The sequence below is a fragment of the Arthrobacter sp. zg-Y877 genome (genome assembly GCF_030373105.1).
Classification (GTDB): Bacteria; Actinomycetota; Actinomycetes; order Actinomycetales; family Micrococcaceae; genus Arthrobacter_B.
This window is the reverse complement of the sequence record NZ_JAUCPU010000003.1, coordinates 228,139-285,809: the sequence shown is the minus strand read 5'-3', so window position 1 is coordinate 285,809 and position 57,671 is coordinate 228,139. Positions and strand designations below refer to the sequence as shown.

General features: G+C 67.3%; 43 protein-coding genes, 1 tRNA gene and 2 pseudogenes (2 of these 46 only partly in view). 27 read left to right on the top strand and 19 right to left on the bottom strand.

The genetic code is table 11. The features are described from left to right. Both QNO03_RS08765 and QNO03_RS08760 read left to right on the top strand, forming a co-directional pair. Nucleotides 1-90: the 3' end of a prepilin peptidase gene (locus QNO03_RS08765; protein ID WP_289603002.1), read on the top strand. The gene continues 444 nt to the left of window position 1, outside the view; 90 of the gene's 534 nt are visible here — the last part of the coding sequence; the start codon falls outside the window, past its left edge; its stop codon occupies nt 88-90. Nucleotides 91-94: 4 nt separating this feature from the next. Further along, complete coding sequence (locus tag QNO03_RS08760; RefSeq protein ID WP_289603001.1) at nt 95-565, top strand: NUDIX hydrolase; 471 nt, start codon at nt 95-97, stop codon at nt 563-565. Nucleotides 566-645: 80 nt separating this feature from the next. On the opposite strand, the gene QNO03_RS08755 is transcribed toward QNO03_RS08760, so the two are convergent. The 5 genes from QNO03_RS08755 to QNO03_RS08735 form a co-directional block, all read right to left on the bottom strand. Then, nucleotides 646-2,364 (bottom strand): MDR family MFS transporter, encoded by a 1,719-nt coding sequence (locus tag QNO03_RS08755; protein ID WP_289603000.1) that lies wholly within the window; start codon nt 2,362-2,364, stop codon nt 646-648. Next, nucleotides 2,361-3,086, bottom strand: a complete 726-nt coding sequence (locus tag QNO03_RS08750; RefSeq protein ID WP_289602999.1) for a TetR/AcrR family transcriptional regulator — start codon at nt 3,084-3,086, stop codon at nt 2,361-2,363. Before QNO03_RS08750 ends, QNO03_RS08755 begins: the two co-directional genes overlap by 4 nt. 167 nt (nt 3,087-3,253) lie before the next feature. Then, a complete protein-coding gene (locus tag QNO03_RS08745) occupies nt 3,254-4,675 on the bottom strand; it encodes a class II fumarate hydratase (protein WP_289602998.1) in 1,422 nt (473 codons plus the stop codon). 41 nt (nt 4,676-4,716) lie between these two features. Then, a complete protein-coding gene (locus QNO03_RS08740; RefSeq protein ID WP_289602997.1) occupies nt 4,717-5,379 on the bottom strand; it encodes a carbonic anhydrase in 663 nt (220 codons plus the stop codon). Between the two features lie 45 nt (nt 5,380-5,424). Continuing rightward, nucleotides 5,425-6,018, bottom strand: a complete 594-nt coding sequence (locus QNO03_RS08735; protein ID WP_289602996.1) for a DUF4245 domain-containing protein — start codon at nt 6,016-6,018, stop codon at nt 5,425-5,427. A 157-nt stretch (nt 6,019-6,175) separates the two neighbouring features. Between QNO03_RS08735 and glpX the strand changes: the two genes are divergently transcribed. Both glpX and QNO03_RS08725 read left to right on the top strand, forming a co-directional pair. After that, entirely contained in the window at nt 6,176-7,216 is a 1,041-nt protein-coding gene (gene glpX, locus QNO03_RS08730) for a class II fructose-bisphosphatase (protein WP_229949654.1), read from the top strand. A 120-nt stretch (nt 7,217-7,336) separates the two neighbouring features. Beyond that, the gene (locus tag QNO03_RS08725) at nt 7,337-8,365 is read left to right on the top strand and encodes a lipid II:glycine glycyltransferase FemX (protein ID WP_289602995.1); all 1,029 of its coding nucleotides are present in this window, start codon (nt 7,337-7,339) and stop codon (nt 8,363-8,365) included. A 3-nt stretch (nt 8,366-8,368) separates the two neighbouring features. Here the strand turns inward: QNO03_RS08725 and manA are convergent, their stop codons facing one another. From manA to QNO03_RS08705, 4 genes are read right to left on the bottom strand one after another with little or no spacing between them, the layout of a single operon-like run. Further along, a complete protein-coding gene (gene manA / locus QNO03_RS08720) occupies nt 8,369-9,691 on the bottom strand; it encodes a mannose-6-phosphate isomerase, class I (protein ID WP_289602994.1) in 1,323 nt (440 codons plus the stop codon). Between the two features lie 56 nt (nt 9,692-9,747). Further along, nucleotides 9,748-11,385, bottom strand: coding sequence for an LCP family protein (locus QNO03_RS08715; RefSeq protein ID WP_289602993.1), 1,638 nt, complete (start codon nt 11,383-11,385; stop codon nt 9,748-9,750). 7 nt (nt 11,386-11,392) lie between these two features. After that, nucleotides 11,393-11,923: a 5-(carboxyamino)imidazole ribonucleotide mutase gene (gene purE, locus QNO03_RS08710; protein ID WP_289602992.1), complete on the bottom strand. Its 531-nt coding sequence runs from the start codon at nt 11,921-11,923 to the stop codon at nt 11,393-11,395. A 3-nt stretch (nt 11,924-11,926) separates the two neighbouring features. Beyond that, on the bottom strand, nt 11,927-13,093 hold the full coding sequence (locus QNO03_RS08705; RefSeq protein ID WP_289602991.1) for a 5-(carboxyamino)imidazole ribonucleotide synthase: 1,167 nt from the start codon (nt 13,091-13,093) through the stop codon (nt 11,927-11,929). Nucleotides 13,094-13,274: 181 nt separating this feature from the next. Here QNO03_RS08705 and QNO03_RS08700 point away from each other — a divergent pair, with 181 nt between their 5' ends. Beyond that, the gene (locus tag QNO03_RS08700) at nt 13,275-13,832 is read left to right on the top strand and encodes a GtrA family protein (RefSeq protein WP_289602990.1); all 558 of its coding nucleotides are present in this window, start codon (nt 13,275-13,277) and stop codon (nt 13,830-13,832) included. Here QNO03_RS08700 and QNO03_RS08695 read toward each other — a convergent pair. Next, nucleotides 13,810-14,544, bottom strand: a complete 735-nt coding sequence (locus tag QNO03_RS08695) for a TIGR03089 family protein (RefSeq protein WP_289602989.1) — start codon at nt 14,542-14,544, stop codon at nt 13,810-13,812. The two genes, QNO03_RS08700 and QNO03_RS08695, sit on opposite strands and share 23 nt — an antisense overlap. Before the next feature lie 337 nt (nt 14,545-14,881). On the opposite strand from QNO03_RS08695, the gene QNO03_RS08690 reads away from it, so the two are divergent. From QNO03_RS08690 to QNO03_RS08680, 3 genes are read left to right on the top strand one after another with little or no spacing between them, the layout of a single operon-like run. After that, the gene (locus tag QNO03_RS08690) at nt 14,882-15,421 is read left to right on the top strand and encodes a WhiB family transcriptional regulator (RefSeq protein ID WP_289602988.1); all 540 of its coding nucleotides are present in this window, start codon (nt 14,882-14,884) and stop codon (nt 15,419-15,421) included. Beyond that, a complete protein-coding gene (locus tag QNO03_RS08685; protein ID WP_354003895.1) occupies nt 15,367-18,855 on the top strand; it encodes a glycosyltransferase in 3,489 nt (1,162 codons plus the stop codon). Before QNO03_RS08690 ends, QNO03_RS08685 begins: the two co-directional genes overlap by 55 nt. Next, nucleotides 18,855-20,513 (top strand): DUF5719 family protein, encoded by a 1,659-nt coding sequence (locus QNO03_RS08680; protein WP_289602987.1) that lies wholly within the window; start codon nt 18,855-18,857, stop codon nt 20,511-20,513. The genes QNO03_RS08685 and QNO03_RS08680 overlap by 1 nt, the downstream gene beginning before the upstream one ends. Nucleotides 20,514-20,520: 7 nt before the next feature. On the opposite strand, the gene QNO03_RS08675 is transcribed toward QNO03_RS08680, so the two are convergent. Beyond that, a complete protein-coding gene (locus tag QNO03_RS08675; RefSeq protein ID WP_229949672.1) occupies nt 20,521-21,033 on the bottom strand; it encodes a metallopeptidase family protein in 513 nt (170 codons plus the stop codon). A gap of 161 nt (nt 21,034-21,194) precedes the next feature. Between QNO03_RS08675 and QNO03_RS08670 the strand changes: the two genes are divergently transcribed. The 4 genes from QNO03_RS08670 (at nt 21,195) to QNO03_RS08655 (ending at nt 25,255) form a co-directional block, all read left to right on the top strand. Continuing rightward, the gene (locus QNO03_RS08670) at nt 21,195-21,581 is read left to right on the top strand and encodes a DUF3499 domain-containing protein (protein ID WP_229949675.1); all 387 of its coding nucleotides are present in this window, start codon (nt 21,195-21,197) and stop codon (nt 21,579-21,581) included. Between the two features lie 89 nt (nt 21,582-21,670). After that, a complete protein-coding gene (locus QNO03_RS08665) occupies nt 21,671-21,856 on the top strand; it encodes a Trm112 family protein (protein ID WP_229949677.1) in 186 nt (61 codons plus the stop codon). Nucleotides 21,857-21,891: 35 nt separating this feature from the next. Next, a complete protein-coding gene (gene ahcY / locus QNO03_RS08660) occupies nt 21,892-23,376 on the top strand; it encodes an adenosylhomocysteinase (RefSeq protein WP_289602986.1) in 1,485 nt (494 codons plus the stop codon). Between the two features lie 133 nt (nt 23,377-23,509). Next, the gene (locus tag QNO03_RS08655; protein WP_289602985.1) at nt 23,510-25,255 is read left to right on the top strand and encodes a TIGR01906 family membrane protein; all 1,746 of its coding nucleotides are present in this window, start codon (nt 23,510-23,512) and stop codon (nt 25,253-25,255) included. Between the two features lie 84 nt (nt 25,256-25,339). Here the strand turns inward: QNO03_RS08655 and QNO03_RS08650 are convergent, their stop codons facing one another. Together QNO03_RS08650 and QNO03_RS08645 are read right to left on the bottom strand one after the other, a co-directional pair. Continuing rightward, the gene (locus QNO03_RS08650; RefSeq protein ID WP_289602984.1) at nt 25,340-27,148 is read right to left on the bottom strand and encodes an AMP-dependent synthetase/ligase; all 1,809 of its coding nucleotides are present in this window, start codon (nt 27,146-27,148) and stop codon (nt 25,340-25,342) included. A 43-nt stretch (nt 27,149-27,191) separates the two neighbouring features. Next, entirely contained in the window at nt 27,192-28,862 is a 1,671-nt protein-coding gene (locus QNO03_RS08645) for a dolichyl-phosphate-mannose--protein mannosyltransferase (protein ID WP_502874568.1), read from the bottom strand. A gap of 55 nt (nt 28,863-28,917) precedes the next feature. Between QNO03_RS08645 and rsmI the strand changes: the two genes are divergently transcribed. Together rsmI and QNO03_RS08635 are read left to right on the top strand one after the other, a co-directional pair. Beyond that, nucleotides 28,918-29,808, top strand: a complete 891-nt coding sequence (rsmI, locus tag QNO03_RS08640; protein ID WP_289602983.1) for a 16S rRNA (cytidine(1402)-2'-O)-methyltransferase — start codon at nt 28,918-28,920, stop codon at nt 29,806-29,808. A gap of 114 nt (nt 29,809-29,922) precedes the next feature. Beyond that, nucleotides 29,923-31,404, top strand: coding sequence for an NAD-dependent succinate-semialdehyde dehydrogenase (locus QNO03_RS08635; protein ID WP_289602982.1), 1,482 nt, complete (start codon nt 29,923-29,925; stop codon nt 31,402-31,404). 25 nt (nt 31,405-31,429) lie between these two features. Here QNO03_RS08635 and QNO03_RS08630 read toward each other — a convergent pair whose 3' ends face one another. From QNO03_RS08630 to QNO03_RS08620, 3 genes are read right to left on the bottom strand one after another with little or no spacing between them, the layout of a single operon-like run. Then, on the bottom strand, nt 31,430-33,781 hold the full coding sequence (locus QNO03_RS08630; RefSeq protein WP_289602981.1) for a transglutaminase TgpA family protein: 2,352 nt from the start codon (nt 33,779-33,781) through the stop codon (nt 31,430-31,432). Further along, nucleotides 33,778-35,118, bottom strand: coding sequence for a DUF58 domain-containing protein (locus QNO03_RS08625; RefSeq protein ID WP_289602980.1), 1,341 nt, complete (start codon nt 35,116-35,118; stop codon nt 33,778-33,780). Before QNO03_RS08625 ends, QNO03_RS08630 begins: the two co-directional genes overlap by 4 nt. A gap of 44 nt (nt 35,119-35,162) precedes the next feature. Continuing rightward, complete coding sequence (locus QNO03_RS08620; protein WP_289602979.1) at nt 35,163-36,233, bottom strand: AAA family ATPase; 1,071 nt, start codon at nt 36,231-36,233, stop codon at nt 35,163-35,165. A 144-nt stretch (nt 36,234-36,377) separates the two neighbouring features. Here QNO03_RS08620 and QNO03_RS08615 point away from each other — a divergent pair, with 144 nt between their 5' ends. Both QNO03_RS08615 and QNO03_RS08610 read left to right on the top strand, forming a co-directional pair. After that, nucleotides 36,378-37,307, top strand: a complete 930-nt coding sequence (locus tag QNO03_RS08615; protein ID WP_289602978.1) for a TatD family hydrolase — start codon at nt 36,378-36,380, stop codon at nt 37,305-37,307. Between the two features lie 364 nt (nt 37,308-37,671). Beyond that, nucleotides 37,672-38,763, top strand: coding sequence for a resuscitation-promoting factor (locus tag QNO03_RS08610; RefSeq protein WP_289602977.1), 1,092 nt, complete (start codon nt 37,672-37,674; stop codon nt 38,761-38,763). A gap of 1 nt (nt 38,764) precedes the next feature. Here the strand turns inward: QNO03_RS08610 and QNO03_RS08605 are convergent, their stop codons facing one another. After that, entirely contained in the window at nt 38,765-39,925 is a 1,161-nt protein-coding gene (locus QNO03_RS08605; protein ID WP_289602976.1) for an XRE family transcriptional regulator, read from the bottom strand. Between the two features lie 299 nt (nt 39,926-40,224). On the opposite strand from QNO03_RS08605, the gene rsmA reads away from it, so the two are divergent. Genes rsmA through QNO03_RS08590 form a run of 3 tightly spaced genes read left to right on the top strand, consistent with a single transcriptional unit; the run spans nt 40,225 to nt 43,984 of the window. After that, nucleotides 40,225-41,109, top strand: a complete 885-nt coding sequence (rsmA, locus tag QNO03_RS08600) for a 16S rRNA (adenine(1518)-N(6)/adenine(1519)-N(6))-dimethyltransferase RsmA (protein WP_289602975.1) — start codon at nt 40,225-40,227, stop codon at nt 41,107-41,109. A 19-nt stretch (nt 41,110-41,128) separates the two neighbouring features. Then, nucleotides 41,129-42,085, top strand: coding sequence for a 4-(cytidine 5'-diphospho)-2-C-methyl-D-erythritol kinase (locus QNO03_RS08595; protein WP_289602974.1), 957 nt, complete (start codon nt 41,129-41,131; stop codon nt 42,083-42,085). A gap of 6 nt (nt 42,086-42,091) precedes the next feature. Then, nucleotides 42,092-43,984, top strand: a complete 1,893-nt coding sequence (locus tag QNO03_RS08590) for an ABC-F family ATP-binding cassette domain-containing protein (RefSeq protein ID WP_289602973.1) — start codon at nt 42,092-42,094, stop codon at nt 43,982-43,984. Between the two features lie 71 nt (nt 43,985-44,055). On the opposite strand, the pseudogene QNO03_RS14705 reads toward QNO03_RS08590, so the two are convergent. Both QNO03_RS14705 and QNO03_RS14700 read right to left on the bottom strand, forming a co-directional pair. Next, a pseudogene (locus QNO03_RS14705) lies at nt 44,056-44,427 on the bottom strand (NUDIX hydrolase); the annotation flags it as partial. Nucleotides 44,428-44,508: 81 nt separating this feature from the next. After that, nucleotides 44,509-45,093 (bottom strand): annotated as a pseudogene (locus tag QNO03_RS14700) (TetR/AcrR family transcriptional regulator); the annotation flags it as partial. Between the two features lie 164 nt (nt 45,094-45,257). Between QNO03_RS14700 and QNO03_RS08575 the strand changes: the two are divergent. The 8 genes from QNO03_RS08575 to QNO03_RS08540 form a co-directional block, all read left to right on the top strand. Next, nucleotides 45,258-45,329, top strand: a tRNA-Gln gene (locus tag QNO03_RS08575). A gap of 75 nt (nt 45,330-45,404) precedes the next feature. Further along, nucleotides 45,405-46,937 (top strand): bifunctional UDP-N-acetylglucosamine diphosphorylase/glucosamine-1-phosphate N-acetyltransferase GlmU, encoded by a 1,533-nt coding sequence (glmU, locus tag QNO03_RS08570; RefSeq protein WP_289602972.1) that lies wholly within the window; start codon nt 45,405-45,407, stop codon nt 46,935-46,937. After that, nucleotides 46,937-47,920, top strand: coding sequence for a ribose-phosphate diphosphokinase (locus QNO03_RS08565; protein ID WP_229949700.1), 984 nt, complete (start codon nt 46,937-46,939; stop codon nt 47,918-47,920). Before glmU ends, QNO03_RS08565 begins: the two co-directional genes overlap by 1 nt. A gap of 247 nt (nt 47,921-48,167) precedes the next feature. Further along, nucleotides 48,168-48,776 (top strand): 50S ribosomal protein L25/general stress protein Ctc, encoded by a 609-nt coding sequence (locus tag QNO03_RS08560; RefSeq protein ID WP_229949702.1) that lies wholly within the window; start codon nt 48,168-48,170, stop codon nt 48,774-48,776. Between the two features lie 66 nt (nt 48,777-48,842). Beyond that, complete coding sequence (gene pth / locus QNO03_RS08555; RefSeq protein ID WP_289602971.1) at nt 48,843-49,430, top strand: aminoacyl-tRNA hydrolase; 588 nt, start codon at nt 48,843-48,845, stop codon at nt 49,428-49,430. Nucleotides 49,431-49,767: 337 nt separating this feature from the next. Beyond that, nucleotides 49,768-52,374, top strand: coding sequence for a LuxR family transcriptional regulator (locus tag QNO03_RS08550; RefSeq protein WP_289602970.1), 2,607 nt, complete (start codon nt 49,768-49,770; stop codon nt 52,372-52,374). A gap of 22 nt (nt 52,375-52,396) precedes the next feature. Beyond that, nucleotides 52,397-55,096: a helix-turn-helix domain-containing protein gene (locus QNO03_RS08545; RefSeq protein ID WP_289602969.1), complete on the top strand. Its 2,700-nt coding sequence runs from the start codon at nt 52,397-52,399 to the stop codon at nt 55,094-55,096. 362 nt (nt 55,097-55,458) lie between these two features. Further along, a protein-coding gene (locus QNO03_RS08540; RefSeq protein WP_289602968.1) for a LuxR C-terminal-related transcriptional regulator crosses the window boundary here: on the top strand, nt 55,459-57,671 show its 5' portion. It continues 19 nt past the right edge of the window; 2,213 of the gene's 2,232 nt are visible here — the first part of the coding sequence; it begins with the start codon at nt 55,459-55,461; its stop codon lies beyond the right edge, outside the window.

Below are 57,671 nucleotides of genomic sequence, written 5' to 3'. Positions count from 1 at the left end.
GGCCGCGGCACGGCGTCCTCGACGGTGGCCTTTGGCCCGTTCCTGCTCCTGGGATCCGCCGTGGCCATGCTGGTCCCTGCCCTACAGTAGGAGGATGCCTACCCCAGATTTTGTCCTGTCCCTGCGCGAACGGATAGGGCACGATCCGCTCTGGCTGCCCGGCGTCACGGCCGTGGTGTTTAACGCAGCGGAGCAGGTCCTGCTGGGCCGGCGGGCGGATAACGGACGGTGGGCGCTGATCACCGGCATGCTCGAACCGGGGGAGGAAGCCGGGCCGGGTGCCCTGCGTGAGGTGGAAGAAGAAACCGGCGTCCACGCGGAGCTTGAACACCTCATCCATGTGGGCGCGCACGGTCCGGTGACCTTTCCGAACGGCGACGTGTGCTCCTTCCTGAACCTCGCCTTCAGCTGCCGGTATCTCTCCGGGTCCGCGCGGGTGAACGACGACGAATCCACCGAGGTGGGCTGGTACGCCCTGGATGACCTGCCGCCGCTGAGCGACCGGCACCGCATGCTGATTGACCTGGCCCGCACGGCGAACGGTGTTCCCGTCTTCGAGCGCTGAGCCATTGACAACCCAAACAGGAAAGGGCCGCCCCGCAGCAGCGGGACGGCCCTTTCGCCGGTTAATGCAAAACGAATCCGCTACTTCTCCCGGTAGGGGTTCTCCGGAGCCTGCAGCGGAGCCTCTGAGGCTTCCGCACGGCCGCCTTCCGCAGGAGTGCCTGACGGGGAGGTAGCCTCCCGGCCGGTCCCCTTCAGTGCGGCGAGACGTTCTGCTTCCAGCCGGTCCGCCTCGGGGCCGCCCACTGCTTCGCCCCGGGCCACCATGCCGGCCACATCGGACAGCGGGATTTCCTTCAGGAAGAACGCAAGGACCAATGCGATGACGAGGAACGGGATCAGGTACCAGAAGACCGGGGCAAGCGAATCGGCGTAGGCCGTGACGATGCCCTCCCGCAGCGGCTCGGGAAGGGTGTCGAGCACCGACGGCTGCAGGGTGGCAGTCGCCTCGCCTGCCGCACCGGCGTCGAGCCCGGCCCCTGCGAAGGTCGCCTCCAGGTTGTCCGAGAGCCGGGACGTGAACATCGCACCGAAGATGGCGACACCCAGGGAGGCGCCAACCTCGCGGAAGTAGTTGTTGCTGGAGGTGGCCGTGCCGATCTGGTCCACGGGCACCGAGTTCTGCACCACGAGCACCACCACCTGCATGATGTAGCCCAGGCCGGCGCCGAACACGAACAGCTGTGCGCAGATGACCCAGACCGGAGTGTCGGCGGAGAGGGTGGTCATCCACAGCATGGCGAGGATCACCAGCGCGGCACCCATAATCGGGTACTTCTTGTAGGTCCCGTGCTTGGTGATGGCGAGGCCGGAGTAGATCGAGGTGCCCATCATGCCGACCATCATCGGCAGCATCAGCAGGCCGGAGACGGCTGCGGAGGTACCGGTGGACATCTGCAGGAAGGTGGGGACGAATGCCAGTGCGGCGAACATCCCCATGCCCAGGGTGAAGCCGATGGCCGTGCTGTTGACGAAGATCGGATTCCGGAACAGGCTCAGTGGAATGATCGGATCCTCGACCCGGCGCTCGATCATCACGAAGATGAGGGCCGCCGCAAGCATTCCCGCACCGAACGCGAGCGTCATCGGGTCGGTCCAGCCGTAGTCGTCGCGTCCGCCGAAGTCGGTGAAGAAGATCAGGCAGGTGGTGGCGATGGACAGGAACACCACGCCGCCGATATCGATGCGCTTCTGTGCCTTCTTGGTCGGCAGGGTCAGGGTGAAGAAGGCAATGAGGAAGGCGATGATGCCGATGGGGATGTTGATGTAGAACGCCCACTGCCAGGTCATGTGGTCTACGAAGAAGCCGCCCAGCAGGGGGCCGGCAACGGCGGACAGTCCGAAGATGCCGCCCAGCGGGCCGAGGTATTTGCCGCGCTGGTTAGCCGGCACAATGTCGGCGATGATGGCCTGCGAGAGGATCATCAGGCCGCCGCCGCCCAGGCCCTGGATGGCGCGGAAGACCACGAATGCCCAGAAGTCGGTGGCGAAGGCGCAGCCCACGGATGCCGCCGTGAAGAGGGCAATCGCGAACAGGAACAGGTTGCGGCGCCCCAGCACATCGCCGAATTTGCCGTAGATGGGCATCACGATGGTGGTTGCGAGCAGGTAGGCGGTGGTGATCCAGGTCTGGTGCTCGACGCCGCCGAGTTCCCCGACGATGGTGGGCATCGCCGTCGAGACAATGGTCTGGTCGAGGCTCGAAAGCAGCATTCCGGCGATCAGGGCGGAAAAGATGATCCAGATGCGTTTCTGGGTCAGCAGAAGCGGCCCGGAAACAGGTTCAGCGGTGGTGGTCATTCGGTGTCCTTGGCGGTATCGACAGAGCCGGTAGTGGCAGGGGAAGTGGATGCTGGGCGGGGATCCGCCGGTTCGATGGGGAGCAGTGACGCAGGCGAAAACACTTCGATCGCGGCATTGACCTCAATGACGAGCGTGCGGCGGTAGGAATCGGTATTTGCAGGATCGAAGAAGCGGAGTCCAGCGCGCTGGACCATGGCTCCGAAGACTGTGACTACGGCCCGGACCCGCGCATCATCGACAGGGAGGGATTCGCGGGTGGCCACGATCCGGGCAAAGGTTTCCTCTGCCTCCTGCGAGCCGTGCATGGCCTTGTGGATGAGCCGGGGCTCGGCGCCGACGGCTTTCTTCAACTGGGCCATCTCCGTTCGCGACATGGCCATGCGTTCAGTCATGCCGACGGCCAGATCCACGAAGTCCGCAACCAGGGTGGGGGAGAGCCCGTTCCCAGCGGCCCCGGGACCACCGGCTATGAAGCGCTGGACCAGGTCCTCGGGAAGATCGTCAGCCGGTGAACCCAGGATGGCGTCTTCCTTCGCGGGAAAGTAATTGAAGAACGTGCGGCGGGAAATGCCGACCCGCTCGCACAGTTGTTCAACGGTGAAACCGTTGACGCCGTGGGCCGCGGTCAGGGTCCGGGCATGGGCCGTGATGGCCGCCCGTGTGGCGGTGCGCTTGCGTTCCCGCAGGCCGCATTCGTCCCCTGGTGCACTGTTTATCACGGAGCAAAGTTTTGCACTCTGGTACATCAGAGTGCAAATTGTGCCCGGGGATGTGTCGGGCGCGCCGGACGCACGGGGCAGAGCAAAGGAGCGCCCGGATGTCCGGACGCTCCTTTGGCTGAAATGAACCGCCCCGGCTGTGGCTGATACCCGCCGGGGCCGGGGTACTAGGCCTGCGGCGGCTTCGTCATCGACAGGACGTCCAGTGCCTTGTCCAGCTGCTCCACGGTCAGCTCACCGCGTTCCAGATAGCCGAGATCCTCGACGGCCTGGCGGATGGTTTTGCCTTCCTTGACCGAGTACTTGGCGATCTTCGCCGCGTTTTCGTAGCCGATGAACTTGTTCAGCGGAGTCACGATGGACGGGGAGGCTTCGGCCAGGTAGCGGGCGCGCTCCACATTGGCTTCGATGCCGTCGATCATCTTGTCCGCCATCACGACGGAGGAATTGGCCAGGAGGCGGATGGACTCCAGCAGGTTCGCGGCGATCACCGGGATACCCACGTTGAGTTCGAAGTAGCCGAAGGTTCCGGCCCAGGCCACGGCGGCGTCGTTACCCACCACCTGGGCGGCAACCTGGAGGACGGCCTCGGAGATGACGGGGTTGACCTTGCCCGGCATGATCGAGGAGCCCGGCTGCAGATCGGGGATGGCAATCTCGCCCAGGCCCGTGTTGGGGCCGGAGCCCATCCAACGCAGGTCATTGGCGATCTTGGAGAAGGAGACGGCGATGGTGCGGAGCATGCCGGAAACCTCGACCAGCGCATCGCGGTTGGCCTGGGCCTCGAAGTGGTCGCGGGCCTCGGTCAGCGGCAGCCCGGTGTCGGCCGCCAGCAGCTCGATCACGCGCTGCGGGAAGCCAGCAGGGGTGTTGATGCCGGTGCCGACGGCGGTGCCGCCCAGCGGAACCTCTGCCACGCGGGGGAGCGAGGCGTTGACCCGCTCGATGCCGTAGCGGACCTGGGCAGCGTAGCCGCCGAATTCCTGGCCGAGCGTGACCGGGGTGGCATCCATCAGGTGGGTACGGCCGGACTTGACGACGTCCTTGAACTCCTCGGCCTTGCGCTCCAGGGACTCGGCAAGGTGTTCCAGGGCGGGGATCAGCTTGTTGATCAGTGCGGACGTGGCTGCAACGTGAACCGACGTCGGAAAGACGTCATTGGAGGACTGCGAAGCGTTGACGTGGTCGTTGGGGTGGACAGTTGTCTCGCTGCCGGCGTCCTTCAGTGCCCGGGTGGCCAGCTCGGCCAGGACCTCGTTGGTGTTCATATTCGAGGAGGTGCCGGAACCGGTCTGGAAAATATCGATCGGGAACTGGTCGTTGTACGTGCCGCCGGCCACGGCATCGGCCGCTTTTTCAATGGCCCGGGCGCGCTCTTCGTCGAGCACCCCCAGTTCGGCGTTGGCGGTCGCTGCGGCCTTCTTGATCCGGGCGAGCGCTTCGATGTGCGAGGGTTCCAGCGTGGTGCCGGAAATGGGGAAGTTCTCGACCGCGCGCTGTGTCTGGGCGCGGTAGAGTGCGGAGGCCGGAACGCGGACCTCACCCATGGTGTCGTGTTCGATGCGGTATTCGGGGGTGTCAGAAGTCATGCTCCCCAGCCTAATCTCCGAACGCGCCGCAGTGATAACCGCTACTTGGGCAGTGTCGTACGCAGGACGGCGGGGTGTTCCAGGGCGCCGAAACCGGAGACGAGTTCGGCGCTGCCTTCCGCCAGCCGGTAGGACAGCCCAATCACGGCAACCCGTCCCTCGTCGACGGCGGCCGCGATGAGCCTGGAGCTGTCCACCAGACGTTCGGCGGTCTGCTTCGTATGCTCCACCACCATGTCATTGACCTCGTGCAGGTCCTTGCGCTGTGCCGCGAGCACGGAAGGGGTGATCCGTTCGACCAGGGAGCGGACATACCCGCTGGGCATCTCGCCGGTGTCGACGGTTTCCTTCGCGGCAGTGACGGCGCCGCAGTTGTCATGTCCCAGCACCGCAATCAGGGGTACACCCAGTGTGCCCACGCTGTATTCCAGCGAACCAAGGACGGCATCGTCGATCACCTGGCCCGCGGTGCGGACGACGAATGCGTCGCCGAGGCCGAGGTCAAAAATGATCTCAGCGGCAAGACGGGAATCCGAGCAGCCGAAGATGACGGCGAACGGGTTCTGTCCTTCCACCAGGGAGCTGCGCCGCGGCGCGTCCTGATTCGGGTGGCTCGCTGTGCCGGCAACGAAGCGTTCGTTGCCTTTACGCAGCCGCTGCCAGGCCTGGGCGGGAGTGATGGTCGTTTCAGTCTCTGTTTCCACGCTACCGAGGTTACTCCTGTGGTGCGGCCGGATGCGGGCGGAAGGTCAGTTGCCGCGCAGGTCCTGGACCGCGTGTTCGGCCAGGACATCGAATTCAGCCAGATCGGCGGAGCCGGACAGCAGGAGGGTCTGCCCCTCGATCTCGGTGACCAGCGTTGCCTCGCCGTTGGAGGAATCACGCAGCTCCCACGTCACTCCGCCGGACTGGCGTTCCCCGGAGACGGTCGAGTCACCGGTGTGCTGGAAGATCCAGGTGGGATTCGCGGCGTTGGTCTGCGTCAGTGAGATGAATTCCGTCTCCGGGGTGAGATATCCCACCTCCCAGTTCGGGACGCCGTCGTTGGTCCCCGCGTTCCAGCGGGCGTAGTTCGCGGTCCAGCCGTCCGGCAGCTCCAGGGCCAGCGGGACGTATCCGGCATCACCGGCGGCCTGGTTGGCGGCCGCAGCGACATCGACGTCGCGCGCCTGCATCTTGGGGGCCGGGTTGAGCAGCACCGGCACCAGGCACAGTGCCAGTGTGAGGCCAGTGGCGATCAGCATGCCCATCACCGTGGCATTGGCCCGCTTTGCCTGCTTGGCGGTCAATACCGGCGTTACGGTGTCATCGGTCTGCTGGGGGTCGGGGTGCGTTTCGCTCACCCCTCCATAATCTCTTATGCGGGCGCGATGTCCTACTCGGTACAGCCACTGTCAGTGAAATCCCCGCGCAGGGTGGTGACGGGAGGCACTCAGACTATGATCGGACAAAAGGACATCCGCTCCCTGGCGGGTGTCCGTTTACATCGAAATTTCGAAGATGAGGTTTGACGTGTCCAAAGGTGCCCAGTACTCCACACTTTCCCCCGCATTGGCAGTCGGGGATTCCGAGCCGGACCGGAACCTGGCCCTTGAGCTCGTCCGGGTCACCGAGGCAGCAGCCATCGCCGGCGGCCACTGGGTGGGCTTCGGCGACAAGAACGCCGCCGACGGCGCCGCCGTGGACGCGATGCGTTCACTCATTTCCACTGTCCACTTCAACGGCGTCGTCGTCATCGGCGAAGGCGAAAAAGACGAAGCGCCGATGCTCTACAACGGCGAACACGTGGGTGACGGCACCGGAGCACTGTGCGACGTCGCCGTGGACCCGATCGACGGAACCCGCCTGACCGCGCTGGGCATCAACAACGCCCTCGCCGTTCTTGCGGTGGCGGAGCGCGGCACCATGTTTGACCCCTCGGCCGTGTTCTACATGGAGAAGCTGGTCACCGGTCCCGAAGCCGCCGACATGGTGGACCTCCGCCTGCCGGTGAAGCAGAACCTGCACCTGATCGCCAAGGCCAAGGGCAAGAAGATCAACCAGCTCAACGTGATGGTCCTGGAACGCGACCGCCACAAGCCCCTCGTCCAGGAAATCCGCGATGCCGGCGCACGCACCCGGATGCTGATGGACGGCGACGTCGCCGGCGGCATCGCGGCGGCACGTGAAGGCACCGACGTCGATGCGCTGATGGGCATCGGTGGAACCCCGGAGGGCATCATTACCGCCTGTGCCGTCAAGACACTCGGCGGCGTCATCCAGGGCCGCTTGTGGCCGACGTCGGACGACGAGAAGCAGAAGGCGATCGACGCCGGCCACGACCTGGACCGCGTGATGTCCACCAATGACCTGGTCTGGAGCGACAACTGCTACTTCGCCGCCACGGGCATCACCGACGGCGACCTGCTGCGCGGCGTGCGTTACAAGAAGGACCGTGTGCTGACACAGTCGATCGTGATGCGCTCCAAGTCCGGCACCATCCGCGTGGTGGACGGCGAACACCAGGCGCACAAGTGGGAGTCCTACGCCCGCTCGATGTAAGGGGCAGCGGCTCTCCAGGAAAACCCGGTAAGGGAAACAGGCGGCCGGATATCCGGCCGCCTGTTTCCCTGTCACGCGCTTTTTTCGGGTGCGGCGGGGGAGCCAAGTAGGCTGGAAGGCATGACTCTGCGCGTTACCCCCTGCTCCGATGCCGCTTCCTGGAACGAAACCGTTAACCGCTTCCGCGGACATCCGCAGCAGTTGTGGGGCTGGGGCCAGACCAAAGCCCAGCACGGGTGGAGCGTTGACCGTGTGCTGGTGAGTGACGACTCAGGCACCGTCCTCGGCTCCGCACAGGTCCTGCTGCGGGCCCTGCCCTTCCCGTTCCGTGCCCTGGCCTACATTCCCCGCGGACCCCAGGGGGAACCCGGGCGTGAACTGGACGTCCTGGACGCCGTCGGCAGCTATGTAAAGAGCACGCATTCCGCGGTGGCCCTGTCCATCGAACCGGACTGGGACGCCGACGGGAAGCTCGTGGCGGGACTGCCCGGACTCGGCTTCCGCCGCAGCGAGAACACCATCCTCATCGGCCGGACGCTGATCCTGGACCTGCAGCGCAGCCTCGAGGACCTTTCCGGCGACATGAGCAAAAAACACCGCCAGTACATCCGGAAGTCCGGACGCGAAGACCTGACCTACCGGCGCGTGACGCGCGCGGAAATCGCCAAGTGCCTGGCGGTGTACAAGCTCACTGCCCAGCGGGCGGACTTCGGCATCCACGAAGACGCCTATTACCTGGACATCTTCGACAACCTGGGTGAGGATTCGCCGGTCTACGCAGCCTTCAAGGGCGACGACGTGGTCGCGTTCCTCTGGCTTTCCACGAGCGGCTACACCGCTTTCGAGCTCTACGGGGGAATGACGGAGGAAGGCGAACGGCTGCGGGCCAACTACGCCCTGAAGTGGCACGCCATCTCCGACATGAAGGAGCGTGGAATCACCCGGTATGACTTCAACGGCCTGCTCAATGACGGGGTCTCGAAGTTCAAGATGGGCTGGGCGAAACACGAAGACCAACTGGCCGGCACCTGGGACAAGCCCCTGTCGCCGCTGTACCCGGTCTTTTCCACCGCACTGCCCGTGGCCAAGACGGGGATGCGGAAGGCCCGCGGGGTGCTTGGCGCCGTGAAGGGCCGGCTCGGCCGGTAGGGCCTAGGCCCCCAAATCCAGTCGGGGAGCATCCGGCTCCCGGTCCGGCGCCGTTCCGACGGTCACCGCAAAGGCGAGGGCGCCGTCGTCGTGCTGGGCGGAGTCGGCGGCGAGACGCGCCGTGACCGGGGCCTCGGCTGCCGGAACGAAGGCGCTCTGCCCGGCCTCCAGCGTGAGGCTGCCGGTGGGGGAGGCCAGGACGATGGTGCCCCGCACAGCGATAACAACGGCTGGACCGTTCTGCAGCACCGGCAGTTCGGTAGGGAGGGAATCCCCGGCACTGCCCGCGGGTCCCTGTGCCAGTTCGAGGCGCTGGAGCGCGAACTCCTCGAACGGCGGCCGGAACACCTGCTGTCCGGGACCGGTGGTGTCGGCGGACAGGTAGGGGACGCCCAGGGGGCGGAAATCGATGGTCTTCAGCAGTTCGGGCACGTCGACGTGCTTGGGTGTCAGACCGCCGCGCAGGACATTGTCGGACGCTGCCATGACTTCCACGCCCAGGCCGCTGAGATACGCGTGGACGTTCCCGGCCGGCAGGTATACGGCGTCGCCGGGCTGCAGCGAGACGCGGTTGAGCAGCAGGGAGAGCAGGACGCCGGGATCGCCCGGGTAGTAACCGTTCAACTCGGTCAGGGTGGCCATTTCCCGCCCGTATGTGCCCTCGGCGGACTCCGCCGCAGCTGCGCTCAACTCGACGGCCGCGCGCACGGCTTCCCCGTCGTTGATCAGTGCGCGGAACACGGACTGCAGCCTTTCGGGTGCGGGATGTCCGGAGGACAGCTCCGCCACGATCCATTCCAGCAGCTCGGGCACGTCCCGGCCGGAAGCGGAAACGGCAGCAGCGAGGGCGCGGAAAAGCCCCGCAGCCTCGTCCGGGCTGCGGAATCCGCAGAGCGCTTCGAACGGCGTCAACGCGAAGATCATCTCCGGCTTATGGTGCTCGTCCTTGTAATTGCGCTCCCGGGCGCCGCGGTCAATGCCGGCCGCCTCCTCGGCGGCATAACCGGCGCGGGCCTGCTCGGGCGTCGGATGGACCTGCAGCGACAGGGGAGCGCCGGCCGCCAGGATCTTCGCCAGGAACGGCAGCTCCGGGCCGAAGCGGGCCACGGCATCGGCACCGAGCATCCGCTCGGGGTCGGCGGCAATCAACTCATCAAGCGTGTCACTGCCCGCTACGGGGGGTACCAGCGCCGAAGGCGCCCCGGAGTGCGCGCCGATCCACAGCTCGGCCTCGGGTTCGCCGGAGGGTTCCCGGCCGAATAGCTCGGCCATCGCCGTGGTCGATCCCCAGGCGTAGGGGCGGAGGGTGTTCAGGAGCAGGTACACGGGCTTCTTTCGGGTGCTGGACGGACGATGTGTGGGAAGCAGGGGGAGGTCCGGATCTATCCCGGGCTGCACTCACCGTTGTTGTTCAGGATCGAGCCGAGGGTGGCGTCATCGCCGATTTCGGCAAGGTACTGCAGGTATTCCACCGTGATTTCCGCTTCCTCCTCCTGCGGCACCTCGGTCAGCGGAGTTCCGTCGGCAGCTTCGCCGTCGGTACCGGCATCCGGCGCGGCTTCCGCAGGGGCCGCCTCTTCCGCAGGGGCCGCTTCTTCCGGGGCGGCTTCTTCGGCCGGGGCCGGAACGGGATCCGGTTCGGCAGGCGCCGCTTCAGTGCCGGCCAGGAAATCCTGCACCCGGGCGTGGATCAGGTTGAAGTCCGGATACGTCACGAAGTTTTCCGCTGCCGAGCCGAAGTCCGGCGGGCCGATGGTCATCCGCTGCATCGTGAGGCCCTTTGCCTTGAGGGCCAGGTCCACGAAGCTGCCCAGCTGGTCCTGGGGCAGATCCGTTTCCACAATCTCTTCCCCGGCTGAGGCGATGGCCTGGAAGCGGGTGAGGAGGGTGGACGGGTCCATTTGGGCAATCATGGCCTGCTGGACGCACTGCTGCCGGGAGATCCGGTGGTAATCGGTGACGAATTCACGCGACCGCGCGTACCAAAGCGCGTGGTAGCCGTCGAGCGTCTGGGCGCCCGGTGGAATCCAGCCGTCCGGAGGATAGTGCCGGTTGGTGCCGGGAATCTCACCGGCAGTGATGGGCACCCAACCGCCGGAATTGATCTTGATTCCGCCCATGGCATCAATCAGGTGCGAGAAGCCTTCCATATCCACAATCACGTAGCCCTGCACCTCGAGGCCCAGGGTGCCGCTCACGGCGTCCATCATGGCCTCGGCGCCGGGATCGTCCGAGCCGGGGTAGAGATCCGCGTAGTTCTCCGTGACGGTCTGGTAGAGGCTGTTGATGATGCACTCGTCACCGCAGTCGTAGCCGGTGGGGTAGACATCGTTGAGCGGGGAATCGGCGGGGAACTGCGCGTTCTGGAAGTTGCGGGGAATGCTGAAGGTCACCGGCTGGCCGGTCTTGGCATCCACGCTGATCATGGAAATACTGTCCGGCCGCAGGCCTGTGCGGTCCTCGCCGGCATCGCCGCCCATCAGGAGGAAGTTGTAGCGGCCATCCACGGGATCAAGCGACGGTCCCGACGCGAAGATCGAGCCGAAGGTCTGGCGGCTGACGTTCAGCAGGTAGGCCCCGTAGGCGAGGCTGCCGCTGGTTCCGATCATCAGCAGCGCCAGGCAGACGGCGACGAGGGGACGTACGCCGCGCTCCAGCAGCGGCGGGCGGATGATGCGCAGGGTGTTCAGGAACAGCAGGGCCCACGCGACGGCCAGGACTGCCAGGACAACCATGATCAGGAACGAGGCCCATCCATGGGTCAGGACATCGATGACCAGGGCCCGGTTCGTCAGGGCCAGCACTACTGCCGCGACGGCGACGGCCCAGACCGTGAAGGTGACTTTTAGCGCCCTCCGCCCGAGCCGCCGGTCGCCGGCAACCACCTGCGCAGCTCCCGGAATCAGCAGGGTCAGCAGGAGGAGGATGAAGGCACGTTTTGTCCGCACTCCCGGTGCAGCGGCCTGGGGGTAGCGCACGGGATCGGTGTAGCCGCTCCCTGCAGCGTATTGCTCGTTCATTGCTGTCCTAGTCCGTTCCGGCCAGGGCGGTGCGCAGGGCAGCACCCTTCGCCATGGCGGACTGGCGCAGTCCGCCGGCAAAATCGATGAGCTGCTGCTGCAGCCGTGCCGCCAACGGATCCGTACCCGCGGCGAGCATCCGCACGGCCAGCAGCCCGGCGTTCCGGGCGCCGCCGATGGAGACCGTAGCAACCGGGACCCCGGCGGGCATCTGGACGATGGAGAGCAGGGAATCCATGCCGTCCAGGTACTTCAGCGGCACGGGAACACCAATGACGGGAAGCGGAGTCACGGAGGCAAGCATGCCGGGCAGGTGGGCAGCACCGCCGGCTCCGGCGATGATGACGCGCAGACCGCGCCGGTGGGCGTTCTGTCCGTACTCCAGCATGTCCGCGGGCATCCGGTGGGCGGAGACGACGTCAGCCTCGTAGGGGATGTCGAATTCGGCCAGCGCGGCAGCGGCGGCGTCCATGACCGGCCAATCGGAGTCCGAACCCATAACGAGGCCTACCAGCGGCGTGGTGGCACGGTGGGGCATGCTTCAGTTCTCCTTCAGGGGGTCGCGGCCGTCACGGATGATGGCCGCCGCCCGGCCGGCACTGCGGCGGAGGGCGGGGACGCCGTCGGCGGAACCGACGGCATTAACGTGGCCGATCTTACGTCCCGGACGCACTGATTTGCCGTAGGTATGGACCTTGGCGGCGGGTTCGGCCGCCAGCGCCAGGGGATAGGAGCCAAACAGGTCGCTGTTTTCCCCGCCGAGGACGTTTTTCATCACGGCCGCCCCGCCGGTCAGGTCAGTTGAGCCGAGCGGGAGGTCCAGGACCGCCCGCAGGTGCTGTTCGAACTGGCCGGTGACCGAGCCGTCCATGGTCCAGTGCCCGGAATTGTGCGGGCGCATCGCGAGTTCATTGACCAGGAATCCGGGACCGCGGCCGGGAGTCTCGAAAAGTTCGGCAGCCATCACACCGGTCACGCCCAGCTCGGAGGCCAGGCGCAGTGCAGCAGCGGCAGCCGCCTCGGCGACAGCCGGGTCAAGGTCCGGTGCAGGCGCAATGACCTCGTCGCAGACCCCACGAACCTGGATGGACTCAACGACGGGCCAGGCCACGGTTTCGCCGCTGGGAGTGCGGGCCACCAGCGCGGACAATTCACGGCGGAAGGGTACTTTTTCCTCGGCCAGGAGCGGCCCGGTGCCGAACCAATCGGTGCAGTCCCCCGCGGCACCGGCGCCGTCGAGAACCCGTACGCCTTTGCCGTCGTAACCCCCGCGCGGTGTTTTCAGGACCACCGGCCAGCCGGCCGAATTGCCGAAGGAAATCAGCTCCTCGACGGTGGACACCTCCGCCCAGCGGGGATTGGGCAGGCCCAGACGCTCCACGGCAGCACGCATAACCAGCTTGTCCTGGGCATGGATCAACGCATCGGGGCCGGGCCGGACGTTGATGCCCTTCTCGACCAGGGCCAGCAGATGTTCACCGGGAACGTGCTCATGGTCAAACGTGACCACGTCTACTCCGGCGGCGAAATCGGTCAGGACCTGCAGATCCCGGTAATCGCCGATTGTGGCATTCGCCACCGCCGGCACGGCCGACGCGTCGGGGCCCTCGGCGAGCACACGCAGCTCGAATCCGAGGGCTGTGGCCGCCGGGGCCATCATCCGGGCGAGCTGGCCGCCGCCTATCACGCCGATAATTGGGAAATCCACGCCTTAAGGGTACCTATAAGGGCAGTGGTTCCGGCGGCGCGACCCCGCCTTGGCCGCGGGTCCGGGCAAACTCCCATAAAGGACCGGTATTATCGGGGTTGACCGTCGCGCGTCCGCGCGTCGGGTTTTTGGCAGACATCGATCCTCAGGGAGTGCTGCCGTTGATCGGCCTCGGAGGGTCATGAATACATCGCTGACAGTTCGGCTTCGGGGTCTTGTGTCCCTTTTTTGGCGCGAAGTTGCCAAGTTTGGGACGGTGGGCGCGCTGGCCTTCGTCATAGACAACGGACTTACCTTGTTCCTGATGCACGGGCCGATGTCCGGCAGTGAGGTCAAAGCCCGTTTCGTTGGCGCGGTCGTTGCCACCATGTTCTCTTGGGTCGCCAACCGTTACTGGACATTCCGCCGCCGCCGCAGCGTGGATAACGTGGGCCGCGAACTGGGGCTGTTCCTCCTCATCAACGGTGTGGGCATCGTGATTTCCACCGGTTTCACCTGGGTGGCCCGCTACCCGATGGGTATTGAAGATAAGAACATGCTCTTCCTGGCGGGCGTTCTGGGCATCGTCGTGGCGACGGTGCTGCGGTTCTTTGCCTACCGGTTCTGGGTGTTCAACGCCGAACTGGACCAGGAGCCCGGCTTCGAGCAGGACCACGCCCTCCTTGAGGAGCCCGTGGTCCAGCCCGGCGGCGCCGGCCGCGCCGTCAATAACGCGGTTAGGCCTCCAAGCGCTTCGTAACCCGTTCCGACGCCAGCACCCGTTCATCCGGTTCCACGCCGGCTGCCGTCAGCACGACGGCGCCTCCCGACGCCCAGGTGCGCACTGCCCCTGCCAGGACGAGCGGCAGGTCCGGCGCTGAGGCCAAAAGTACTTCCGCGGCCGCACCGGTGCTCTCCAGCAGGGCGCCGAGCGATCCGTAGGACACCGTGCCGGTAAGGTCCCGGGCCGCGGTCGGGCCGGCGACCTCGAGTGCCGGCTGTCCGGCGTCGGGCAGGGCGGCCTCCATATAGGTGTCCGCGTACGAGCGCACCTCGGCTGCATAGTCGACGACGCCGGCCGGCAGTTCCGCAGGAAAAGCCAGGTCAAGCGCCCCAAGCGCCACCGCAACCACTGTCCCCGCGGCACCGCTGTCCGGTGAAGCCGTGACGGTGACGTCCGTGGAACGCGCTTCCTCCGGGGAGCCGAGGAGCACCGTGCATCCGGTCTGCCAGGCGGCCAACACCCACACCAGCGTCTTCCAATGGACCGGGAGATCCAGCCGGACGCGCAGGCCCGGCTCGGCGTCGAGTTCATCGACCAGGAAATTGGAGGTCTTGGCCACCCAGTTGTCCAGCACCTTGCCGGAGAGTTCGATCCGCTCGCCGCCGTCGCCGTACCAGATCAGGGCGGGGGAGGTGGCCTGGTGGGTGCGCAGCCCCGACAACAAGGTGCTGGCTGCAGACATAGACATGGGAATGGGCCTCTTTCATTTGGTTCCTGCCGGTGAACGCTGCATGCGCCGGCGTCGTCATACGAGCGGATGGATGCGTAGAGTTTTTCGATTCCGGCTGCCCGGGAACGCGTGTAGTGTGCGACGCGCCGGGTAGTGAAGCGGAATCCCGGGCGTGGCGTTCCCCGCATCCGACGATTGAACTCTATATGATGCCGGAACAGCTTGACGGAGTCGTATTACACGCGTGTAATTAGGTATCGGATTTGTTCCAGCCAAATGGACGGACCCGCGGGGCCCCGGTCCTGCCGGTGCAGCCACACAGCCGCCGCTGGAGCAGTAACACCGGGAGGACTCCATGGGGCAAGCAGAAGAAAAGCAGGACCGTACCGTCATAGCCGAGCAGGCTTCGGCCAGCTACGGCTCGAGGGGTGTTCCCGTCGACTGGTACGTGGATCCCGCGGATCCGGCTGCCGCCGAGCGGTACCGCCGGGAAACGGCCGGCACCCTCGAAGACCAGGCCACTGCTTTCCTTGCAGCGCATGAAGCGCTGGCCGATGTCCCGGAAGACCTCGTCCTTGACCCGCCCGTCTCGCTGTTCCCGAGTCCCGCCGAGTCCGAAAACCGGCCCGTCTGGATTGGCCTGCCGGGCCTGGGCCAGGATTACGCCGACGAAGGCGAACTGGGGTGGCAGGCGGACGCCCTCTGCGCCCAGACCGACCCCGAAGCATTCTTCCCGGAAAAGGGCGGCTCCACGCGGGACGCCAAAAAGGTCTGCGCCGCGTGCAACGTCCGGTCGCAGTGCCTGGAATATGCGCTGGCCAATGACGAGCGGTTCGGTATCTGGGGCGGCCTTTCCGAGCGCGAACGCCGCCGGCTTCGGAAGCAGGCAGTCTAATTCATTCGCACGTCCACGTCTGTGCCGTTGTTGTAGCCCATAACGGTGCCGCTTACCTGCCCGAGACCCTCTCAGCCCTGACATCACAGACCCGCCCTGCGGACTTTTACATCGGCGTCGACGCCGGTTCCACTGATGCCAGCGCCTCCCTGCTGCAGCTGGGGCTTCCGGTGGGGAGCCCCGTCATTGCCGGACCGGCGCGGGGCGGCTTCGGTGCCGCCGTGAAGGCGGGCCTGGCAGAACTCCCCGGGTCCGCCCGCACCCCGCACGGTGGCGGGGGCGGCGCTGATGCCGTGCAGGAATGGATCTGGCTGCTGCACGATGACTCGGCTCCGGACCCCGGAGCCCTTGAAGAACTGCTCCTGGCGGTGGAGCGTGCGCCGTCCGTGACGATCGCCGGCGCCAAGCAGGTGGAATGGGTCAATGACCGCCGCCTGGTGGACGTAGGCGTCAGCATCAACCGGTGGGCGGAACGGCTCACGCTGATCGACGCCGACGAACTGGACCAGGGCCAGTACGACTTCCGCAGCGACATCTTCGCGGTGAACTCCGCGGGTATGCTGGTCCGCCGCGATGTGTGGGATGCGCTCGGCGGATTCGACCCGGCGCTGCCCGGAAGCGGCGACGACATTGACCTCTGCTGGCGGAACCGGCTGGCCGGAAACCGTGTGGTGGTGGTGCCGTCCGCGCGGATGCGCCACGCGGGCAACCGTCCCGGACCTACCGCCTCGGCCCCCGCGGCCCGCAAGGCGGAAATCTACCTCCGGCTCAAGCACGCACCCCTGTGGCAGGTTCCCTTCCTGGCCGTAGGTGCGGTCCTGGGCGGCATCGGCCGCTTTTTCCTGGGAATGGTCGCCAAGGATCCCGGCTATGCAATCTCCTCGCTGATCACCAGCACCGCCGCCGTCCTGCGTCCGGTGGACCTGTACCGGTCCCGGCGGCAAGCCGCGGCAACGCGGAAGCGCCCGCGCAGCGCCGTCAATGCCCTCCGCAGCGGAAACCGGGAAGTACGCGAGCACCGACGGTCCCTGACCGAGTACCGGGCCGCGGCCCCGGACGGCCGGGAAACGGGCAGCGAGGAATACGTCCCCAGCGGGGATACGAATAACGACTTTGCCGCTCTGGCGGGCCCGGGCCGGGCCTGGGTGGGACTCGGCGCCCTGATGGCCGCACTGCTGCTGAGCGGAATCTCGCTGGCCGGCCTGCACCGTCTCTTCGGTTCCCCGGCAGTTGCCGGCGGAGCACTCGTGCCGCTGGGCCAGGGCGTAGGAGACATGTGGGCCGCAGCCACCGGCTGGTGGGCGCAGGTCGGCTCCGGAGCCCCCGCCCACGGCGACCCGTTCAACTATGTCCTCTCCCTTTTGGCCGTGGCCGGGTTCGGTAACGGCAATGCCGCCGTGCTCATCCTGCTGCTGCTTGCGCTTCCGTTGGCCGGGCTGAGCGCCTGGTTTGCTGCCGGGGCGTTTACCGGGCACCGCGGGCTGCGGTTCTGGGCGGCTGTCTTCTGGGCGGCGGTTCCGGCGTTCCAGGTAGCCCTTGGCAGCGGCCGGCTCGGTGCGTTGATTGTCCACATCCTGCTTCCCCTGGCGGTGCTGGCCATGGCCCGTGCCGTCGGTGCAGGGACTCCCCGGGCCGCCGACATACCGGCAGGAGCGCCGTCCTGGACGGCCGCGGCTGCCGCCGGGCTGCTGCTGGCGGCTGTCAGTGCTTCAGCGCCGCTGCTCTTCGTGCTGGCTGCCGTGGCAGTGCTGCTCCTGACCCTGGGTCTCCGGCGCCGCGCGCGGACCCTGTGGTGGTCGCTGCTGCCGGCTGCCGCGCTCCTCCTCCCGCAGGTCTTGTCGGCAGCTCCGAACCTCCGCGCGGTCCTGGCGGATCCCGGAGTACCGCTCGCTTTTGTCCGGGCAGAGGCCTGGCAGCAGCTGCTGGGTTATCCGCTGGCCTTCGAGGTGAACGGCACATTGGGGGGCCTGCTCCCGGGCGGTCCCTGGAACCTGGTCCTTGCCCTTGTGGTCGGTGGCCCGGTTGTGCTCCTGGCTGCGCTGGCCCTCTTCCGGCCCGCGTCCGCACCGCTCGCCCGGCTGAGCTGGCTGCTGGCCCTGGCGGCACTTGCGCTCAGTGCTGCTGCCTCCTACATCGGAACCGCTGCTGCCCCGGACGCCGTGGTAACAGCGTTCACCGGTCCGCTGGTCTCCGCATCCGTTGTGCTCCTGCTCTGCCCGGCCCTGGCCGCCGCCGGTGACATCCGTGTGCCTCGCCCGGGGGCTGCGCGCAACAGACGCCTCCTGGCCGCCGTGCTGGGAACGGTGCTGGCGGTAGGCCCTGCTGCCAGCCTGGGACTGTGGGTCATCCCGCAGTTCACGGGCAGTGGCTTCCCGGGTACCCAGGACCACGCCGCCGCTGACGCGGGTGTCCTGCCCGGCTTGACCACCGGTATCCAGGGTGCGGAGGACCGCACCCTGCCCGCGACCGCCGCCGATGCCGGCCGCGGTGACGGCCAGTCGCGGAGCCTGGTGCTCCATGTCGACGCTGACGGCAACGTCTCCGCCGCGCTGATGCGCGGGGGCGGAACAACCCTTGAACAGCACTCCACCATCTACGCCGCCCGCGATATCCAGGGCAGCATGGGCGGCGAACAGCTGTCCGACGGCGACCAGGCGACGGCGGACCTGCGCCAGGCGGTTGCTGTGATCACCGCCGGAACCGGTGTGGATCCGCGTGAGGACCTGGCCCGGCTCGGCGTCGCCTTCGTGGTGCTCCAGGAATCCGACACGGCTGCTGAACTGCTGGCCGGAAGGATGGATTCCGTTCCCGGGCTGTCCGCCGTGGGACAGACCGGTTCCGGATGGCTCTGGCGCGTGAGCGAGCCTTTGAGCTCGGCCGGTACGGAAACGCAGTCCGGGGCCGGGGCCAGGGTACGCATCCTTAACGCGGATGGCAGTACGGCGGCCGGAGTTCCCTCCGGGAACGAAGGCGTTTCCACCTCCATCCCGGCCGGTGGCGACGGACGCCTGCTGGTGATGGCTGAGCGTGCCGATGCCGGTTGGCGGGCCACGCTGAACGGCCAGCCGCTGACTGCCGCGGAACAGGAATGGGCGCAGGCTTTCGAACTGCCGGCCGAGGGCGGGGAGCTGAACGTGGACTACGTCAGCGCCGCCTCGCCGTGGCTCGAGGCACTGCAGGTCCTGATCATCGGGCTGACCCTGCTCCTGGCGCTCCCGACGCCGAGCGGCCGCACCATCCGCCTCCCCGGGAAACGTGAATCCTCCGCTGTGGAGGCTCCTGCTGCGGACCTGCCTTCCGCTGCCGATCTTCCCTCCGGGGACCTACCAGACGGCGGTTCCGGTCCTGCGGGGCATCCGGAGACAGCAGAAACACCGGTGCCTTCCGGCGCCGGCCCGCACCGGGAAAACCGGGCCCCGGAAGGACGCCAGTAATGAGCAGTAAAAACATGGGCAGCGAGTCCGCACAGCCGGGCCAGCCGGCCGGGGAGCCCGCAGCCGCCGGTGACCCTCAAGTAAGCAGCCCCAAAACAACCGGCCGCAGGACGACCGGCGCCAAAACCGCCGGACGCTGGGCCGGGGGAGTCCTGCTCCTGGCATCAACCGGAGCGCTCATAGCCGGGACATCGCTCGTCGGCATCGGAACGTCGGACGGCGCCGTCGAGGTCCCGTATGCGGAGGTACCGGCCGGCCCGCTGACAGGGGTGTGCCCGGAGCCGCCGCGCCTGCTCGCCGGCAATGTTGCGGGCACCGACGCGGAATTCAGTGCTGAGTCCAAGGATGCCAAGTCCACGGTGACCTCCGTCGTGCTCGCGGCTGCGGGCACTCCGGTGCCCGCAGCCGAGCTGACAACGGTGAAGGACGGCTCGGTGCTGAAGAGCATGGGCGGCGGCACCGACCTCCCGCTTGCGGGCGTCCGGACGGCTGGCGTCGTCCGCAGCCAGCCGGTTTCCGCGGCGGCGCTTTTGAGCGCGGAGCCGGAAGGTGCCCAGCAGGTCACCGCCGGTGCCGCCCTGGCCTACACGGCCACCGACGGCGACCTTGCCGGGCTTACCGCCGCCAACTGCCAGGCTCCGGCCAACGACCTGTGGCTGGTCGGCGCCCGGACCACTGTCGGTGCCACGGCCGTGCTGCAGTTGACCAATCCCTCCCAGACCGCCGCCGACGTCGACCTGGAGCTTTATGGATCTGCCGGGCCGATTTCCGGACCCGGCACCAGGGGCATTGCCGTGGGCGCCGGCGAAACAAAGTCCGTGGTCCTTGCCGGGCTGGCCGCCAACCAGGAAACCTTGGCCGTACGGGTGCGGAGTTCGGGCGGCCCGGTGGGTGCGGTGATCGCGCAGAACCTGCTGCGCGGTCTCACCCCCGGGGGTGTTGAGCTGATCCAGCCCACGGCCGCGCCCGGACCGGCCCAGGTGGTCGGCGGCGTGCGGATCCAGGATCCCACCGCCACCCGCAACCTCGCGAAGGAAGACGGATACGCATCGGTGGGGCCGTCGCTCCAGATCGCCGTTCCGGGGGCGAATGACGCGGTGGTGAACGTCCGTGTCTTCGGCAGCCAGGGCGAAGTGGTCCTGGAAGGTGGTGGAAGCTACAACGCCGCTGCCGGCACAGTCACCCGGCTTCCGCTGGATACGCTGCCGGAGGGCACGTACACGCTGGATATTTCCTCCGACGTCGCCGTTGCAGCTACTGCCGTGTTCAGCCGGGGTTCCGATGCCAAGGTAGGCACCGACCTGGCAGTTGCTCCTGCCGTCGAACGGCTGGGCAGCGAAAACCTGGCCGTGCTGCCCGCAGGCGACGCGACCCTCTCCTTCACGGCGCCGGCGGGCGCTGCCGAAGTCCGCCTGGCGGCAGTGACCGCGGAAGGTGCCCTCCTGGCCGAGAAAACGGTCCAGCTGTCAGCTGCTTCCACCGTGTCCGTGCAGCCGGGTGATCTGGGCGGGTCCGCAGCAGCGGTCCTGATCAGTGCTTCCGGCGCACCGGTCTACGGAGCGCAGGTAGTGACCAGCGGCGATACCGGGATCAGTGTGCTGGCCTTGCCGCGGGGAAACGTCGGCGGCAGCCGGGTACAGGTCGGCGTGGGTTACTAGCCTTTAGCTAGAGGGGCCGGAAACGGCCATACGCTGGATCAACGTTCTCCGGGTCCATTCCCATCAGCACCGCCAGCTGCTCAACGATGACGTCATGCACCAGCTCGCTGGCCGGCACCAGTCCGCGGGCCGCCGTCTCGACTGCATGCCGGTAGATGGTGATGACGGGAGGCCGGTTCGGCGCCGGCGCCGTACCGGCGCCCAGCGGGATGGGCCCGCCGGAGCGTGCCAGCTCCTCGAGGCCGGGCGGGATTTCCTCCACTACGAACTGGTAGGCCTGTATCTTTTCGCCCCACAACCGTTCCAGCCGCTGTGCGGATTCAAGCACCCACTCGTCAAAGCGTTCGGCCCGCGTGCGGGCGCCGGCCAGGTGCGGGGGAATCACGTCTCCGCGCAGGCCCCGCCCGTGGCGGTTACGCCGCCGCTGCCGGAAGGACCGGGCAGGAGCGCCGGGGGAGGAAGCGGCCGCAGCACTCGACTCATCATCAAGGCGCACCCGGAATGAAGATCCCGTGAACATGTAAGAACTCTAACCGTTGTCCCCCGGCCCGTGGACCCCTTTCCTGCAACGCTGCGTTCCTCGGAGGGCGCGCCCTCGCTGCGCGCCCGCGCCGGGCCCGCGGGTGCTGGTCCGGCGCGCCTGTGCGTCCGCCGCCCGGGGAACAGGTAAAGTGATCCTCCGTGGAATCCTTACGTCAGTGCTCCCGTTCAGCCTGCCGCCAGCCGGCGGTAGCCACGCTGACCTATGTTTATGCGGATTCCACCGCAGTGCTGGGTCCGTTGGCCACCTACGCCGAGCCGCATTGTTACGATTTGTGCGCCGGCCACTCCGCCCGGCTGACCGCACCCCTGGGATGGGAACTGGTCCGCTTGAACCTGGACGGCCAGCCCCGGACCCCGAGCCCCGACGAGCTCTCCGCCCTTGTGGATGCCGTCCGGGAACAGGCTGAGGAAGCTCCGGAAGCGGATGCCGAGCCCAGGACCGGCGGCAAGCATGCACTGGAAGCACCTGCCGAGACCCCGGGAACCCGCAGGGCGCACCTGCGGGTGCTGCGCGAACAAAACTAAGCACCTCCTTGCCGCTCTCCGCCACGCGCTACGCTTGGCTGTGATGCGCCGCCAACCGCGGCACCTGATTTCAAGGAAGTGCTGTACCAATGGCCAGACTGACAGCCGGGCTTCTCTCCGTCCTGCGTTGCCCCACCACCGGATCCCCGCTTGTCCAGGACGGTGACGAACTGATCTCCACCGTTCCCGGCCCGGCAGGCACGGCAGTCCGGTACCGCTTGGAAGAGGGAATTCCCGTCCTGTTGAAGGCCGCCGCCCCCAGGCAGGAGGGCTAGCCGCCCGGTCCCGCCTCAACCCTGAGGATTCCAGCGTGAGCATTGAGTTCAAAGTAGCCGACCTTTCCCTCGCCGAAGCCGGACGCCACCAGATCCGCCTGGCCGAACACGAAATGCCCGGCCTGATGGCTCTGCGCCGTGAGTACGGCCCCAGCCAGCCGCTCGCGGGTGCCCGCATTGCCGGATCCCTGCACATGACCGTGCAGACGGCTGTGCTCATTGAGACGCTGACGGCGTTGGGAGCCGAAGTCCGCTGGGCGTCCTGCAACATTTTCTCCACCCAGGATGAAGCCGCCGCGGCCGTGGTGGTGGGCAACGGAACCGTGGACGAACCGGCCGGGGTTCCCGTCTTCGCCTGGAAGAACGAGTCACTCGAGGACTACTGGTGGACGGCCGAGCAGATCCTGACCTGGCCCCAGGGCTCCGGGGGACCGAACATGATCCTGGACGACGGCGGCGACGCCACCCTGCTGCTGCATAAAGGTGTGGAATATGAGGCCGCCGGGTTCGTCCCGGAAAACCCGCAGGACGGGGATGAGGACTACTCGTTCGAATTCACCGTTATCCTGGACCGGCTGCGCCGCAGCCTGGCACACACCCCGGGGAAATGGACCGTAATCGCCGGGGGCATCCGCGGCGTCACCGAGGAAACCACCACCGGCGTCCTGCGCCTGTACCAGCTGGCGGCGGAAGGCAGGCTGCTCTTCCCGGCCATCAATGTCAACGACTCCGTCACCAAGTCCAAGTTCGACAACAAGTACGGCATCCGGCACTCCCTGCCGGACGGCCTTAACCGTGCCACCGACACCCTCATCGGCGGCAAAGTCGCCGTTGTCTGCGGCTACGGCGACGTCGGCAAGGGAGCCGCGGAGGCGCTGCGCGGGCAGGGGGCACGCGTCATCGTGACGGAAATCGATCCCATCTGCGCGTTGCAGGCGGCCATGGACGGCTACCAGGTGGCCAGGCTGGAATCCGTGCTGGCGCAGGGCGACATCTTCATTACCACCACCGGCAACAAGGACATCATCATGGCCCGGCATATGGCCGCGATGAAGCACCAGGCCATCGTCGGAAATGTCGGCCACTTCGATAATGAAATCGACATGGCCGGGCTGGCCCGGATCCCGGGCATCCGCAAGGTCGAGATCAAGCCGCAGGTCCACGAATGGGTCTTCGACGAAGGTACCGGCACGCAGCGCAGCATCATCGTGCTGTCCGAAGGCCGCCTGCTGAACCTGGGCAACGCCACCGGCCATCCGTCCTTCGTGATGAGTAACTCCTTCGCGAACCAGACCATTGCCCAGATTGAACTCTTTACCCGGCACGGGCAGGCCGACGCCGACGGCAACCCGGTCTACGGCCGCCAGGTCTATGTGCTGCCGAAGGTGCTTGACGAGAAGGTGGCCCGCCTGCATCTGGGGGCACTCGGCGTCGAGCTGACGGAACTGACCAAGAGCCAGGCGGATTACCTTGGAGTCGACGTCGCCGGACCCTACAAAGCCGACCAGTACCGCTACTGAGGGCCGGACTCCCGGCGCCGGGCCCGGGAGTGCCGCTGATCACCGCCTCGCGAATGGGCGGGGTGGCGCGCGCCTCCACCCGGAGTCTCCCGGTAGGGTCGAAGTTAAGACCAGCGGAGTACAGTTTTTGGAAGTGAAAGAGGAAGCAGTGGCCAGCCACGACGAAACCCCCACGCATCGATCGACGGCGGGAGGGGAGCCCTCAGACGGAGCTCCGGTGCAGTCGCCCGGTGAAGCAGAGTCCGGTGCCGGTTCCTCCGCAGTGACATCCCCGGGACTGTCCGGAGCCGGTGAACATGCCGATTGGGATGCGGAGTTCGACAGCCTCACCGGGACCGAGCGGGCAGAAGCGGAAGCAGCCAGGGAAGCGGAGGCTGCTGAGCCTGAAGCAGCTGCTGAGCCTGAGCCGGACATCGTTCCGGCTGACAGCGCGCCGGCTGACAGCGCCGCGACGGACACTTCCGCTGATTCTGAGTTCCACGCTGCTGAATCCCACGCTGCCGAGCCTGACACCGTTGAATCAGACACCGTTGAGGCCCACGCTGTTGAGGCCGACGTCCTGGCCGCAGAGCAGGCCGAGTCCGGCAGCCCCGGCACTGCGGTTGCCGGCGGAACGGTTCCGGGCGGACATCCGAAGGTTGCCCAGCGCAGCCAGCTGCCGATGCGCCGTGCCAGCACCCTGCCCGATTTGAGCGGCTATGCCCCCGGCGACGCGGACAGCGATGCACTCACCGACGCAGCGGACCTCCCGGCGGAAGGGACCGAGGAGGAACGGCCACAGGCTGGGCCTTCCGGGTCCTACGACGCGGGCCAGCACGCGTCCGGCAGGTCCGGTTCCCATGAAGCTGCGCCCGCCCCGGCGGATGAAGGAGTCTTCGCGGCGTCGAAAGAGGCCAACGACGACGACGCCGGTGATGACGCCGGTGCAGCCCAGGGCCGGGCATCTCAGGATAGTGCCGTTGACGTCGCGGCTGGGGACCACGGCGCCGGAACCGTCGGCACCGCCGGCATGAGCACCGCTGCCGGAACCAACGACGCGGCTGCAACTGACGACGCGGCCGATGCACCCACGGCCGATGACGACGTGGACCCTTCACTCTCAGCCGCCGAAGTGCAGCGGCGGGCGCAGGAACGCGAAAAGGCCGCGGCCGGAAAGCCCGTCCTCGCCCGTGTCCTGCAGGTGATGATTGCCGTGTTCTTCCCGGTCATGGTGCTGGCAGCAGCCATCCGTGCCGTCGCGACGCCGTTGTTCCTCTGGGTGGAATACCACCGTCCCGGTTTCCCGGCAGACAGCTTCGGCTTCTCCACCGACGACCGCATGACGTACGGATCCTATGCCGTGGACTACCTGCTGAACTGGAGCGGTTCCCGGTACCTGGGGGACCTGGTCGGGGACGGCGGGGAGCCGCTGTACCTGGACACCGAGGTCAGCCATATGGCCGATGTCAAGACGGTGCTGACGGTTGCCTTCGTGGCCGCGACCGTGATGGCGGTCCTGAGCCTTTTGGCCGCACTGTATCTGTGGCGGCGCAGCCCGGGCGGCATCCGCCGGTCGCTCTTCTCCGGCGCAGTGCTCACACTGGTGTTGGTGGCCGTGATGGTGGTCCTGGCTGTCATGGGCTGGGAGATGTTCTTTACCCAGGTGCATTCGATTTTCTTCGCCAACGGCAATTGGACGTTCCGGATGGATGACACGCTGATCCGGCTCTTCCCGGCCCAGTTCTGGATGGACGCCGGGATAGCCATTGCTGCGCTGGTGCTGATCACCTGCACCGTGGTGCTTGTCTGCTGCTGGCCCACCCGGGCGCGCCGGGAACGTGTGCAGCAGGAACGCGCTGATGCACGCCGCCGCTACGACGAATCGCTCGATGCCCTCTAGGCAGCCCGCCCCTGGGGCCAGGGCCAGGCAGTAAAAAATCCCCCGCACCGGAACAGGTGCGGGGGATTTTTTACTGCCTGATGCCTACTTGGCGTAGAGCTTCTCGACCTCGTCGGAGTAGTCCGCAATGACAGCGTTGCGGCGCAGTTTCAAAGTGGCCGTGAGATGTCCCGATTCCAGGGTGAAGTCCTTGGCCAGCACGGAGAATTTGCGGATCTGCTCGGCGCGGGAAACCGTGGCGTTGGCGGCGTCGATGGATTCCTGCAGAAGCTGCTGCACCCGGGGATCGTCGGCGGGGACTCCATCCGGTGCCCCGTTTTCCCGGCTCCAGGCGGCAAGGGCTTCGTCGTCGAGGGTGATCAGCGCCGAAACGAACGGGCGTCCTTCACCCACCACGATGGCCTGGGACACCAGGCGGTTTTCCCGGATCTTTTCCTCCAGCGGGCCGGGGGCAACATTCTTGCCGCCCGCGGTGACCAGCAGGTCCTTCTTACGGCCGGTGATGCGCAGGAAACCGTCGTCATCGAGTACGCCCACATCGCCGGTCTTGAACCAGTTCCCTTCAAAGGCTTCGGCTGTGGCTTCCGGGTTGCGGTGGTAGCCCTTGAACACGACGGCGCCGCGCACCAGCACCTCGCCGTCGTCGGCAATCCGGACCGTGGTGCCCGGCATCGGCAGACCGACGGAACCAACGCGTGTGCGCGACACCTGGTTCACGGTTGCCGGCGCGGTGGTCTCCGTCAGGCCGTAACCCTCCAGGACGGTGACGCCGCAGCCGCGGAAAAAGTGGGCCAGCATCGGGCTCAGCGCGCTGGCACCCGAGATGGCGAAGGCCGCGTTGCCCCCAAGGACAGCGCGAACCTTCGGGTAGAAGAGCCGCTCGAACAGCTTGTGCTTTACGGTCAGTGCCACCGAGGGGCCGCGTCCGCCGCGGGCAGCGGAATCCTGCGCCTCCGAGTACGCGACGGCGACGGCCGCAGCGGCGGTAAAGGCCTTGCCCTTGCCGGCCTGCTCGGCGGATGCCTGGGCGCCGCTGTAGATCTTCTCGAAGATCCGCGGTACGGCCAGGAGGAAGGTGGGGGAGAAGGACTTCAGGTCCGACATCAGGTCCGAGGCGCTGCGGGAGTGGCCCACCTTCACACCGGCGTGCAGGCAGCCCACCTGGACTGCACGGGCCAGCACATGCGCCAGCGGCAGGAACATCAGGGTGGTGGGGTTCGGAACCTTCAGCATTTCCGGCAGGACTTCGAGGACGTTGACGCCGAAGAGGGCGAAGTTGCCGTGCGTGATCTCGCAGCCCTTGGGCCGTCCCGTGGTACCCGAGGTGTAGACCATGGACGCGGTGTCGGCGAGGGTGGCGGTGCTGCGGGCTGCCTCCAGCGTGTCGTCGCTGACACTGCTTCCGGCGGCGGTGAGGGCAGTGAACGTGTCGGCGCCGTCGCCGTTGTTCATCAGCCAGATGGAAAATTCCCCTTCAAGGGCGGAAGCGGCGGCCAGCACGACGGCGGCCTTGCGCTCGTCCTCCACGAACACGTGCCGGGCACCGGAATCCTTGAGGATCCATTCGACCTGGGACGGGGAGGAGGTTTCATAAATCGGGATGGTGACGGCCCCGGCGAACCAGTTGGCCATATCCGCCACGGTCCACTCATAGGAGGTCCGGGACATCACGGCGACGCTGTCGCCGGGGCGGACGCCGGAGCCGATCAGGCCCTTGGCCAGCCGGGTGACCTCCGCGAGGAACTGAGCGGCGGTGACGTCTTCCCAGCTGCTGCCGTTCTTGACTGCGTACAGGACGCGGCCGGGATCTTTTTGATGCATCTGGAGCAGGAGATCCGTAACATTCGAATCTTCGGGAAGGCTAACCAGGAGGTCAGTGGCGGACTCGCGCACTTATGACCCTCTCTTTCTGTGCCTAAGCACATGGGTAATGAGACTAAATCCAGCTGGGCATCCACATACGCAGCCGCCAGCCAGAATACGGGATGGTTTCCGCCGTCCAGACCGGCAGGAAATATGCCGAGAGGGCCAGGACCCCTGCGGCAAAGCAGCAAATCACCAGCAGCCCTATCCGCCGACGCCGCGCACTGTCGGTGCGGCGGCCCCGTATCAGGCCAAGCACATACACCAGGGCGAGCACTAGGAACGGTTCAAAGGACACCGCGTAGAAGAAGAAAGTGGTCCGTTCAGGATAGGCGAACCACGGCAGGTAGCCAGCCGCCACTCCGGCCAGCAATGCACCGGCCCGCCAATCCCGCCGGCCCGCCCAATAGAACAGCACCACCAACAGGGCCAGGGCTGCACCCCACCAGACCAGGGGATTGCCCACGGAAGTGACGGCCGTGGAGCAGGTGTCCACGGCGCACCCGGACTCGCCCTCCGCAGCGGACTCGTAGTAGAACGAGGTGGGCCGGCCCATAAACAGCCAGGTCCAGGCGGACGATGAGTAGCTGTGCTCGGAACTGAGCCCGTTGTGGAAGGCGTAGGCGCTGCGGTGGTATTCAGCCAGGGACCGCAGCGGGGCGGGCAGCCAGCTCCAACCGCTTTCCGGGTTTTGCTCGGCCCATTGCCGGTTGTATCCGTCCTCCGACCGCAGCCACCCGGTCCAGCTGGCCAGGTAGGTGATCAGAGCGGTGGGAATGAGGGTCAGGAAGGCCGGCACCCCGTCCCGGAGCAGGGCTGACTCCCACTGCACGACGCCGGCAACCCGCCTGGCGCTGACGTCCCAGAGCACGGTCATCAGTCCAAAGACGGCCACGAACGCAAGAGCGGACCATTTGGTGCCAACCGCCAGGCCGAGGCAGACGCCCGCGGCAATCCGCCAGGGGCGCCAGAGCAGCCACGGCCCATACAGCAGCCACGGCGCGTCCAGCCGCGGTCCGCCCGGGGGCCGGGCGGGGGAGTCCGGCCCGGCCCGGCCCGCCCGTCCGGCGAGTGCGCGGGCCAGCCGCAGCCGGCCGTCGCGGCGGTCCAGGAGCAGGGCGCCGAACGCTGCCACGATCCAGAAGGTCAGGAAGACGTCGAGTAGGGAGGTGCGGGAGTGGACCAGATGATGTCCGTCCACGGCGAGGAACAACCCGGCCAACGCGCCCAGGAGGGCCGAGGAGAACAACCGGCTGGCGATGAGAGCCAGAAGCAGGACCGTGAGGGTGCCCGTCAGGGCTGCACCGAAGCGCCAGCCGAAAGAGTTGTCCGAGCCAAAGAGCGCCATGCCAAGGGCGATCATCCATTTGCCCACCGGCGGATGCACGACGTATTCGGGCTCATCCAGCAGGATCTCCGGCCGTCCTGCGGCAAAGGATTCATTGGCGTCTTCGGGCCAGGCGCGTTCATAGCCGGACTGCAGCAGCGAGTAGGCGTCCTTGACGTAATAGGTCTCGTCAAAAACCAGCTCGCCCGGTTCACCCAGGCGGGTGAACCGCAGCACACCGCCCAGCACGGCCATCACCAGCGGCAGGATCCAGCCTGCCGGTCCCAGCGGCACCAGGGCACTTCCCAGCAGCCGGTTCCGCAGGGCTTCGTAGGTGAAGGCATGCTGCGGGGACTCAACCCGGGCCTGCGCCCCGCGGCGGGTCGTCGAGGTACCGGAGAGACTCACGCGCCCCACTCTATAGCCTGTCGCGTAGGGTTAGAGGGTGGACTCGAGCAAGGAAACCGGCAGTATGACAAGCAGCATGACAGGCAGCACCGCAGGCACCTCAAAGGACGGCGGCGCAGGTCCCGGACAGATCGTCCTGGCGGCAACACCCATCGGCAACATGGGGGATGCCACCAACCGGCTGATCGGCTTGCTGGAAAGTGCCGATATCATCGCCGCTGAGGACACCCGGCGGCTGCACCGGCTGGTGACTGCCCTGGGCATTACCACCCGTGGCAGGATCATCAGCTACCACGAACACAACGAGGCAACACGTACCGCAGATCTGCTGGAAATGGTCCGCGGAGGCGCCACCCTCCTCATGGTGACCGACGCCGGGATGCCCGCAGTATCGGACCCCGGTTTCCGCCTGGTGGAGGCTGCGGCGGCCGAAGGCCTCACCGTCACTGCCGCGCCCGGGCCGTCCGCGGTGCTGACCGCCCTCGCGCTTTCCGGCCTGCCCACCGACCGGTTCTGCTTCGAAGGTTTCCTGCCGCGGAAACCGGGCGAACGCAGCGGCCGGCTGGCGAAGCTGGCGGGTGAACAGCGGACCATGGTGTTCTTCGAAGCCCCGCACCGCCTCGAACCGATGCTGCGCGCCCTGGATGCGGCGTTCGGGGGTGACCGGCGTGCCGCCGTCGCCCGCGAGCTGACCAAGCTGCACGAACAGGTGCTGCGCGGACCCCTGCGGGAGCTGCTGGAATGGGCCGAGGCAGGGGATGTCCGCGGCGAAATTGCGGTGGTGGTGGAAGGCGCCCCGGACGCTGCACCTGAACAGGCAGCGGACCACGTGGGTGCCGTGAATTCCCTGGTGGAGCAGGGCATCCGGTTGAAGGACGCCGTAGCAGCAGTGGCCGAGGACGCACGGATCAGCAAACGCGAACTCTATTCCGCGGTGCTGGAAGCGCGCAGCTGACCCGGCGGCGGCCGTGACGGCCGCATTTACAGACATCACCCCGGAAGCCTACGGTGAAGGAAACAGCGGGCAGGCTGCCCGTGATGGATCCGATGAACTTTGGAGGCATTCCCCATGGGTATTCCCGCAGACCGTGAAGCCGAACTGCTGGCACAGGTCCCCACCGGCCTGTTGATTGACGGGCAGTGGCGGGACGCGTCGGGCGGCCGTACGTTCGACGTCGAAGATCCCGCCACCGGCAAGGTGCTCCTCAGCATTGCCGATGCGTCCACCGAAGACGGTGCGCTCGCCATGGACGCCGCTGCTGCCGCGCAGGATGACTGGGCCCGGACCGCCCCCCGGAAGCGGGGCGAAATCCTGCGCCGTGCCTTCGAGCTGGTCACGGAACGCACTGAGGACTTCGCCCTCCTGATGACGCTGGAAATGGGCAAGCCGCTGGCCGAATCCCGCGGCGAGGTGGCCTACGGCGCCGAGTTCCTGCGCTGGTTCTCCGAGGAAGCCGTCCGGATCTCCGGCCGCTACAGCACCTCCCCGGATGGGAAGTCCCGCCTGCTGGTGAACAAGAAGCCCGTAGGGCCCTGCCTGCTGATCACCCCGTGGAACTTCCCGCTGGCCATGGCGACCCGCAAGATCGCCCCCGCCGTGGCGGCCGGCTGCACCATGGTGCTTAAGCCGGCCAAGCTCACCCCCCTGACCTCCCAGCTTTTCGCCGCGGTAATGCTCGAAGCAGGGCTGCCGGCCGGTGTGCTGAACGTGGTCCCCACCACCTCGGCCGGTGAGGTCACCGGACCCATCCTCAAGGATTCCCGCCTGCGGAAGGTCTCCTTCACCGGGTCCACCCCGGTGGGCCAGGGCCTGATCCGCGATGCGGCCGAAAACGTCCTGCGTACGTCGATGGAACTGGGCGGCAACGCACCGTTCCTCGTGTTCGAAGACGCAGACCTGGACAAGGCCGTGGACGGTGCCGTGACCGCGAAGCTGCGGAACATGGGAGAGGCCTGCACCGCAGCCAACCGTTTCATCGTCCAGGACACGGTGGCGGAAGAGTTTGCGGAAAAGTTCGCGGCGCGGGTGGGTGCCATGACTACCGGCCGCGGAACTGAGGAAGACACCAAAATCGGGCCGCTGATTGACGGTAAGTCACGGGAGAAGGTGCACGCCCTGGTCAGCGAAGCGGTCGACGGCGGCGCCGTGGCCGTGGTGGGCGGGTCACCGGTGGACGGGCCGGGGTACTTCTACCGGCCCACGGTCCTGAAGAACGTGGCCCCGGAGGCCCGGATCCTGAAGGAGGAAATCTTCGGGCCGGTGGCCCCGATCGTCACCTTCTCCACCGAAGACGAAGCAGTGGCACTGGCCAACAACACCGAATACGGCCTGGTTTCCTACGTCTTCACCCGCGACCTGAACCGCGGGCTGCGGATCGGCGAAAAGCTGGAGTCCGGCATGCTCGGACTCAACGCCGGAGTGGTCTCCAACGCGGCAGCCCCTTTCGGCGGCGTGAAGCAATCCGGCCTGGGCCGTGAAGGCGGTGCCGAAGGCATCGAGGAATACCTGTACACCCAGTACATCGGCATCGCCGACCCCTACGCCGGATAGCTCCTGCGCCCACCGGGCCGCGCGGTCACTCGCGCCGGAAGCGCAGGGCGAGCGACGGCGGGAGGAACCGGGCGTGGAGCCGGGCCGGCAGGCCCGCACCCCGGTCCAGTTCCTCCCGCACGGTCTGCAGGTCCGCCCAGGTGGGAGCGGGTGCCCGTCCGCCGCGGCCGGCACCTGCATAGGCTTCTTCCTCGAACGAGCGGCGGATCCGGGTCAGCGCTTCCTCGGCCCGCGGGGAGAGGCCGGCTTCTCCGGCCAGCCGAAGGGCATATGTCCGGGGTGTGTCGGACCTCCGGCCGGGATATCCGTAGTCGGTTCCCAGATCCGCGAGTTCATCCCAGACCGGCCCCGTGCGGGGACCGTCCGGTCCGGCGGCTGCATGCCGCTGCCGGACCGTCCGGCGGCGCCGCCGCATCGCCCAGGGAGTCAGGACGGCACCGGCGGCAGCCAGCACTCCCAGCAGCGCGCCCAACCAGGCGGTCCCGCCGGCGGTGCCCGGTTCCAGCACGGTTTCGGGTGCCAGCGGCCCCTCCTGCGGGGCGGCCGGTGCGGTCGGAAGCGCGTCAAGGGCCCGGGGATCGTCGTCGTCGTGGATGGTGGCATCGGAAGGCGTGCGCTGCTGCAGGGCATACGCCGGGACCGATCCCCGGGACGGTGTGGGCTCGAAACGGACCCAGCCGGCACCCTCGAAGTACAGCTCCGGCCAGGCGTGCGCGTCAGTTGAATCAACCTCGAATTCGCGCAGCGCTTCCCCGTTGGGTCCGGTCCCGACCGGAGTTTGCCCGGTGCTGCGCCCCGGGGCATATCCCAGTGCCATCCTGCTCGGAATGCCTTCGTTCCTCGCCATAACGGTCATGGCGGCAGCGAAATGGATGCAGTAGCCGGCCTTGTGCTCCAGGAATTCGGACAGGACCCCCATGCCGTTCCCGTCGTAACCGCCGTCCACTGGAGCCTCCAGCGAATAGGAGAACTCCGGACCGCGCAGGTACCCCTGGATCGCCATGGCCTTGGCGTAAGGGGTGGAAGCATCCCCGACCGCGTCGTCGGAGGCTTCCCGGATGTTCGCGGGAAGATCCTCTGGCAGGTCCGTGAACACGGAATCGACGCTTCCACGGTCGGCCTCCGGAAGTGCCGCCAACTGCTCGGGGGTCAACTCCGCGGAAACACTCAGGACCTGGTAGTCCTGCATGGCCGCACCGTCTGATTCGTCGTCGAGCACGGTCATCGTCTTGGGGTCCCAGGACCAGTTCCCTTCGGCGCCGGTGAACCCCAGCGGGAAGTAGGGGGCCAGCAGCCAGGGACTTGAATACGTCTCGGAGCTGATCCTTGTCACCACCGGAGCGCCCCGGGACCCGGGAGCCTGCCCGGTACCCTGCGCAATCTGGGGCACGCCCTCCCGGCGCTCGTCCGCACGAACGTCAGGAGCCCACCGGTCACCGGAAAAATCCTCCAACGTGGTGGAGCGCAGGTACACCGGCTCGTCTGAGGAGGTGGCATAAGTGATCCGCCCCGCGGATTGGGGCTGGCGAAGGTCGTTACCAAGCGTGACAACCGGGTTCAAGCCGGTGCTGCCGGACCAGAAGTTGAATCTGGTGCCTTCCGGGAACGCGCCGCCGGTGAATCCCGGCAGGACCGCCGGAAGCACGAGGGCCAAGGCCAGGGCCGACGCCGAAACTGCGGTTCCCCTGGCCAGCCAGGTCCGAGGAACACGGGTTCCGGCGCGGTGCTGCTCCCGCCGGGCCCCGGCAGCAAGCAGCAGCAGGTATCCGGCGGCTGCGAGGAGGAAGTACCAGGTTCCCAGGCTCTCGGGTTTCAACACCGCGGGGATCATCAGGACCGCGAAAAGGCCCAGGCCGGCTGTGGCCGGCATCCGCAGCGTTGCCGCCAGGGTATCCGTCAGGACCGCCACCAGGCCGATTCCCGCGCAGCACAGGAACAGGATGCCCGGCAGCGGCTGCACGGGGGTGACCTCTGTGATCACCACGGTGCGCGCCTCCGCCAGCAGCGCATCGGCCCGGGCGAGGGTACCCGGCCCGGGCAGGAACCCCAGGAACGACTCCTGGGCCGCGAACAGCCAGGTGAGCGTACAGGCCAGGACAGCCATGCCGGCCACCGGAACGAACGGCTGGGGTACCCTCAGCCGGCGGGCGCCTGCAGTGGCCGCCAGCGGAAGCAGCACCGTCAGCAGCAGCGGCACCAGCCAGGACCATCCGGCGATCACCCCGTGCACGCTGAGCGAACACAGCATCACAGCCGCGGCGGCAGCCGCCCCGACCCCCAGATTGGCAGCACCGCGGCCATCCTGGGGAGGGGAGGCCTGATCAGGAAGCCGGCCCTCCTGCGGAGCTGCCCCAGGCCGCGTCAGCACAGCGCTCATACGAGTTCCCCGGCTGCGTGCAGGCCAGGCCGGTCCTGGTCAAGGAGGGACCACGCTGCCGGCACCGAAGTCGCCGGCGTTACCGCCGCGGCAATCCAGCCTGCCTCCCGCAGGATTTTTAAGACAGGGCGCAGCCCTGCCGGCCGTTCGGTGACCAGCAGTACCAGCGGTTGGCGGGCGTAGCGGGATGCCGGTGCCAGGGTGGCGGCTTCCGCTGTGCTGATCCGTCCCGCGATAACCAGCAGGGGGCCGGGCGCGTGGCCCGAACCGTCCAAGGCCAAAAACGGCGCAGGGTCGGTGCCCGGGGGTTGGGCTGCCGGCGAAGGCGGTGGCTCCAGTCCCAGGGCGGCCAGCCCCTCGGCAAGGTTCTGCACCCCGTCCGTACCGCGGAATCCGGCGGCTCCGCCGTCCACCGCGGACGGAGAACGGGCGAGCCCGGGACGGGAAAGCTCATCGGTAAAGCGCACGCTGTAACCGGCTTCGGTGAAGAAGACGGCACAGGAGATGACGGCGGAAACCGCCCACTCGAACGTTTCCGAAGTCACCAGCTCCCCGGTATCGGACGGCGGTACGGAGCCGTCCGCATAGGAGAGGAACCGCTGGTCAAGCAGGATGGATGCGGTGGGAGCGGTGACCGGTTCCTCCTGCCGGACCATCAGCTCGCCGTGCCGGGCCGTTGCGGCCCAGTGCACCCGGCGCATGGGGTCCCCGTGCCGGTACTCCCGGGTCGAGACGTCATCTTCGCTTGCCGTTCCGCGGCGCCTGCTCGGCGTGGTGCCGTCAGTCCCCGGAGCCCCGAACAACGACGACGCCGGGAGTTCAAGCGGTGCCGGGGCCACCGCCAGCTGGTCCGTTCCACCCAAGGTATGCACGGTCCTGGCCAGGCCCAGGGGATCGGTGAAGTCCGCGGTTACCGGGCCGATGTCGTAGAGTCCGCGGCGGCTGGACCTCAGCCGGTATTCATAGGTGCTGAGTCCATCCCCTGCAGCGTAGCCGGACGGAAACCGGAACACCGGGCTGGGTCCGAAGCGGAACGGCAGTCCCTCCCGCATGGCTGCAGCCGACGCCGAGGCGCCCCGGCTCCGCACGCGCAGTGCGACGGTAGCCGCCGTGCCTGTCTCCACCAACGGCGGAGTGAAGGTCCGTTCGACGTCGAAACCGGGCTTGACCAGCCGCAGCAGGGCGGCGGCCAGGAGTGGAAGCCCGATTAGCAGGATGGACAGCGCCAACAGGTCCCTGCGCCCCAGCGCCGCAGCTCCGAGGAACGCTGCGGCCCCGGCGGCCAGCAGGCCCCAGCCCCGCGGGGTGAAAAACCTCGTGACGGAGGCGGGTTCCATGGTGGCCTTTCGCTCGAAGGTGCGGCAGGAACTGTCGGGTGCAGCTAGCGGTGCAGACGCTCCGGCGCAGCGGCCGTGCGAGGCACCGGGACGGACGCAATGATGGAAGCTATAACGCCGGCTGCGCTTTCACCGGCTCCGGCAGCCCTGCGCTGCAGCAGGAGCCGGTGGCCGAGGACAGGATCGGCGAGCCCCGCGACGTCGTCGGGCAGGACAAAATCGCGGCCCTCCAGTGCCGCATAAGCCTTGGCCGCACGCAGGAGCTGCAGGAGTGCGCGGGGACTGGCACCGAGCCGCAGATCGGGATGTTCGCGGGTGGCCCGGCCCAGCGCAACGGTGTAGTCCTTGATGGCGTCCGACACGTAGACGTTCCGGACCCGGGCGATCATGGCCGAGGCTTCACCTACCCCGACCACAGGGGTGATGCTCTCCAACGGTGAGCCGGCCTGATGGTTTTCCAGCATCTCGGCTTCGGACCGGGCATCCGGGTAACCCAGGGACAGCCGGGCCATGAACCGGTCCCGCTGGGCTTCGGGCAGGGGATAGGTCCCCTCCATCTCGATCGGGTTCTGCGTTGCCACGACCATGAAGGGTGCGGACAACCGGTGCGTGCCGCCGTCGACGGTGACCTGGTGCTCTTCCATGCACTCCAGCAGGGCGGACTGCGTCTTGGCAGAGGCACGGTTGATTTCGTCCGCGATCACCACGTTCGCGAAGACCGGGCCCTGGCGGAACTCGAACAGGTGGCTGTCCTGGTTGTAAATGGAGACCCCGGTGACGTCGGACGGAAGCAGATCCGGAGTGAACTGGATGCGGCTGACGGTGCAGTCAATGGTGCGGGCCAGGGTCTTCGCAAGCATCGTTTTGCCGACACCGGGAACGTCTTCAAGCAACACGTGCCCCTCGGCCAGCAGGACCGTGAGTACCAGCCGCGCGGCCTCCTCCTTGCCGTCGATCACCGTGTTGACGGCGGCAAGGATTCCCTCGGCGGCCGTCTGGAAGGATTCCGCGTCGACCATGGGAGAAGCGGAGGAGGAATGGAGGACGGTGGCGGCACGCGGAGAGGGGAAGCCGTTCAGGGACGCTGCTGAGGCAGAGGGGATCGGAGCGTCCATGGACACCTTCCATATTCGGCGGTTGCAGCTGCAGCATCACCAGCCGCACCGGTACGGCGGCGGAGTCGGAGCAGCGAAAACTCCAACGTCAGCTTCAACGGCAGTTTGTCTGTTCAGGCTACTAGCTCACCTAGGCTTAAGAACATGAATAATCGAAGTGGATTTGTCCCGGGCAGCACACCGCCGGCCTACCTGCCGCCAGTTGAAGGTGCCGGACCCCTCCGGCACAAGGGCAAAGGCTATCCTCCGGCCCCCGAGCCGCTGCCCGTGCCCGTGATGGATAACCACACGCACTTCGATTTCCCAGCCGACGGCGCCACCGGCGACTTCGCGGTTGCGCTCGCCGATGCGCTTGATGCGGCCGAGGCCGCAGGCGTCCAGGGCGCCATCCAGGTGGGCACCGACCTTGAGTCCTCCCGCTTCACCGCTGCCGCCGTTGATGCAGATCCACGCCTCCTCGGTGCGGTGGCCATCCATCCCAATGACGCGCCCGTGCTGGCGGCCCAGGGGACGCTGGAGCAGGCGCTGGCCGAAATTGAGGCACTCGCGGCCCACCCGCGGATCCGGGCCATCGGCGAGACCGGACTCGACTACTTCCGGACGGGGGAGGACGGCCGGGAACAGCAGCATTATTCGTTCCGCCGGCATATCGACATTGCCAAGCGCCTTGGACTGGCCCTGCAGATCCACGACCGTGACGCCCACGACGACGTCGTGCGCCTGCTGAAGGAGGAGGGCGCCCCGGAGACGGTGGTGTTCCACTGTTTCTCCGGGGACGGCGAACTGGCACGTATCTGCAACGACAACGGCTGGTATCTGTCCTTCTCAGGCACCGTCACCTTCAAGAATTCGCACAACCTCCACGAGGCGCTCACGGCCGCGGACCGCAGCCTGCTCCTCGTGGAAACCGACGCACCGTTCCTTACTCCGCACCCGCACCGCGGACGGCCAAACGCCAGCTACATGGTGCCTTACACGGTGCGCTCCATGGCCAGCCGCCTGGATGCCGATCTGTCCGAACTGGGCGCCGGACTGGCGGCCAATACCGTCCGCGCCTACGGCTCCTGGGCCTAGGGACCGGGCGGCACCGGCCCGCCGCGCCCGTGCTGCCCTGCGGACCGCCTCCGGCACCGGCTGAAAACCCCGTTTGCCCTCAGATCACGGTTCGGTTACGGTAGGGAGCAATTAGCCGGGGTCGGGGAAGGCATCCGGACTATTACCTTTATAAGCAGTACCTCTATGTCCGCAGCAGTCACCGGCTGCAGACACGGGGTCCGCTATGCCTGTGCCTGACCGTGTCCGTTTTCCGCCCTCCGGCGGGAGGCCCGGAATATGACGGCGCTCTAAGTCCCCGTGCCCGGATTCTCTGAGCGTTTGGAATTTCGTGGCCAGTTCACTCGCAAGGCGTGGGGTAAAGCTTCTCGGACAGGCAACCGTCATGGTGTGCCTCCTGCTCGGGCTCGTTGCCTATGTGGGTGCCACCAAATCGGTGGTGTTGACGGTCGACGGCGAAAGCCAGGAGGTGCAGACCTTCGACGGCACCGTTGCCGATGTCCTGGCCAAGGCAGACGTTTCCGTGCGGACCGCGGACCGGGTAACGCCGGAACCCACAGCCGCGTTGGAGGACGGGGCCACCATCGAAGTCCAGCGTGCACGCGCCGTCGACGTCATGGTGGACGGCAACGGAACCACTGTCCACACCACGGGCGAGACAGTCGCCGACCTGGTCTCGGAGCTCCGGGTCTCGTCACGCTCCGCTGTGTCCGCCCCGCTGGATACCTCGCTGGCCGGGCTGGACGGAAGCATTTCAATCTCCACTCCCAAGACAGTGTTCGTCACGGTGGACGGGCAGACCCACGAGCGAAGCACCACGGCGGCGACCGTGAGGGACCTGCTGAAGGAATCCGGCGTCAGCCTCGCGGCGGCCGACCGGGTGTCGGCGCCGAGGAGCGCGGCACTGGTGAATGGCATGGGTCTGAAGGTCACGCGTATTGCCGCCGGTGTTGAGCAGACCGTGACCGAGCCGGTCCCCTTCACCAGCTCCGAGGTCCCCAACGCGGACCTGCTGGAGGGGGAGAAGAAGGTCACCACTGCCGGCGTGAACGGTGAGCGTTCCCGCGTCTTCTCCGTGACCCTCGTGGACGGCAAGGAAGTTTCCCGCTCCCTCCTGAAGGACAGCGTTACCAAGGAACCGGTGGCCGAGGCAGTTGCCAAGGGCACCAAGAAGCGCCCTGAGGCTAAGCCGGCCACCCCTGCTGCCGGCGGCGGCGGAGAAGCACCGGCGTCCGGAACGTGGGCTGCCCTTGCCCAGTGTGAATCCGGTGGAAACTGGCACATCAACAGTGGCAACGGCTACTACGGCGGCCTGCAGTTCAGCCAGTCCAGCTGGCTCGGGGCCGGCGGTGGAGCGTACGCGCCGGTTGCCAGCGATGCCACCCCGGAGCAGCAGATCGCTGTGGCTGAGCGGCTGCGCGCCAACGGTGGATGGGGTCACTGGCCTTCCTGCTCCTCGAAGCTGGGGCTGCGCTAGCTCAGCCGGCTGCCAGCTCGTGGGCCAGCGCCGCCGCATGTGCGGCGCGGTCCCGGGCCCCGGCTGAGCGGAAGGACTGTTCGCTGTCCACCAGGCAGGCCGATCCGGCGTCGGGCCGGCCGGTATGGGCCAGGGCCAGGCCAAGGTGGAGTGCCAGTTCGCCCGAGTCCTGCGGAGAAAGCTCGTCCCGGTGGGCATACACATCCGAAAGCATGCCTACCGCCCTCAGATGCTCGCCATTCAGGTCCAGCCAGAGTCCACGGCTATGCGCCGGCTCCAGCCGTTCGGGTCCATACAGGCCGACCACCGACATGGCCGCCTCGGCGTGTTCTATGCAGGCAAGCGTTTCATCGTCGTGGATACCCGCGGCAAGCCGCATGGCCGCCGTGGCACTGTTGAAACGGGCCCACAGTTCGACGTCGGTACCGGGTTGCAGCAGGGCGGCCGCAGCCCGGTGGTGCAGAAGTCCGGTGTAGACGTCCCCGCGGCGGAAAGCCACATTGCCTGCGGCCCACAGTGCTTTGCCCTTGGTCTGGCGGTCCACCCCGGTTTCCAGCAGCGGCAGTACGAAGGTGCGGCAATAGCTCCAGGCTTCGTCCAGCCGGCCCGCTTCGGCCAAGGCGGACACCAGTGCCTCGCAGGCTTCCAGGAAAACGGCTCCACCGGTTGCCGGTACCCCCTCTACGGCGGTGCGCGCATGGGCAATGGCCCGGTCCAGTTCTCCGGTGCCCTGGTAGGCGGTGGCGAGCAGCGTCTCGGCCTGGGCGTGGAGACCGGGATCCGCGGCCAGCGGATGGCTGGAAAGCAGCGACGCTTTTCCGATGCACTCCCGGTAGGCATGCAGGGTGCAGAGGCAACGGGCGGCCAGATAGGTCATGCCCCACCAGGTGTGGGGATCGCCGGCTGCCAGCGCTGCTTCCGCCGCTGTTCCTGCCAGCGCACTAGCGGCGGCGTAATCGCGCTCATCCTCGGCCTGGCGGGCCGAGAGTTCCAGGAAGAGGGGCGTCGCTTCCACTCCCCGGTGCCCGTCCAGCGTGCTGCGGGACGTGAGCCGTTCAGAGAGGAGCTGGATGGCACCGGAAACGGGTTCCCTCAGCCCGGTCTCCAGCAGGGAAATCTCCCGTGGCCGGAAGGTTCCGCTTCCCAGTTGAGCCTGCGTCATGCCGCGTTTCTGGCGCTCAGAACGAAGCTTGTCACCGAATGATTTACCCATGGCAGATTCCGCCGATCCCGGATGCGGCACACTGTCACCGGTGCCGGCAATGCATTCGATGCTACCGGCCGGGTCCGGCTGCGGGCAGAGGAGCAGCGCCTAATCGCAGGCAAAACAGCGAACTACATTTCCGGCTGCGGGATAGCCGCGGCGGGCGCCGGGAATGCCGTCCCGCGGACCGTGCCGGCGGCCTGCCGCACCCCGGCCCCCGGAGCCGGCTGCGGTGCCCGCTCGGCTAGTATTACTGGGTGAGTGAATCCGAACCTGCCCCCCGAACACCTGTCCCCGCACTCCTTGGTGCCACGGACATCCGGTCGCTGGCGGAGGAACTCGGGGTCCGCCCCACCAAGACCCTCGGCCAGAACTTCGTGATCGATGGAAACACCATCCGCCGGATTGTGGCTGCGGCTGATATCGCTCCCGATGAAACCGTGCTGGAAGTTGGACCCGGGCTCGGGTCGCTGACCCTCGGACTCCTCGACGCAGCCGAGTCAGTGGTGGCCGTGGAGATCGATCCCGTCCTTGCCGGCAAACTGCCGTCCACCGTGGCTGAACGGCGTCCGGAAGCGGCCGGCCGGCTGCACGTTGTGCTCGGCGACGGCATGCGGATTAAGGAACTGCCCAAGGAACCCACCGCGCTGGTGGCGAACCTGCCGTACAACGTAGCGGTCCCGGTGGTGCTGCACCTGCTGGAGCACTTCCCGTCCCTGCGGCACGGCCTGGTTATGGTCCAGGACGAAGTGGCGGACCGGATGGCCGCCAAACCAGGGTCCAAGACCTACGGCGTGCCGTCCGTGAAAGCAGCCTGGTATGCGCAGATGCGCAAGGCCGGAGTCATTGGCATGAACGTGTTCTGGCCCGCCCCCAAGATTGCCTCCGGGCTGGTGGGATTCGTCCGGCACGAGCCGCCGCAGACGCGTGCCACCCGGGAAGAGGTATTTGCCGTCATTGATGCCGCCTTTGCCCAGCGCCGCAAGACCCTGCGTGCCGCTCTGGCCGGCTGGGCGGGCAGCCCCGCCGAAGCGGAAAAGGCGCTGCGCGCTGCGGGCGTGGATCCCAGTGCCCGCGGCGAGGTTCTGGACATCGCCGCGTTCGCCCGCATTGCCGAGGCCCGGAAGCCGCTCGTTGCCTGAGGACAAGGGAACCGAAGCAATGCCGCAAACGCGCTCCGTTAGTGTCCGGACCCCCGGCAAGATCAACGTCTCCCTCCGGGTGGGTCCGCCCCGTGCGGACGGCTACCACAGCGTGGCCAGCGTGTACCTGGCCGTGTCCCTCTTCGAGGAGGTCACCGCTACGGCGCTGGCAGGGGACGAGATCCGGCTGACACTCAGCGATCCCGACCACCGCCTCCCGGACGGCGGCATCCCGCTGGACGGGGACAACCTGGCTGCCCGGGCTGCCCGGGCCGTCGCCTCCCGCGCCGGCCGGAAGCATGCGGGCGTCCATCTGCACATCACTAAGCGGGTGCCGGTGGCGGGCGGAATGGGCGGCGGCTCAGCCGATGCCGCAGCCGCATTGGTGGCCTGCAACGAACTGTGGAACACGGGCCTGGACCCGGCCGAACTGGCGGAGCTGGCGGCCGGACTGGGAGCCGACGTGCCGTTCGCCCTGCTCGGGGGCGCCGCCGCCGGGCTGGGCGTGGGGGACCGGCTGACCCCGGTACCGGCACCGCAGCCGCTGCACTGGGTCCTGGTTCCGGCGCCGTACGGGCTCTCCACCCCGGAGGTCTATTCCGCCGTCGACCGCCTCCGCGCCGGGACGGATGTCCCCGAGCCGGCCGAAGTGGACCCGGTGATCCTCGCCGCCCTGGCCGACGGGAACACCGCCGCGCTGGCAGGCGTTCTAGTCAATGACCTGCAGCCGGCAGCACTGGAACTCGCCCCCCAACTCGCATCCGTGCTGGAAGCGGGAACCCGGCTCGGCGCCCTGGCGGGCATGGTCTCCGGATCCGGCCCCACCCTGGCCTTCCTGGCAACCGATGAAACCGCAGCGTCCGCCCTGGCCGCCGCCCTGCGCGCGGAGGGCCACGCTGCACTGGCCGTTTACGGACCCGCCGAGGGTGCCGTTGCGGCTGCCGACACCACCGCACCTCAGACGTACAGAAAGTAGTACCGATTGGCACACCTGCTTGGTGCTGAAAACCTCAGCATTTCCTTTGGCACGCGCACCATCCTCGACGGGGTTTCCCTGGGCCTGGAAGAGGGGGACCGCATTGGCGTCGTCGGCCGCAACGGCGACGGCAAGTCCACCCTAATGCGCCTGCTGGCCGAACGGCAGACGCCCGATGAGGGCCGGGTCACCCGCCGCCGTGACGTCACCGTTGGCTATCTGGACCAGTCCGACGTGCTCGACGGCGACCTCACCGTCGGCGAAGCGATCGTCGGTGACGCCGCAGACTACGAGTGGGCTTCCAACGCCCGGATCCGCGACGTGATGAGCGGGCTGATCCAGGAAGTGGACTGGAACGCCCGGGTTTCCTCGCTCTCCGGCGGGCAGAAGCGCCGTGTGGCACTGGCCAAGCTCCTGACCGGCGACGACGACGTCGTCATGCTGGACGAGCCCACCAACCACCTGGATGTGGAAGGCGTTGCGTGGCTCGCCAAGCACCTGAAGACCCGCTGGCGCTCCGATGCCGGCGGCCTGCTCGTGGTTACCCACGACCGGTGGTTCCTGGACGAAATCTGCACCCGCACGTGGGAAGTCCACGACGCGGTGATTGACCCGTTCGACGGCGGCTACGCAGCGTACGTGCTGGCCCGCGCCGAGCGCGACCGCATGGCCGGCGTCATCGAGGGCAAGCGCCAGCAGCTCGTGAAGAAGGAACTGGCCTGGCTGCGCCGCGGTGCCCCGGCCCGCACCGCGAAGCCCAAGTTCCGCATCGAGGCCGCGAACAACCTGATTGCCGACGTCCCCGAACCGCGCGACTCCCTCTCACTGAACAAGATGGCCACTGCGCGCCTGGGCAAGGATGTGCTTGACCTCGAGGAAGTGTCGCTGACCCTGGGCGACACCGAACTCTTCAAGAACATCACCCTGCGCCTGGCACCCGGTGAGCGGCTCGGCCTGGTCGGCGTCAACGGTGCCGGCAAGACCACTCTGCTGCGTCTGCTCAACGGCGAAATCGAGCCCACCAAGGGTCGGCTGAAGCGCGGCACGACCGTGCAGACCGCCGTGCTCACCCAGGAGGTCAAGGAGCTCGACGAGGTCGCGGACCTGCGCGTCATCGAGGTCATCGAAAACGAGAAGCGCGTCTTCAGCGTCGGCGGCAAGGAGGTTTCAGCCGGGCAGCTCGTGGAGCAGCTGGGCTTCAACCAGCAGCGCCAGTGGACTCCGGTCCGTGAGCTCTCCGGCGGTGAGCGCCGCCGGCTGCAGCTGCTGCGCCTGCTCGTGGGCGAACCCAACGTGCTGATGCTCGATGAGCCCACCAATGACCTGGACACGGACACCCTTGCCGCGGTCGAGGACGTGCTGGACGGCTGGCCTGGAACCCTCGTGGTGGTCTCGCACGACCGGTACCTGCTCGAGCGCGTCACCGACCACCAGATGGCACTGCTCGGCGACGGCAAGCTGCGCGGCCTGCCCGGCGGCGTGGACCAGTACCTGGAACTGCGTAACGAGGCGCTGGCGGCCAACTCGTCCGCGTCGACTGCAGCGCGGGGCTCTTCGCAGGCGGCCCGTGCGGCTGCGGCAGGGTCCTCCCGTCCCGGCGGTTCCTCCGCCTTCACTGCACCCTCCGGCGGCGGAACGGCGACGGCGCTGGCCGGTTCGGGTGCTTCGGAAGCCGAGAAGCGGGCCGCGAAGAAGGACCTGACCCGGATCGAACGCCAGCTGAGCAAGCTCACCGCGCAGGCCGAGAAGATCAACACCCAGATGAATGAGGCGACGCAGAAGTCCGGCGGCGCCGACTTTGAACTGATCGGCGAGCTCAACGCCAAGCTGCAGGCCGTCGCGGCCGAGCAGGAGGACCTCGAAATGCAGTGGCTCGAGGCGTCGGAGATCCTCGAATAGGGCCCAGCGTGCGGTTCTGCTGCCGGGTTAAACCGGCAGCAGAATCCCAAAGTGGCAGGAGAAAGCGGCAGCTAGCCCAGCAGTCGCGGCAGGAGGTACTCGCTCAGCAGCGGGGAGAGGTCGCTGCGTTCCGCCGCGTCCGCAGGTGCGGCCCAGAGGATTTCCTCGATCTCCGCAGCGGCGGCCGGGGGAGCGCTGCCTGCGGGCAGGGTCCAGCCAAACAGGCCTGCGTCTATGGAGGTGTTTTCCTCGTTCGCGGCCGGACCGTACCAGCTGCCCAGATCTTCAAGATCCTCTGCGGCAACGGCCAGCCCAAGTTCTTCGCGTACCTCCCGGACGGCGGCCTGCACGAAGGTCTCCCCGGGCTCCAGTTTTCCGCCCGGCTGCATAAAGCGCGACGTGCCGCGCTTGCGCACCAGCAGGATGCGGCCGGCGTCGTCCCTGACCAGGACCGCCGAAAGCCGAAGGACGGCGGTGCCGTCACCGCCGGCGCGGGCGCCGTCCAGATCCGGCGGCATATGGGAAAGCCGGGGATCCTTTTGCAGGCCCGCAAGGCCGTTCCAGGACAGGTTCACCAGATGCGCAGCCACGGCGGCCTTGTCCGGGGAGCGGGTATCCAGCCACCACTGGCCGGTCATGGCAACCATGCCCACCAGCATCTGCGCGTACATGCCACCCACCTCGGCGCTCAGGCCGCGGCTGCCGAACTCCTTGGACAGGATGTGTTCCACGTGCCGGGTGATCGTGGACAGCAGGGTGGAGAACGTTCCCTCCGGCTGCGACGGCGGCGCGTCCCGGGTGAGGATCCGGAAACCGTCGGTGTGTTTTTCGATGTAGTCCAGCAGGGCGTAGGCGGCACGTTCCAGCAGGACCCGGGGACCGGCGTCGGCGCTGAGGGACTCGGTCATCACGTCCAGCAGGCGGCGGAACTCAATGTCCACCACCTCGGTGTACAGGCCTTCTTTGGAACCGAAGTGTTCGTAGACCACCGGTTTGGACACGCCGGCCGCGGCCGCAATGTCCTCGATGGTGGCGCCGTCCAGTCCGCGCAGGGCAAAGAGCCCGCGTGCCACTTCGATCAGCTGGGCGCGCCGCTGGACGCCGGTCATGCGCAGGCGCGTTCCGCCGGCGGGAGTCTTTACCACCGGACCAGTCTACCCACGTGTCCCTTGGAGGGCCGTCGACGCCGCCGCACAGCCGCAGCCCAACTCGCGTCCGCATCGGCTCCCGTGGCAGACTAAACTCTTGTGTGCGTGGCTCGCCAGGCACATGATCCGCCCTGGTGTAATGGCAGCACCCCGGCCTTTGGAGCCGTGGAGTATAGGTTCGAATCCTATGGGCGGAACGCTATGCAGTGTGCCTGTGAAAGGCTGCCGCACAGCAGATATACCCCGGCCGGACCACCAAGGAGCGCCATTTCGTGACCACCAACGATGCCCGATCCAGCGGAAACCCTCCGGGCAGTTTGTCGGCGGTGATCGTCCTTGCTGCCGGGGCCGGTACACGAATGAAGTCCCGGACCCCGAAAATCCTGCATCCCGTAGGCGGCATTTCGATGCTCGGACATGCCCTCGCCGCGGCACAGGAGCTGCACCCCCGCTTCCTGGCGGTTGTCGTGCGGCACGAACGCGACATGGTGGCGGCACACGCCGCCGCACATGCGCCGGCCGCCGTCATCGTTGACCAGGACGAGATCCCCGGCACGGGCCGCGCGGTCCAGGTGGCGCTCTCGCAGCTGGACGCCGCCGCCGGGCTGGAAGGCACCGTCGTAGTGACCTACGGGGACGCCCCGCTCCTCGAAGCCCAGACACTGCGCAACCTGGTCGCGGTGCATGAAACGGACGGCAACGCCGTAACGGTCCTCACCGCCCGGCTGGCGGATCCCACCGGCTACGGACGCGTACTGAGGGCGGAAGACGGCACGGTCACCGGCATCGTCGAGCACAAGGACGCCACCGACGAGCAGCGCGCCGTTCGCGAAATCAACTCCGGCATCTACGCCTTCGACGCCGCAGTCCTGCGCAGCGCGCTGGCATCGGTGACCACCTCCAACTCGCAGGGAGAGATGTACCTGACCGATGTCCTGGGCATCGCCCGCTCAGCCGGCGGCCGCATCAGCGCCGTTGCCACTGACGACACATGGCAGGTGGAAGGCGCTAACGACCGCGTCCAGCTCGCCGCCCTCAACGCCGAACACAACCGCCGCAACCTGGATAAATGGATGCGGGCCGGCGTGACCGTGGTGGATCCGTCCACGACCTGGATCGACTCGACCGTTACCCTGGCCGAAGACGTCACCATCCTGCCCGGCACCCAGCTGCACGGCGCCACGACCATCGCCCGGGACGCCGTCGTCGGGCCGGACACCACGTTGACGGACGTGTCCGTAGGGGAGGGGGCAAGCGTGGTCCGGACCCACGGCAGCAATGCCGTCCTTGGCGCCGGCAGCAGCGTTGGGCCCTTCGCCTACCTGCGTCCGGGAACCGTACTGGGTGCGGACGGAAAAATCGGCACCTTTGTGGAAACCAAGAACGCCAACATCGGCGCCGGGTCCAAGGTTCCCCACCTTTCCTATGTGGGGGATGCCACAATCGGCGAGCAGTCCAACATCGGTGCCGCGTCCGTCTTCGTAAACTACGACGGCGTGAACAAGCACCATACGACCATCGGGTCCCACGTACGCATGGGCAGCGACAACATGTATGTAGCCCCCGTCACGGTGGGCGACGGCGCGTACAGTGGAGCTGGAACGGTGGTCCGCAAGGACGTCCCGGCCGGCTCCCTGGCCATCAACGTGGCGCCCCAGCGCAACCTCGACGGCTGGGTGCTGACCAACCGTCCGGGCACCGCGGCAGCCGACGCGGCGGCCGCGGCCAACGCTTCCGCTACGGCCACTGATTCCACAACCTCTTCCGCCGATACTGATTCCCCCACGCGAGAAAGCGATCATTAATGAGCAGCGAGATCACCGCACAAGGTGAAAAGAAGCTTGTCCTTGCCACTGGCCGGGCACACCCGGAACTGGCCGAGGAGATCGCCCGCTGTCTTGACACGGAGCTGTTGCCGCTGGCGTCCTACGACTTCGCCAACGGTGAGATCTATGTCCGTCCCGGCGAGAGTGTCCGCGGCACCGACGCCTTCGTCATCCAGGCGCACCCGGCGCCGATGAACAACTGGCTGATGGAACAGCTGATCACCGTTGACGCACTGAAGCGGGCCTCCGCCAAGCGCATCACCGTGGTTTCCCCGTTCTACCCGTACGCCCGGCAGGACAAGAAGGGACGCGGCCGCGAGCCGATTTCCGCCCGCCTGATTGCCGACCTGTACAAGACCGCCGGCGCGGACCGCATCATGAGCGTTGACCTGCACACCTCACAGATCCAGGGCTTCTTCGACGGCCCCGTGGACCACCTGATGGCCATCCCGCTGCTGGCCGACTACATCCGCACCCGCGTGGATGTCTCCAACGTCACGGTGGTCTCCCCGGACACCGGCCGCGTCCGTGTTGCCGAGCAGTGGGCGGAGCGCCTCGGCGGCTCGCCGCTGGCGTTCGTGCACAAGAGCCGCGACCTGACCGTCCCGAACCAGGCTGTATCCAAGCAGGTCGTGGGACAGGTCGAGGGGCGTACCTGCGTGCTGATCGACGACATGATCGACACCGGCGGCACCATCGCCGGCGCCGTGCGCGTCCTCAAGGAAGCCGGTGCCAAGGACGTCATCATCGCGGCCACCCACGCCGTGTTCTCGGATCCGGCAGCCCGTACCCTGGCCGAGTCCGGTGCCCGTGAAGTAGTTGTCACCAACACCCTGCCGATCCCGGCCGCCAAGCGCTTCGACCAGCTGACGGTGCTGTCCATCGCACCGCTGATCGCCCGGGCCATCAAAGAGGTCTTCGAAGACGGGTCCGTCACGAGCCTCTTCGACGGCAAGGCCTAGGCACTGTCCGTTTGATCCACCGCCCGCCCGGACCCGGAATAACAGGGGTTCGGGCGGGCGGAGTTGTGCTGGTAGCATTGAGACCGATGCCTAGGCGAGGGAGCGGCCCGGAGAATTCCGGCCAAACTCCGTTATCGACGGTGGCTGGCAACTTCTGGCCGTACACAGGGACCCTCCGGTCCGTACGGTGGAGTGTTCCGAAACCGGCGCCTGAGGCAACCACGGAACACCACTTACAGGAGTAGCAATGTCTGAGCAGAAGCTCGCAGGAACCGCCCGCACCGAGTTCGGCAAGGGTGCAGCCCGCAAGGCCCGCGCCGCCGGCCAGATCCCGGCAGTCATCTACGGCCACGGCGCCGATGTTATGCACATCCTGCTGCCGGCCAAGGCCACCACGCTGGCTGTCCGTACCTCCAACGCCCTGCTGGAAATCGACGTCGACGGCGAATCCCACCTGGCCCTGGCCCGCGACATCCAGCGCGATCCGATCAAGCAGATCATCGAGCACATCGACCTCCTGACCGTCCGTAAGGGCGAAAAGGTCGAGGTCGAGGTCAACATCCACGTTGAAGGCGAACTGGCTGCAGGCGACTCGGTCTACAACCAGGAAGCCAACACGGTCCTGGTTGCTGCCGACGCCACCAACCTGCCGGAAACCATCGTGGTCAGCATCGAAGGCCGCAAGGCCGGCGAGCACATCTACGCCTCGGACCTCGTACTGCCTGCCGGCGTCGAGCTCCTGCTGGATCCCGAAACCATGATCATCAACATCTCCGAGCCCACCGTGCAGGACCTTGGCGCTCCGTCCGACGAGCAGGTTGCTGTTGCAGCTGCTGAAGTTGGCGCTGAAGCGTAATTCACTTCCGGGGTCTGCTCCCCGCAGCGGAGCCGTCCGGTTCTCATCGAAGGAGCAGTACCCGCAGTGAACAGCAACACCTGGCTTGTAGCCGGGCTCGGGAACCCCGGGCCCGGCTACAGCCGTAACCGGCACAATGTCGGCCAAATGGTTTTGGACGATTTGGCCCTCCGCATGGGCGGAAAGTTCAAGGTCCACCGCTCGCACGCCTCCATCGTCGAAGGACGCCTCGGCATCGGCGGTCCACGCGTGGTGCTGGCGAAGCCGCTGACCTACATGAACCTGTCCGGGGGCCCCGTATCCTCTCTGGCCCGCTTCTTCGATATTGACCCGGAGCAGGTGGTGGCGGTCCACGACGAGATCGATATCCCCTTCAACACCGTCCGGCTCAAGCGCGGCGGCGGAGAGGGTGGCCACAACGGTCTCCGGGACATCAGCAAAGCCCTGGGCACCAAGGATTACCTGCGGGTCCGGGTGGGCGTCGGCCGTCCCCCGGGACGTATGGACACCGCCGACTACGTACTCAAGGACTTCTCGGGGACCGAGGCGAAGGAACTTCCGTTCCTCGTCGGCGATGCTGCGGACGCTGTCGAACTCCTACTGACCGAGGGGCTGACGGCCGCCCAGCAGAAATTCCACGGCGCCGGGTCCTGACTCTTTGGCCTAGGTATCAGCGGGGCAGAATGGAGTAGTTTTCCAGCGTCCCGAATAGCGGGGAACCATTGTTTCGGTTCCGTTACCCGGCCTAAAATGGAACCAGCCTGAAGGGCTCCCAAAGCGGGGCCGACGTCGGGAGGCCTCCGAGACTGGGCCACCCCCATCCCGGCGTCGGTCCCTTATTCTGTTCCCGCGTCCCGCCGCTCCCTCCCGCATCTAGACGCTGCCCCGGGCCGGGCGTATGCTCCAGTCCACTAAGCAGTTGCTACCAAAGGCAGCCGGTGTCCGGAACCCGGATCCGGTGCGGGCGTTGTGGGGGGGCGTGGGCTGGCTGATGAAAAGTGCGTCGACCGTAGCTGAGCTTGTAGGGCGTGCGGAAATCATTGATGAGCTCTGCTCCGCACTCGCCGGTGGCGGCGCAGGAGCAGTGATCCTCGGACGGTCCGGAGTGGGCAAGACCGCGGTACTCAACGCCGTGGCGGGCCGCCTCCAGGCCGACTTCCACATCGTCCCGGTGCGGGGCACCGTTATTGCCGCCGAGACACCGTATGGAGCCTTGGCCTACCTGATCAGCGGACTGCCTGAAGTCGCGGCACACAATCCTGTGAAGCTGCTGCAGGATCTTAGCCGCTCCTTCGTGGCACGGGCCGGGGGAAAGCGCGTCCTGGTGGCGGTGGACAACGCGGACAGGCTGGACCGGTTCACCATCATGGCCTTGTCCCAGTTGCTGCGGCGCGGGACGGTCGCCGTGGTGGCGGCTGCTTCCGTCCATTGGGAAGCCGACCCCGAACTGGTGCGCCTGTGGAGCGAAGGGCTGCTGGCGAGGGTTGATCTCGCGCTGCTCACCGAGCGGCAGACCCGCCAGCTGATGCAGCAGATACTGGGCGCGGCGGTCTCCGGGCTTGCGGCCGCCACCATGTGGCAGGAAACCGAGGGCAGCCCGCGGTTAATCCGGCTCATGACCAACGCCCAGGTCCACTCCGGGACGTTGGTCCGCAGGGAAAACACCTGGGTCCGCACGGCCCCCTTCACCCGCACCGGTGAGGTCAGTGAAGTCGTGGACACAGTTCTGGCCCGGCTGGATGCCCCTGAACGGCAGCTGGTGGAGGTCCTGGCGCTGTGCATCACCCTGCCCCTGCCCCGGGCCCTGGAACTGGTCCCGGCCGCGGCCCTTGATGCCCTCGAGGAGCAGCAGGTGATCTCCGTGGCCGGCAACCCGCCGCGGGTCCGGCTAAGCGGCGGAACCCCGGGGTCAGTCATAGCGGCGAGCATGGCACCGGGCCGGAGAAGGGAACTGTGGGAGGACATGTCGTCCCGGATGGACCCCGCCGGGCTGGAAGCAGGGGAACTCACCGCCTACGTGGGCTGGGCCCTGTGCTGCGGTGAGGAGCCCGGCCCGTCCGTGGCCCTCCGTGCGGCGCGTGCGGCCAACGAACGGGCGGATGGGGCCGCCGCCCTCCGGTTTGTCCGCGCGGTGCCCGTCGGGACGCGCAGCCAGGAGCTGGTCTGTGAAGAGGTCCGTGCCCTGCACGGAGCCGGGAAGCTGGCGGAAGCACTCGCCGCCTTCAAACAGATCGAACCGCGGCTGTCCCCTCAGGAGCGGGCGGGCTACGTGCCCCTGCAGCTGCTGCACAGCCAGACGCTGGCCCGTGTGCCGGGAGCCGGTGACCCTTTGGAGCCGCTGCTGGCAGTGGAGGGATCCCGCCCGGCGGAAGGGGACCAGACGGAGCTGGCTGCGGCCCTGATCCTGGCGCACAGCAGGCTTGCCGCTGACGGGGGCCGTGTCCGGGAGGTTCCGGACGAACTCTTCGGCTTGTCCGGGAAAGCGGAGCTGAAACCCTCCACCCGGATACATGCCGCCGCGCTGTCGGCGAATATCCTGGCCCTGTCCGGGCGGACAAGCGAAGCGCTGGATATTCTCGCGCAGCTGGGGGCGCCCAAGGATTATGCCCTCGGTCCAGGGAACGCCACGGAAGTCTGCACCCGCATCTTCGATACCTATGTCCTTTCGGGCGAGCTCGACCGGGCAGCGGATTTCGTCAAGGCCTTCGACAAGACCGGAATCCGGCCTTCCTATGCGGGCAGCGCCGGTGAACTGGCGGTGGCGGTCCTGGCCGCCTGGCAGGGGCAGGACGGTGCCGCCCGGGAAGCACTTACCGGCGGCATGGGGCAGCTCAGGGTCCACGATCCGCAGGACATGCTCCCACTTGCCCGCACCCTGTCCGCCTACCTCAACCGGGAGCGGCACGCTGAATCCGGCGAAAGCCTGAACCAGGCACACAACGCGAAGCAAGACTCCGGCTACTTCCGGGGATTCCTGATCCGCTATTTCGCTCTCCAGGCCGGGAACAACGATGCCGGGCTCCGCTGCAGGCGGCTCCGCGAGGAAGCCGGGTCCGCCCGGGCTGCAGGTTACGCGGCGCCGGCGCTCCATTTCCTGGCGGCAGCCGTCCAGTCGGGGGACCGGCAGGCGGCCGCGGACCTCCTCGCGGCAGCGGACGACGCCGGCGGAAGGTTCGGTTCCCTGGTGTCGGACTTCGCCGCCGGCGTCCTTCACGATGATCCTTCCCTGCTCGTAAACGCCGCACAGGGTTTCCGGAACCTTGGACAGCACCTGTTGTGCCGTAGCGCCGCCCTCGCGGCGGAGGAAAGCGCGGTGCACGGCAGTCCGGGGGAGCGCAGGGCGCTGGCGAGGTCCGCCCGCGCCCTGGCAAACGCCAGTCTGCGGTCCATGCAGCACGTCGGCGGACGGGCGGAAACTCTGGCCGGATTGAGCGCATTCGAGGCGGATCTTGCGCACCGGGCCGTCACGATGGCCACCACCACGCAGATCGCCGGGGAGTTGAACCTATCGCCCCGAACCATCGAGTGGCACCTGGGAAAGATCTTTGCGAAGCTCCACGTCTCCGGGCGTTCCGAACTTGCCGAGATCCTGGCCTAGGAACAGACGGGCAGGGGACGGGATGTACGGGTTGAACCCGAGGTCGCTGGCAGGCAGGGACACCATGCTTGCCGCCGTGCTCGAGAGCCTCCGCCGGCCACCCGGGCACGGGGCCGTCATCGCTGCGGAAGCCGGGATGGGCAAGACTGCGGTGGCTACGGCTGCCGTGCAGGAACTGCAAGGCCCCGTGTACTGGGTCTACTCAAGCCCGGCACTGAAGTCCGTGCCGTACGGTGCGCTCGCAGCGCTCCTGCCAGACCTCGCTCCGGGGCAGACCGGGTCTTCGCTGGCAGTGATGCGGGCGCTCATGGCGCGGTTCTTTCCGACGTCGCCGCCAGGGGGAGCGCCCGCTTTCCAGCCGGGCCGGGAACCCCTGGTCGTCGTCGACGACGCGCACGACATCGACGGGTACAGCCTCGATCTCCTCGCCCAGCTCCTTGATGCCCGGTACATCAGGCTTCTTGTCCTCACCCAGGCGTTCGCGGACATCTCCGGCATCCTTCCGCACATGTGGGACGGGCAGCTGACCCGCCACCGGCTGCGGGCCCTGGCCGAACCGGAAGTCCTGCAGCTGTGTGAGCAGGAGCTTCAGGGGCAGGTCAGCACCACAGCCGCTGTCGAGTTGACCCGCCTGACCGGGGGGAACGCGATGTACCTGCTCGCGCTGATTGACGAGTCGGTCCGAAGTGGCTTCCTGGTTCAGCGGCACGGAGTCTGGGTAACGACCGAGAGCGAGCCTCCGGTGGGTGGGAGGGTCGGAGACCTCGTCAAGGCGCAGGTAAGGAGCCTCGGCCCTGCAGACCGCACAGCGATGGAGACAATCTGCCTCGCCGAACCGCTGCCCCTGCGGACGGCTTTCCGGCTCGGCCTGCACGCCTCGGTGGACCGTCTCGCGGACGCCCTCCTTGTGGTGGTTTCAGGAGACCACGATGGCGGACAAACGCTGCGGCCCCTGCATCCCATCTATGGGGAAGTGGTCCGGTGGATGGTCCCGGCAGCGCGGAGCGCGCGTCTCCTGAAAGAACTGGAACGCGTTCCGGCCGGGATGGGCCTGGGGGAGGAGGGGGTGCTCCGCCGGGTTTCCTGGTCGCTGGCACTGGGGGCGCCGGTCCCCGGGCGAGAGCTGCTGCGCGCGGCCGAAAGCGCAAACAACCGCTCGGATCCGCGGCTGGCCCTCCGGGCCGCTGGCGCAGTGGGGAGCGGCGAACTGCGGATCTGCGCACGGGTACAGGAGTCCCGCGCGCTGCTGCTGCTGGGTGAGACCGCCGCCGCAGCGGAGGCCCTGGAGGGGGTGCTTGAGCAGGCGCCGGACCTGCGCACCGTGAAACAGGCAATGATGGTTCATATCCAGCTGGCGTTGCAGTCGGCGGCGGAATCCGGGTGGGCGGTTCCCCTGGCACAGCGGTGGAACCAGGAAATTGACCGCCTTTCCGGACGCGAATCCGCAGACTCCGAGGAACGTGCCCGGGGCGGCGCGCAGATGCTCGATCTGCTCGGCCGGATCAGGAAAGGCGAGTATGCCCACACCGAACTGGAACTCGCGGAGCTCCTCCGCAGTGCCCGTGCGGGCGGCCACACAGAGGCGGTCGTCATGGCCGAGGCCATGATGGCCGAAGTCCTGGTGGCAACCGGACGGCCCCAATCAGCGCTCGGACACAGTACGGCCGCCATGGAACTGCTGCGGGAAGGTACTGCCGGGTCCCGGCTCTTTGGTCCGTTTGTCCTGCACCGGCACCTCACGGTCCTCACGTGGCTGGGGGAATGGGAGCAGCTGCAGCAGTGCGTCGCCTCTGCGGATTCGCCCGACCAACGCACTCTGTTGCATTCCGGCGGCTTCGCAGACTTCGCCGTGGGGATGGGCCACCTCCGCGCCGGGTCCCTGGAAGATGCCGTAAAGGACTTTTGTGCAGCGGCCGAAGCAGCGGCGATCAATGATCCTGAAGGGATCCTCCCGCTGTCCCTGGCACTTGGCTCCTTTGCCGCAGGCAGTCTGGGCCACCGGGACCTCGCTTCGCGGCTGCTTGAAACCGCAGAGCGGACAGCCCCGCGGGGAGCCGAGCATTATCAACTGCTGGCCGAAGGCATCCTGGCCGGTGGAAGGCTCGCCCGGAATTCAGACGATGCTGCCCTGCACGAACTGCGGAACGCGGCCGCCGCCGCGCAGGAGCGGTCATTCACCGCCACGGAATTCACCCTGCGCCATTTCGCGATGCGCATGGGTGATTTCTCCGATGCCGGGCGGCTGTTGAAGGTAACAGAAGGATTCGAAGGTCCGCAGGCGCCCGCGTTGAACCGGGTGGCGCGCGCCGTCGTCGACCAGGACAGTGCGGCGCTGGTGGCGCTGGCCTCGGACCCGGACCCGGAACTGGACCCGCAGCTGGCACGCCAGTGCCTGCTTGAAGCCCAGCGCCTTGCCCGCAGGAATGATGACCGTGTACTGCTGAACCGGATACAACGGCTGCTGGGGCGGAACGGCGGCGGCAGCCGCGGTGCGCTTCCCCAGCTGACCCGGCGGGAACGCGACGTCGCGGCGCTGGTAGCGGCCGGACAGCGCAACGCCGACATTGCCAAGGCATTGAAACTCTCCGTCCGGACCGTGGAAGGCCACATCTACCGGATCTACGAAAAGCTCGGGATCAGCCGCCGGGATGAACTGAAAGCCCGGTTCCCCCTGCTGGACCACCCCTCCGGCGGCTGGAGCCGACCGTCGCCGGCCGAGTAATTTGCTGCACAAACACCAGTAGCTTTTACTCGGGTGCCGCTGTTGGAGGGTTCGTAGCGTTAGAAGCGCAACTCAAGGTCCAACCGGACCGCAGCGGGCATATCCAGGGCACATCTGGCATTATCCAGAGCTCAACGGGCCGCCCACTGCACCGGTACCTCGGGTCCCATATACGGAGCCGGCGGCGTCGATGCCCTCTGAGACCGGGGCGTCCCCCCAGCCGCCGCCGGCTCCTTCCCGGAACCTTCCATGGCGCTGCCCAATGGACGCTGGCCGATTTGGCGCCGGCTGACCCACAACGCTGACCCACTACAAGACCGTGACGCAACAGCGGCGGGTGACGCCGGCGGAGGAGCCGTTCGATGGAAGTTGCCGGACGCCCCCTGCACCGTGAAGACAGCCGCCGTGAAGACAGCCGCCCCGAAGACAGCCGCAACCCCGGTAACGAAGCCGGTTTCCGTCCGGGCGTCCCTGTGCTGGCCCAGATGAAGTATGCCGCGGCCGGTGCAATTGAAGCACTCTCGGAAGGCAAGAGTGTTGTGGTCACGGGGGCACCGGGAACAGGTAAATCCACTGTTATGGCCGGCGTCCTGGCCGGCCTGGGCAGTGGTTATTCGGTGCTGCAGCTTCGCGGAGCAGCATCGTGGTCCGGCAGGCCGTTCGACGGACTGCTCTGGCTGTTGAGCGAGCTTCCGCCCGAGTCCCTCTCGGATCCGGTCTATGTCCTCCAATACGTCCGGAGCGTGTTCCGGGAAAGGGCGACCGGTCGCACGCTGGTTCTGGCCGTGGAGAACATAGAGGATCTGGATGGGGCAACCACTGCCGTCCTCCTTCAACTGTGCAGGGCGGGTTCGGCGCTCATCCTGTGCACCGTCCGGGACCTGTCCGCCTGCACCGGGGAATTCGTCCGGTGGTGGGCCGAAGACGGGGTGCATAAGGAGAGTCTCGAGGCGCTGCGTCCCAGTGGAACCCGCGCCTTGCTGGAGGGGTTGGCAGGAGGAGCGGTTTCGAGCCGGCTAGTGGCGCAGGTGCAGGCGAGAAGCCGGGGTAATCCGCTGCTCTCGGCATTGTTCCTCCGCGAACAAATGGACGCCGGGACGGTTCTGCGCAGGCGGGGGATCTGGGTATGGACGGGAGCGGTGTCATATTCCGGGGTACTGGCGGAACGGGTGGAGGCAGAGACCGGTGGACTGTCCGCGGAGGAACGGTACGCTGCGGACGTACTGGCCGTCAGCGGCTCCCTTCCGTTGCTCCAGCTTCTGGAGCTCGCCGACCCGCCGGCTGTGGAACGCCTGGAACAGGATCTCCTGATTGCCTCCGGTCCGGTCCGGACGGTTCAGCTTAAGGATCCGCTGCTTGCCGAGGCCGCGGCGGCACTGGTCGCGCCGACCCGTGCCGCGGAAATCCGGTCCCGGCTGGAGACAGTGCGGGAGCTGTATGCCTCCGGAGCCGGAAACGAACCGCAGACTGCTGCAGCGGCACGGACAGCCGCACTGAACGCCAGGGATCTGTCCCTGCGCGGGCGATGGGCAGAAGCCGCAGCAGCCGCACAGGTCTGCCGGGAATTGATGGAAAAATCCGCCGCGGCCGGAAGCTGGAGCCGGGAGCTGTTGTCGGAACTGTTTTGCGTGTACGTGCGCTGTGGCGACTTGCGGCAGGCCGCCGCCCTTCTGGCACAGACGGATGAGGCCGCCGTTGAACTCCATGGCGGCAACGATCTGTGCGAGGGCATTGTGCAGGTCCTCGGTGGGCGGGCGGACCGTGCGCTGGACTACCTGCAGCGGGCACTCGCCCAGCTCGAGGAGGAAGGCCCCGCAGACCTGCTTCCCCTCGCGGAAACGGCGGCAGCCTATGCATGCCTCCTGCTTAACGACGGCGATGCTGCCCGGGGTTATCTTGCGGCGGCGGACCAGGCATCCGGACTGGCCGATGCAGGGGTCTCCCAGCCGGGGGGAGGACTTGCCCGGCGCTTTGCCTGGCTGTGCGCTGCACGCGGCGCAGCTTTCCACGGCGAAACAGAGAGGCCGGTGGACGTGGGTTCCGGCGGAGCCGGGGAAGACCTTTCCGGCGCCATGCTCGCACTGGCAACGGCGGCGCTCCAGGGCTGTGCGGATGCCGCCGTCGAACTTGGGAAAGCGGCGGCCGCCTGCAGCGGGGATGCAGCGGATTTGTACGCGGAACTGGCTGAGGGACTTGCCGCCTCCCGTCCCGCCAGCATGCTCCACGCCGCGGAGAGAGCGCATGGTCTGGGGCAATACCGGATGGCGTATGAGGCCGCCCGGGGAGCCTCCCGGCTGGCCCGCGAGCAGTCAGCGCGTTCCCTGCTCCGCGCCGCGCGACGGATCGAGAACGTCAGTTACCGGATGCTCAGTGCAGCACATTCGGTGGCCGACAGGCTGCCGGAACTGTCGGACTTTGAACGGGGACTGGCCCTGGAGGCGGCCAGCGGTAAAAGCAGTTCTCAGCTGGCTGCCAGCCTGCACCTGTCACCCCGGACCATCGACTGGCACCTGGGCCGCATCTTCCAGAAGCTGCGGGTGACGGGCCGTGCGGAACTGCGCGAGTGTCTCGAGCC

Excerpts from the sequence above, each read along its gene's own strand:
- QNO03_RS08760 (WP_289603001.1), top strand. The coding sequence starts at position 95 with ATGCCTACCCCAGATTTTGTCCTGTCCCTGCGCGAACGGATAGGGCAC.
- QNO03_RS08755 (WP_289603000.1), bottom strand. The coding sequence starts at position 2,364 with ATGACCACCACCGCTGAACCTGTTTCCGGGCCGCTTCTGCTGACCCAG.
- QNO03_RS08745 (WP_289602998.1), bottom strand. The coding sequence starts at position 4,675 with ATGACTTCTGACACCCCCGAATACCGCATCGAACACGACACCATGGGT.
- glpX (WP_229949654.1), top strand. The coding sequence starts at position 6,176 with ATGAGGTTTGACGTGTCCAAAGGTGCCCAGTACTCCACACTTTCCCCC.
- QNO03_RS08725 (WP_289602995.1), top strand. The coding sequence starts at position 7,337 with ATGACTCTGCGCGTTACCCCCTGCTCCGATGCCGCTTCCTGGAACGAA.
- QNO03_RS08715 (WP_289602993.1), bottom strand. The coding sequence starts at position 11,385 with ATGAACGAGCAATACGCTGCAGGGAGCGGCTACACCGATCCCGTGCGC.
- purE (WP_289602992.1), bottom strand. The coding sequence starts at position 11,923 with ATGCCCCACCGTGCCACCACGCCGCTGGTAGGCCTCGTTATGGGTTCG.
- QNO03_RS08700 (WP_289602990.1), top strand. The coding sequence starts at position 13,275 with ATGAATACATCGCTGACAGTTCGGCTTCGGGGTCTTGTGTCCCTTTTT.
- QNO03_RS08695 (WP_289602989.1), bottom strand. The coding sequence starts at position 14,544 with ATGTCTATGTCTGCAGCCAGCACCTTGTTGTCGGGGCTGCGCACCCAC.
- QNO03_RS08690 (WP_289602988.1), top strand. The coding sequence starts at position 14,882 with ATGGGGCAAGCAGAAGAAAAGCAGGACCGTACCGTCATAGCCGAGCAG.
- QNO03_RS08680 (WP_289602987.1), top strand. The coding sequence starts at position 18,855 with ATGAGCAGTAAAAACATGGGCAGCGAGTCCGCACAGCCGGGCCAGCCG.
- QNO03_RS08675 (WP_229949672.1), bottom strand. The coding sequence starts at position 21,033 with ATGTTCACGGGATCTTCATTCCGGGTGCGCCTTGATGATGAGTCGAGT.
- QNO03_RS08665 (WP_229949677.1), top strand. The coding sequence starts at position 21,671 with ATGGCCAGACTGACAGCCGGGCTTCTCTCCGTCCTGCGTTGCCCCACC.
- rsmI (WP_289602983.1), top strand. The coding sequence starts at position 28,918 with ATGACAAGCAGCATGACAGGCAGCACCGCAGGCACCTCAAAGGACGGC.
- QNO03_RS08635 (WP_289602982.1), top strand. The coding sequence starts at position 29,923 with ATGGGTATTCCCGCAGACCGTGAAGCCGAACTGCTGGCACAGGTCCCC.
- QNO03_RS08630 (WP_289602981.1), bottom strand. The coding sequence starts at position 33,781 with ATGAGCGCTGTGCTGACGCGGCCTGGGGCAGCTCCGCAGGAGGGCCGG.
- QNO03_RS08625 (WP_289602980.1), bottom strand. The coding sequence starts at position 35,118 with ATGGAACCCGCCTCCGTCACGAGGTTTTTCACCCCGCGGGGCTGGGGC.
- QNO03_RS08620 (WP_289602979.1), bottom strand. The coding sequence starts at position 36,233 with ATGGACGCTCCGATCCCCTCTGCCTCAGCAGCGTCCCTGAACGGCTTC.
- QNO03_RS08615 (WP_289602978.1), top strand. The coding sequence starts at position 36,378 with ATGAATAATCGAAGTGGATTTGTCCCGGGCAGCACACCGCCGGCCTAC.
- QNO03_RS08610 (WP_289602977.1), top strand. The coding sequence starts at position 37,672 with ATGGTGTGCCTCCTGCTCGGGCTCGTTGCCTATGTGGGTGCCACCAAA.
- QNO03_RS08605 (WP_289602976.1), bottom strand. The coding sequence starts at position 39,925 with ATGACGCAGGCTCAACTGGGAAGCGGAACCTTCCGGCCACGGGAGATT.
- QNO03_RS08595 (WP_289602974.1), top strand. The coding sequence starts at position 41,129 with ATGCCGCAAACGCGCTCCGTTAGTGTCCGGACCCCCGGCAAGATCAAC.
- QNO03_RS08565 (WP_229949700.1), top strand. The coding sequence starts at position 46,937 with ATGAGCAGCGAGATCACCGCACAAGGTGAAAAGAAGCTTGTCCTTGCC.
- QNO03_RS08560 (WP_229949702.1), top strand. The coding sequence starts at position 48,168 with ATGTCTGAGCAGAAGCTCGCAGGAACCGCCCGCACCGAGTTCGGCAAG.
- QNO03_RS08550 (WP_289602970.1), top strand. The coding sequence starts at position 49,768 with ATGAAAAGTGCGTCGACCGTAGCTGAGCTTGTAGGGCGTGCGGAAATC.
- QNO03_RS08545 (WP_289602969.1), top strand. The coding sequence starts at position 52,397 with ATGTACGGGTTGAACCCGAGGTCGCTGGCAGGCAGGGACACCATGCTT.